This is a genomic window from Thermostichus sp. OS-CIW-20 (assembly GCF_054061455.1).
The window spans coordinates 114237-169862 of record NZ_JBSSEF010000002.1 but is presented as its reverse complement, the minus strand read 5'-3'; the positions used below and the strand labels follow the sequence as shown (position 1 = coordinate 169862).

Genomic DNA, 55626 nt, shown 5'->3' with positions numbered 1-55626 from the left:
CCTCAACTGCGCCACCGGGCCGGACAAGATGGCTGAGCACATCCGCTACCTCTCCCGCCATTCTCCCTTTCCCATCTCCTGCATCCCCAACGCCGGCCTGCCGGAAAACATCGGCGGCAAGGCCCACTACAAGCTCACGCCGGAGCAGTTGCGCTTCCACCTGGAGCACTTTGTGCGGGATCTGGGGGTGGCGGTGGTGGGGGGCTGCTGCGGCACCCGCCCGGATCACATCGCCGCTTTGGTGCAGGCTGTGCGGGGGCTGCGGCCCAAACGCCGCTCCGTCGAGCGCATCCAGGCTGCCGCTTCCATCTATGCCCCTCAGCCCTACCTGCAGGAGAACTCTTTTTTGATCATCGGCGAGCGGCTCAACGCCAGCGGCTCCAAGAAGATGCGGGAGCTGCTGAATGCCGAAGATTGGGACGGCCTGGTGGCCCTGGCGCGGGAGCAGGTGCGGGAGGGATCCCACATCTTGGATGTCAACGTGGACTATGTGGGCCGGGACGGGGTGCGGGATATGCGGGAGCTGGTCTCGCGGCTGGTGACCCAGATACCCATTCCCCTGATGCTGGATTCCACCGACTGGCAGAAGATGGAGGCCGGCCTCAAGGTGGCCGGGGGCAAGTGCCTGCTCAACTCCACCAACTACGAGGATGGGGAAGAGCGCTTCTTCAAGGTGCTGGAGCTGGCCAAGACCTACGGCGCGGGGGTGGTCATCGGCACCATCGACGAGGAAGGCATGGCCCGCACCGCCGAGAAGAAGTTCCAGATTGCCGAGCGGGCCTATCGCCAGGCCGTTGAGTACGGGATCCCGCCCTACGAGATTTTCTTTGACCCGCTGGCTTTGCCCATCTCCACCGGCATCGAGGAAGACCGGGCCAACGGGGCGGCTACCCTGGAGGCCATCCGCCGCATCCGCCAGGCTTTTCCTGAGGCCCACATTCTCTTGGGCATCTCCAACATCTCCTTTGGGCTCTCGCCGGCAGCCCGCGTGGTCTTGAACTCGGTGTTTTTGCACGAGTGCCGCCAGGCCGGCCTGGATGCCGCCATCGTCAGCGCCGCCAAGATCCTGCCCCTGAGCAAGATCCCGGAAGAACAGCAGCAGGTGTGCCGGGATCTGATCTGGGATCGGCGCCAGTTCAACGCTGAGGGCATCTGCACCTACGATCCCCTGGCGCGGCTGACGGAGCTGTTTGCGGGGGTTTCCGGGCAGGAGCTGCGGGCGACCGGATCCCTGGCCAAACTGCCCTTGGAGGAGCGGCTGCGGCGGCACATCATCGACGGCGAGCGCATCGGCCTGGAGGAGACCCTGGCAGAGGCGCTGCAGAAATACCCCCCCCTGGAGATCATCAACACCTTTTTGCTAGACGGCATGAAGGAGGTGGGGGAGCTTTTTGGCGCCGGCAAAATGCAACTGCCGTTTGTGCTGCAGTCGGCAGAAACCATGAAGGCGGCGGTGAAATACCTGGAGCCCTTCATGGAAAAAGTAGGCGGGGAGGTGTGCAAAGGCACCTTCTTGATCGCCACCGTCAAGGGGGATGTCCACGACATCGGCAAAAACCTGGTGGACATCATCCTCACCAACAACGGCTACAAGGTCATCAATTTGGGCATCAAGCAGCCGGTGGAAAACATCATCGAGGCCTACGAAAAGTACAAGCCCGACTGCATTGCCATGAGCGGCCTGTTGGTGAAATCCACCGCCTTTATGAAGGAGAATCTGGAGGTGTTTAACGAGCGGGGCATTACCGTGCCGGTGATCTTGGGAGGGGCGGCCCTCACCCGCCGCTTTGTGGAAGAAGACTGCCGCCAGACCTACAAGGGCCAAGTCATCTACGGCCGCGACGCCTTTGCCGACCTGCACTTTATGGATCGGCTGATGCAGGCCAAGGCGGCCGGGCGCTGGGATGACCGGCTGGGTTTTCTGGATAACTTCGAGCTGGGATCCCGCTCTGACAACCGCCAGAGGAGAGCTGCGGCAGCCGTGGAGGAAAGGGATCCCACCTTGCCGGCTCCAGAGGTGACCGTGGGCGCCGCTCCTGCCCCTGCTGTCTCGGCTGGCGACGGCGGGGCAGACACCCGTCGTTCCGAGGCGGTTACCCTCGATACCGAGCGGCCCATCCCCCCCTTCTGGGGATCCCAAGTTCTCGAGCCGGATCAGATCCCCTGGCCGGAGGTCTTCTTCTACATCGACAAGCAGGCCCTGGTAGCCGGCCAGTGGCAGATCCGCAAGCCCCGCGACCAGTCGGCGGAGGAGTTTGCCCAGTTTCTCGCCACCCAGGTGGAGCCGGTGATCGAGCGCTGGAAGGAGCGGATTGTTACCGAGGACTTGCTGCGCCCGCAGGTGGTTTATGGCTACTTCCCGGCGCAGGCGGAAGGGAATACGGTGATCCTCTTCGACCCGGCCAGCTTCCCCGAGCTGTTTGCTCTAGAGCCCGGCTCCACCACCTATTTGCAATTGCCCACCGTCGATCGCCCTCGGCTTTCTCCCCAGGTGCGGGAGCTGGCCCGCTTCACCTTCCCCCGCCAGAAGAGCGGCCAGCGCCTCTGCATTGCCGACTTCTTCGCCGACCGCTCCACCGGCCTGGTGGACGTCTTCCCCATGCAGGCAGTTACAGTGGGGCCAGAGGCCACGGCCTACGCCCAGCACCTCTTTGCCGAGGGCCAGTACACCGACTATCTCTATTTCCACGGCCTGGCCGTCACCCTGGCAGAGGCCTTGGCGGAGTGGTGCCATGCCCGCATCCGGCGGGAGCTGGGCTTTGGCGGCGAGGACAGCCCCGACATCCGCCAGATCCTGCACCAGGGCTACCGCGGCTCCCGCTACAGCTTCGGCTATCCCGCCTGCCCCAACATCGCCGATCAGCGAGTTTTGTTGGAGCTGCTCCAGACGGAGCGCATCGGCCTGAGGATGGACGAAAGCGACCAGTTGGATCCTGAGCAGTCCACCACCGCCATCGTCGCCTACCACCCGGCGGCCCGCTATTTCAATACTTGATCCCTCACCCCCGGCCCCTCTCCCTAGAGGAGCGGCTGAGCAGGGGAAAGCCCATCACGGCAACCAAGGTTATCGCGACGATCACGGTGGAGAGGGCGTTGATCTCCGGCGTCACCCCTCGCCGCGCCGTGCTGTAGATCAAAATGGGCAGGGTCTGGCTTTCGGGCCCGCTGGTGAAAAAGGAGATCACAAAATCGTCGATGGAGAGGGTAAAGGCCAGCAGCGCCGCGGCCAGGATCCCTGGCATGGCCAGCGGCAGTGTGACGTAGCGCAGCTTCTGCCAGGTGTTGGCGTAGAGGTCGTAGGCGGCTTCCTCCAAAGCCGGATCCAAAAGCTGCAGGCGGCTGCGCACCACGATGGCCACAAAGGCAATCTGAAAGGTGATGTGGGCAATCACCATCGTCCCCAGGCCCAGCTCAAACCAGCCGGTGTAGGCGCGCACCAACTGGTAAAACAACAGCAGGGTAATGGCCATCACAATGTCGGGGACGACCACCGGCAACAGCAGCAGTCCCTGCACAGCCTTCTGGCCGGGGAAGCGGTAGCGGTACAGCCCATAGCCCAAAAGGGATCCCAGCAGCGTGCTCACCAGGGTGCTGACTCCAGCCAAGACAAGGGTATTTTGCGTGGCCTGCCAGATCGCAGCATTGCGAAAGAGAGCCCAGTACCAATCGAAGGTAAAGCCTGTCCACACCAACCCGAAGCGGGCGCGGTTAAAGGAATAGACAGCAATGAGCAAAATCGGCAGGTAGAGAAAGCCATAGATGGCATAGCTCACTCCCCGCAGCCAGATGGGTATCTTCGCCACTCCCCTTCCTGCCCTCCCAGGGATCTGCCGGAAAAAGCGGCCGCGCTGCCAGCCTACCTCCCTCCAAGTCTATAGCTCGCTGCCTATGGCAAGATGTAGCAAAACTGTATGCTGCCTGCCGCTCCCCTCTCCCTTTGGCGGGGGGGCCGAGGCAGCCGAAATGCCGAGGGGGTTCTCTGTCTGCCGGCCTAAGAAGCTCGGCATGAGGGCGGTTTCTTAGTCTAAATCCGGGAAAGCCACCTTGCCTAAAGGGAGGAGTCGGCGTCCCTTAGTCCAGCTTTGGGCTCAAGCTCTCCAGAAACTCTCGAATCAAGGGCAGCACCTGCTCCGCATGCAGGGCAGGGATGGCGTGTCCAGCACCGGGCAGGATCTTGAGCTGGGCTCCAGGGATCCCCTCCGCATAGGCTTGGCAATGCCAGAGGGGAATGGTGTCGTCCCGCTCAGCGGCAACTACTAGGGTGGGAACCTGAATGGCATGAAGCTGACGTTCGACCGTATCGACGGCAGCTTGGGGGCGCAGGCGCTGGCGGAGAAATTGGCGGGCCACCGGCTGTTGGCGCAGGGATCCCCGCAGCCACAGCAGCCAAGCCAGTCGCTCCTCCCAACGTCCCCAACGGGCCAGGGGGATGGCGGCTCGCAGCAGCCTATCAACCCACGCGCCTTCCCGGAGCAAAAGCCGCATGTGCCGGTAGCGTTTGACAAAGCTGTCGTCGCGGATCCCGGCAGGCGCCAGTAAGACCAACCCCCGCAGGGGGTAACGAATGGCGTAGGCCGCCGCCACCCAGCCGCCAAAAGAGTGGCCCACCAACACCGGCTCAGGCAGGCGCAGCGCCTCGACAAACCCGCGCACAAACTCTACCTCCACGGCGATGTCGTAGCGCAGAGCCGGTTGGCTGGACTGACCAAACCCCAGCAAATCCAGGGCGATGCAGCGGTATCGGTCGCCCAACCCTTGCATCAGCGGCCACCAATTGGCGTGAGTGGCCATGAAGCCGTGCAAAAACAGCAGCGGCATCTCGCCTTGCCCCAGCTCCCGATAGGCGACCCAGCAGGACTCTGCTCCCGCCAGATTTAATCCCTCCAACTGCACCGTGTGCAGCGGGATCTCTTGAATGCGGGCCCTCAACTCCGCCAGACGCTGCGCCAAGGGCAGTCGTTCCAGTAGCTCTTGCTCCCTCATCAGCTCCCTAGTCGACGAATACAGCTTTTTCCACTTCTAAGGGATCCCCTCCGCTCTCTCCGAGCTGGTCGGAAAAAGCTGCCATTCAAGCGAGCAACTGTAAGTGGGGAGGGGGAGTTTTCAGCCAGTCTTGGCAGCTCAGCAGCCCCTCGCGAAAGCGGGTGGCCGCCTGCGATTGATAGCGCTCCGGGTTAAACGCCAGCCAAAGGGTGCGCCGTATCTGCAGCCCTTCCACCGCCAGCTTTTTCAGCCGCCCTTGCTCCAAGTCGGAGCCCACCGCCACCATCGACAAAAAAGCCACCCCCAAGCCAGCCTGGACGGCATTCTTGATTGCCTCAATCGAGCTGAGTTCCAGCCGTACATTTAGCTGGCCCGGGTTGATGCCGTGGCGATTCAGCACCCGGTCGATGGTCTGCCGCGTGGAAGACTGGGGATCCAGGGTAATGAAGGGCAAAGTCAACAGATCCACAAGGGCGGGAGCATCGAGGGCACAGCTGGGGGCGCCGACCAACACGTATTCGTCTTCCGCCAGAGCAATCACCTTCAAATGCCGCTGTAAGTCAAAGGGGATCTCCCCGCCGACAATGGCCAGATCCAGCCGACCCTCCACCAGCTTCTGGGCAATTCGCCGTGTGGATTGCACCAAGAGCTGCACCGAAATCTGGGGATAGCTGCGGTGATACTGCGCGATCAAAGAGGGCATGACGTAGGTGCCCACCGTTTGGCTGGCCCCCAAAACCAAGTGCCCCCCTCCCATCTCTTGCAAATTGGCCAGAGCTTGAACCGCTTCCCGGCAGAGCTTGAGGATGCGCTCGCTGTAGTGCAGCAACACCTGCCCCGCATCCGTCAGCTCCACCTTGCGCCCGCCGCGGTCAAACAACACCACTCCCAACTGTCGCTCCAGGTTCTGCACCTGCAAGCTGACCGCTGGCTGGGAGACAAACAGGCTCTCCGCAGCCCGCCGAAAACTCCCCTGCTGCGCAATCGCCTGAACGATGAGGAGCTGATCCAGGGTAAACGGCAGTTCATCCGCCATAGGGAACTCCAAATCACCCAGCGGGATCCCTTCCAACCCAGCGAACTCGGCAGCCCAGGATCGAAAGCCCGCCTGAGATCATCATATATAAGCAGGCTAAATACTAAGAAAATACAAAAGGTGAGCAATCTCGAGAGAACGGCTCGCTCCCGCCTTTTGGACGGGATCTGGGGTGGAGCGCCTCTCCCGAAGAGCCGTTGAAACTGTTTGTTGAAGTTGAGAGCCATCCCCAAGGGCCAGGCGGCTCTGGACCTGTCTTTGGCTTCCCTCTAGCGAGGGCCATAGGGCGTCCAATAGCCGCGCCCCTGTTGCCTTGCCGCATTGGCTGCCTCTTTGAGAATGACGCCGTACTTGAGGCCATTGGTTTGCGGCGACAGTAGGCCATGCCCCAAAAACAGCATTTCCTGGTTGATGAGGGTATTGGCCCGCCAAACGTAGGCAGGCAGGGTGGGGGTGGGGGCCAGAGCGGGATCCAACTCCAAGAAAACCTCGCGCCCCAGCAAAGCCGTCTGCAGGTATTGACCAGCATTGGAGATGGGCAGAGGGGTTTGCCCGCGCAGCTTCGTCCACGTAGGATTGAGCTCTGCCGGCAGAGGAGCAATCCCGATCAGTTGCACCAGCCGCAAATTCAAGTCCCCTTCGAGCTGGACAACCAGGGTGTTGTAATCGACCACCCGAATGACTTGTGCCCGTTTGAGGCTGCGTAGATCCGGACGGGCCACCAAGGTCAAGGCCCAAGCGGGCCATGCCGAGACCAGCAAGGGCAAGGCCAGCAGGCTGCTCAGCTTAATTAAACTCCGTCCCTGGGATATCAACAGAGACTTGGGACGGTGAGAGATGGGAACAGACCGCAGCGATTTCTGCATCATGGACTTCACCCGTTGCATGGCGGACTTGACGACAGGGATGGTTTGCATGCTTAACCTTTGAATTTGACGCTGCCTTTACACCGCCACCCGGCGGGCCCAATGCCGGAGCCGGCTCACTGCCGTCACTCTACAAAAAACTTGGGCAGATGGGTCAGTTCTGCAAGCTGTCTCTCGATTTCAACTTGCGGATGCGCCACCCCCTGACAACCTATAGAGTCATTTCAAAAATGAAACGGCTCGTTACGTTATTTCCTAGCTCCCCTCTCCCTCTGGGAGAGGGGACGGGGGTGAGGTTGTCCAAAGAATCTCTCAAACGCGGGGATCCAGGATGGCCGCAGGGCTCTTCTCCAGAGTCTTGGGCAGGAGGGAGTTGACCAATACGGTAACCAAGCCCAGCCGATTGCCCGCCAGGATATCCGTCCACAGGCGATCGCCCACGATGGCCACCGCCTCCACCGGCAGGTTCATTTGCGCCACAGCCCGCCGCAGAGCGCGCCGCGAGGGTTTGCCGGCGCCGTGAATGGAAGGCAGGTTCAAGCTCTCGCCGATTTGGCGAATGCGGTTGCGGTTGAGGTTGTTGCTCACCAGCCAAATCTGAAAGTGGGGGCGCAATTGCTCCAGCCAGGCGGCCACAGCCGGATCCACCTCAGCCTGGCGGATCGGCACCAGCGTGTCGTCCACGTCGAAGATGACGCCCCTCACCTGCCAGGCCAACAGATCTTCTGCCCGCAGCCGCAAGACAGTGCCGGCCACCACCACATCCGGTTGCAGGAGCTTGAACCAAGGTTTGCGTACCATCGAGAACCTTTTCAGCCACCAACTGCCAATGCTCCTGACCTTCTCATTGCGAAGTGGGCGGGGATCCCTGCCGCTCGCGGAGGATTTGCCGTTGAGCTGCCTCGTGCTCGGCTAGGGTCTTGCTGAAAACATGGGTGCCGTCGTAGCGGGCCACAAAGTAGAGGTAATCGGTCTCCTCAGGCTCCAAAACGGCTTTGAGGCTGGCCAAGCCCGGACTGGCGATGGGGCCAGGGGGCAAGCCGGGGGTGAGGTAGGTGTTGTAGGGGGAGGGGGTACGCACCTCGGCAAGGGTGAGGCGGCGATCTGGCGTCTGCTGGATGTTCAGGGCATATTCCACCGTCGGATCGGCTCCCAAGGGCATTCCCTTTTTGAGCCGGTTCAAAAAGACGCCCGCGATTAAGGCACGCTCCTCCGGCACGGCGGCCTCCCGCTCCACAATGCTGGCCAAGGTAACCCACTCATGCAAGGAGAGGGAAGTAGTGTGCTGGCGAAACAGGGGTAGGGCCACGGCGGCAAACCGCTGCAGCATGGCGTTGATGACAATCTCGGCTTTTTGCTGATCCGGCAGGGATCCCTCCACCTGTTCGACAGGAAAAAGATAGGTGTCGGGGAAGAGGTAGCCTTCCAGGGAGTTCAAGCTGGGGGGCAGCCAATCGAGGGGAGGGATCACGCGGGCCGTGGCGATGAAAACATCGGCTGCCAACCAGTTGCGCTCCGCCAAGGCCGCCGCCATCTGCTCGATCCGCCAGCCCTCCGGGATGGTCAGCCGCCGCTGCAGAATCCGGCCCTGCCGCAGTTGTCGGGCTACGGATAGCATGTCTTGGTTGGGATCCAAAGCGTAGGTACCTGCCTGAAACAGCCAGTCGCGTCCAAAGGTGCGGCTCCACAGCTCCCAGGCCAAGGCAGAGCGGATCACCCCCGCTTGGTGCAGTTGTTTCCCGATTAAACGGCTGCTGCTGCCCGGCTGGATCACCACCTGGATTGGCTCTGGGCCACCCAGCGGCTGAAGCCAGGTCTGCCAGCGCCAGTAGCCAAATCCAACGGCCAAGGCCACCAGGAAAGCTAAGCCTTGCACTAGACGGCGACCCCAGCGTTGGCGGCAGCGGGGCGGAGCACTTTGGGCGATCAGGCCTTCGGGCGAGGCGGGATCGCGGTGATCGGTCATCGCCTTCCCCTCCACATCGCGACAGCACATCCTCTGGCCAGGTTAGCGTGGCCAGAAGAGATCTTCAGGCCGTCACCGGTCAGTTAGGGCCACCCCCAGTGTAGCCTCGGCCTATCCCACTTAGGATCCGCTCTCCTGGGCCAGGCGGGCAGGGATCCCATTGCTCTTGGGAGTTGTTTGTCCAATCCAAGTGCCGATGGGCTCCCCTTGCACCACCCGGTAGATGTTGCCGGGAGTGGTCAAGTCGAAAACCACGATGGGTAGTTGATTTTCTTTGCAGAGGGCGATGGCAGTGCTGTCCATCACCCGCAGATCGCGGGTAAGCACATCCTGGTAGCTGAGGACATCGTAGCGGCGGGCCTGAGGATGGGTCTTGGGATCCGCGTCATAAACCCCGTCCACCTTGGTGGCTTTGAAGATCACCTCGGCATCGATCTCCGCCGCCCGCAAGGCCGCAGTCGTGTCGGTGGTGAAGAAGGGATTTCCAGAGCCTGCCCCAAAGATCACCACCCGCCCTTTTTCCAGGTGACGAATGGCGCGGCGACGAATGTAAGGCTCTGCCACCTCCTGCATGGCAATGGCCGTCTGCACCCGCGTCGGGATCCCGGCCCGCTCGATGGCATCTTGCAAGGTTAAGGCGTTGATGACGGTGGCCAACATCCCCACGTAGTCAGCAGAAGCTTGATCCATCCCCTGGGCAGCCGCTTCCTTGCGCCCGCGCCAGATATTGCCCCCTCCCACCACGATCGCCACCTGCACGCCCGCCCGCACCACCGAGGCTACTTCACTGGCAATGGACTGCAAGACCTCGGGGTCAATCCCGTAGGGACGTTCCCCCATCAGGGCTTCACCGCTCAGCTTCAGCAGAATACGTCGGTACTTCATGGCTATCCGCTCCAGCCCACCCCTGCCTACAATAGCAGCTTTGCTGGGCTAGCTCCGGTCAGGGTGTTGGTCAACAGAGCCTCTCGACGAACTTGCCATCACGGCTGCTGTTCTTCGCCAGCGCTGGCCTCCTGATCCCGAGGAACAGAACGGAAGCGGCGGCTATTGCGAGCACGACTTTTCTGAAACTGCTTGGCATACTCGCGGTTGCGCTCGGCTTTTTCCCGCTTCAGGTTGCGTTTTTTGGCCATGCTGGTCTTCCTGACCGGTTGTCCGGCATAAAGTGAGGCACTCAGGTGGAGTGCGAGGCGTCCTTAATCGTAACATGCTTTGCCGGAGCCATCCTGAAGGCCTCTGCTCAGCCAGCTATGGGCAGGGATCCCCAGAGCAGAGATAGGCCGATCAGGAGGAACCCCACGCCTGCCGAGGTTTTGATCCAGCGGGGGGGGATGACTCGCGCTACCCAAGCCCCCGCCCATACCCCAATGAAGCTGGTGCTGATTAGGGCAGCAGCAGCTCCGCAGAAGATCACCCCAAGATTTTGCGAGTGGGCACTGAGGAGCAGGGTGGCCAACTGGGTTTTATCGCCCATTTCGGCCAGCAAAATTGAGCCGAAGCTGACCAGAGCAGCTCGCGCCGCTGTCTGTTTCAAGAAAGAGAACATCTGACTGCTGTGCTGGCTCAACACGTTTCTCTGTAGCCACGTTGCTCTTACACAAGAGGATAGCTTGGTAGCCCCGTACTTGAGTACGCGGCGGAAAAGCCCTTGAGCCACTTTAGTTGCTTCTTTGTTATTAGTACAGAGCTTCTCCAGGAAAACAACCTACTGCGGTGCAAAACCCGCGTGGCAATAACTAACCTGGCGGAACTTAAGTCCGAAGTAAGCAGAACTTTGAGGTTATGCCTCAAAGGACTGTCTAGAGGCGTCTTGACAGCGCCTTCGCGAGTCCACTTTGGGCTGCGTAAGAATCCCCTGGGTGGGAGTGTCAAAGCCACCCTTCCCCTTCACGGGAGATGTGTAAACTACCGGGCTCCGACCGCTCCCCAACCCCCCGTATACGGGGGGAGGTAGGGGGGCTGGTTTACAGCAGCCCCCAATAATGCAATCACGTTGGCACCGTTAAAATCTGCATCCCCTTTCCAGCCACAGACCGAGTTCACACAACGAAAATGCTTCCCTTCCCGTTGCCCAATCCACAGGCACGGGTGGCAGGTCTGCGAGCTGTAGGCAGGCGGCACCACCCCAACCTGGATCCCGGCCCGCAGCGCCTTGTACTGCACAAACTGCTTCAGTTGATAGAACGCCCAACTATTCGACCGCCGCCGCTCTATCTTAACTGCGCGGCTGTCGGTTGGTGCGCTCCCTAATGCCACTCAGGTCTTCCAGGGCAATAAAACTGTGGGTGGCCTGCGCCCTCGACACAATCGCTTTGGAGATGCAGGGATTGACCCAGGTTTGCAAGCGTCTCTCCTGACCAGACAGCCGTTGCAAGAGTTGGCGGCATCTGCGCCGACTAGATCTTGTGCCCTGACTGGCTTTGCGTTGAAGTGACGCCCGCAGCCGGGAGGAGTGGTCTCTGACCTGGTTCAACGGCTGTCCATTCCAGTTGTCCTCCTCTGAGGTATGGGCAATATCTCTCCTCCCCAAGTCCACCCCCATCGCCTTGGGGGTGTCTGGCTCGACGCCAATCTGGATGTAGTGAGAACCCTCTTTGCGTTTGACCAACGTGGCCAATTTGGGATTGGTGCCGGCCAGCATCCCTCGTTGATAGTTGCCAATGGCCAACTCAAAGCGTTCCCGACCCTCTACGGTGGTCAGCGACACCGTCCAGTCGTTCTCGCGGAAGGAAAAGATGCGGGCATCGTAGGTCACGAAGCCTGCCTTGAAGGCCTTGACCGGACAGTTCTGTTGCCGGGCAACCTTACGCGACCCTGCCACCCGTCTGCATACCTGTTGTGCCAGGATAGCCCAAAGCAGGTACGAATCTCGCGCTAGCAGAGAGATTGGAGCTTGACGGCGTTGACTATCTTCTCTGGTGTGTTCTCATTCACCCAGTTCAAGGCCTGCACAAAGGCGTCCAGAGTCGCATCCAGCTTGGCGGCTTGCGACTCCGATACCTAAGGACTCCGTCCCGCTAGCGCGAACAGTTTGATAGTCAAGACTTGGGGCATGCTGTAACTATACATCAACAGACCGCATTCCTCCCGTCACTGACCGGCCCGGCCCCCGGCCCCCCAGTCCCCCCGTATACGGGGGGATACAGGGGGGCTGGGCGGGGGGATATAGGGGGGTACAGGGGAGCTCCCGCGGTTTCTAGCTGACCCGCATACCCCGAAACGAAACAGAGCGAGGGGTCTGTCTAGATTACTGCCCCTCGCCCTCCTCTACTTGTCTAAACTACACGGGCGCTCCAAGACCGGTATAGGAGCCATAGAAGAAAAGCCCAACCACCGTGACCACACCCAAACCGACAACCACAGCCACTATCCACAGAGGGATCCTTGCCTGACTAGTCATAGCAACTGGCCTCCAGAAGAAAAAGATAGGTCTAAAAAGTTGCACCCGTAGTCTGCAAAGAGAACCAAGGGCTGGCTAAGGTAAGCCTACATTGATCCCTGCAGCTTTTTCTCAACTTAAGACCAGAGACAAGTGAAGTCTCAGTTGAGAAAGTAGCTGGAAAACAACAGCCCCACCACAAACACCAGCAGCAAGCCCAAGTATAGGGAGGTGCGGTTTAGCTCTACCGGCTGGGTGTTGGGATTCTTCTCAGGTTGATCAGCCATGGGGTTCACCGTTGAATAAACTGCATTGCGGCAATAGCTCCCAAAAAGAAAACGGTTGGAATCGCCAAAGTATGCACCGCCAACCAACGAACAGTAAAAACGGGGTAGAAAACAGGCTCGTCAGGTTTGTTAACAGATTTGGTCGCCATAGTCCAGATCCTGCATCTTGGAACGCAAAATAGATTTACAAATCGCAACAACTAAAGAGTTGCCAGCCTGGCCCTGCTCTTTCCTAGCGAGTTAACTTTTCCAGTTGCTCAAGAGCGTTGAAGCGGTCGCTGACAATCGGTAACTCCTGCCGCTCTGCGGTGAAATACTCATTGGGGCGCGGGGTGCCAAAGATATCATAAGCCAAGCCGGTGCTGACAAAAAGCCAACCCGCCAAAAACAAAGCGGGAATGGTCAGGGCATGAATAACCCAGTAGCGGACGCTGGTAATAATATCGACAAAAGGTCGCTCTCCAGTGTTGCCAGCCATAAAACTCCTCCCTGCACTAGGGGCAAAAGGGCTCTTTGAGTCTATAACACAATGATAAGGAGTTGCATGCACAGCTACAAGTTACAAGACAATTGCTCAAGCTGTTTGCCGCCAAGCGAGGCCCCATCCTTGCATAGGTAAGATCTCCTAACAGCCTCTGAGTTCAACTCTAGGGCAGCGTGAGCCGGAACGCCTGGGGTAGGGGATCCCACTGCCAAAGGGCGCAATCGCGACTGACATCGAGGGCTTGAGGACACGGCGGAACTTTGAGATAAGCTGGCTCTGAGGGGATGTCAACGGAACAGGAGTAACAGCTATGCGGTGCTCGTGGCCCCTAGCCTTGGGCCTATGTTGGACGCTAGGCTGGTCAAGCCTCAGCTTGCCGGCCTGGTCGCAAGGGGTCGAGCAGCAAGCCTCGCTGGCCTGGGCCGATGCCTACGTGGCAGCGCTGGAGCGCCAGACGGACCTGGTGCTCACCCAGGAGCCGCTGTCGGCGACCTTGACTCGTCTGGAATTGGCCCAGTGGCTAACGGAGTTTTTCGGCTACGTCCCCAACCCCAACCAGGTACAAGAGATTCGGGATCTCGAGCCCAATACCCCCGACTATTGGACGGCCCAAGCGGTGCTGCAGGCGGGAGCGATGCGCCTGTACGAGGGCAACGAGTTTCGCCCGCAAGGAGATCTCACCCACCTGGAAGCCCTGGCTATTTTGGTGCGGGCCCTGCAATTGCCTGCTCCCAACCAGGACGATATTGAGCGCTGGATGGCTCTGTACACCGATGCTGCCGAGGTGCCGGAGGTGGGGCGGGCTTTTGTGGCGATGGCAGGGGAAGCAGGGCTATTGGTGAATGTGCCGGATCCGGCCCGGCTGCGGCCCAATCGGGTGCTCAGCCGAGCCGAGGGGGCGGTGCTGTTGCACCAGGCGCTGGTGTATCGCGGTCAGCTTCCGCCTTTGCCAGCTCCGGTGGCGCAGTTGCGTCCCTCTCCTGCTCCGGTGGCCAAGACTGTCCAACCCGAAATCTTGCAAACGCGGATTACCCCTGAGTCGGGAGTGGTGCCGCCAGGGGGAACTCTGACTGTTGAGGCCCAGGCCACTCCCAACGGCAGGGCCACCGTGGATATCGGCAGCTTGGTGCAGGGCTTGCCCATGCAGGAGGTGCAGCCCGGCTATTACCGCGCCGTTTACACCCTTGGCCCTCAGGACAGCGCCCTCAGTCCCGATATTCGTATCCAACTGAGCCTCAACGGACGGGAGACCCGCGTTCAGCGGCGGCTCCCTCAACTGGCCCTGGGCAATGTTGCTCCCCCGCCGGTGGAATCGGTGTTTCCGCCCCCATCCCCTCTGCCACAACCGGCCACCCCTGAGCCTGCTCCTCTGGCTCCAGTCGGCAACCGCTATCCGCGTATTGAGGCGATTCGCTTGGATCCCCAGCGCGACCTGGTGGAAGGGGATATTCTCACCATTGCCATCTGGGGGGACTCGGGGGGGATCGCCCAGTTTGATTTGGGGAATTTGGCCCTGAACCAGCCGATGCGGGAGGTGCGACCCCACCACTACGAGGGCACCTACGTGGTGGCCCCCACCCACCAAGCCAGCAACCCCGTTTTGCGAATTGTGCTCACTAAGGATGGCCTCAGCCAGGAACACCGGGAGATCTTTCCTTTTGCAATCGATGGATCTAAGGGAACCCGCTCCACCATCCAGCCGGTCTCCGCACCTGTCGCTGCTGGGCTGCCCCGGATTTTCAATGTCACCACCAACAGCACCAACCTGCGCATGGGCGAGATCCTCAAAGTTACGATGCGAGGGGATCCGGGGGGGCGGGCAGCTTTTCGCATCGTCGGGGTGACGCCGGAGGTGGAGATGCGGGAGGTGGCGCCCGGCCTCTACGAAACCCAGCAGCAACTGCCCTTCAACATGCAGCCGGTCAACAACGGCCTCGTTGAGGTGATCCTGGAGCGGGGCGGCCAAAGAGCCACCCAAACCAGCCCCTCGCCCATTACCATCGCTCCCTGAGCAAAACTTGCCGTGCAGCCTCGCGAGAACTTTATCCCGCTGGTGCAAACGGTAGCTAAAGGAATACGATCCGCTTGCCCAGCTATTGGCGTTCACCGGCAGCTTGGTAGTTACAGCCATCTCAAATGGCAATGAAACGTTTCTCTGCGTCGTTATTGCTACGCAACGCTGTCGCGGACGCGCCGGCCGTGCGGAGCACTATCCCCAACTCCCCTCTCCCTTTGGGAGAGGGGCCGGGGGTGAGGGTAGAGGGGGTCGGCGGCAAAGTGTCTTCGTCTTGTTTGAAACGACTATACGCCCCTTGGCTAGACGGCTGCCTCAAAGGGATCCGCGCTGCGCTGGATCTGGGTGGATAATTTGGGAATCACCTGCAGCTTGAACTGTTGCTCGAAGACCTTTTTCTTCTCGTTCAAGCTCCACAGCTCCAGGGCACAGTCGTCGTTGGGGTGCCTGGGATCCAAAATCAGCTCCATGCAGCGGGGGCCTTCTCCCAGAAGCTGAAAACGGCAGTGGAGAGCTTGGATGGCCTGCAGGCGGCGGCGATCCAGAGCACAGGCTATGCGCAGCAGGGGGCTGAGCTCGAGGACAACTTGGCGATCCCGCTCGTTGCTGAGGCGTTGAAAGTTCTCGTGCTTCTTCTTGGGGGGCGACTTGCGGTGGTAGCGGGCCAGGTTGGCGATCACCTCTATCTCTTCCTCGTTGAAGCCCAACAGCTCCCCGTGGCGGATCAGGTAGTAGGAGTGCTTGTGGTGGGCGGCATGGCTGATGAAGTGGCCGCAGTTGTGCAGCATGGCGGCCGCCCAGAGAAGAGCTCGCTCGCGGGAGCCCCAGGAGTGCAGGATGCCGCGGGTCTGATCGAAAAGACTGAGGGCAAACTCCGCTACCCGCTCGGCATAGGGGAGCTCCACCTGGTATTTTTCCGCCAGCTTGAGGATGCTGCGCCGCCGCACCGAGCTGTGGTAGCGCAGCCGATCTTCAATGAGCCCCTGGCCGATCATCCAATCCACGATCAGCCCTTCCCGCAGGGCCCGTTCGCAAAACTGGATCCGCTCCACCCCCAGCAGGGTCATCACCTCCTCCAAGATGACGGCCCCAGCCAGGATGATCTCCCCGCGTCTTTCCCCAAAGCCGGGCAGTTTTTGCCGTTCGGCCACGGTGAGGGAGCGCAGCTCTTTGACATAGGCCCGCAGGGCTTCCAGGCTGAACTCATACCCCTGCAGGCGAGTGGGGGCAGCGCCCAACCGACGGCGGGCATCCAACTGGGCCAGGCACTCGACGGTGCCAGAGGTGCCCACCAAAGGCAGGGATCCCTGTTGTTGTGAAGATGCGACGATCCGTTTCATCTGCTCAATGGGGGATTCCAGCATGCCGCGGATGTGCTGGCGCAGGGCTTGCAGTTCGGCAGAAGTGGGCGGATCGTGGTGCAAAAAAGCCTGGGTCAGACGCACTGCCCCTACCTTGATGCTGCGCAGAAACTCCGGCTCTTGGCCATTGCCCAAAATCAGCTCGGTGGAGCCGCCACCAATATCCACCACCGCGTGCAGCCGGTTGTGGAACTCCATCGCCGAGAGCACCCCCAGGTAGATGCGGCGGGCCTCTTCCTGCCCCGAGATTAACTCCACCCGCAGGCCCAGCTCCCGTTCAATCCGCTTCAAAAACTCCAGCCCATTGGGGGCCTCGCGCACAGCACTGGTAGCCACGGCAACAATATCCTGCACCTGAAAGCTCTCAGCAATGCGGCAAAATCGTTCCAGGGCCACTCGGGCCCGCTCCATGGCTGCAGGGGTCAGGGCACCCGTCTGGTTGCAGTATTCCCCCAGCCGGACGGTGGCTTTTTCGCGGGAGATGAGGGTGAAGCTAGGGATACGGGGATTGATGCGCACCACCACCATGTGGAGAGAGTTGCTGCCCACATCGATGGCGGCTATGACCGGAGCAACTCCAGACTCAGAAAGGGGGGCCGGTTTCGGTTCAGAGGCGGCGGCAGAGCGTTCGGCAAGGTTGGCGAGCGAAGAGACCATGAATGAATTCAGAGGTTGCGACACTTTGCGACACTTCTAGAATACTGTGTGCTTTCCCCCCTTTTTCTTGGCCGAGCTGTGGGTTTAAAGGCGACGGTCTTTCTTAAACAGAGAGTTGTCCCCGTTGGGGATCCCGGCTGTTCTGGCCTCAGACTAAGATAAAAGCACTGCAGAGTCATTTTTGTCGCCAAGCGGGTTCCGATGTCTCAACCAGCCGCATCCCCTCAACAGGCCAACAGCCCCCTCAAGCTGCTGCGTACCCACGAATCTCCCAAGCTGGAGCGCATCCGCCACACCACCTCTCACGTCCTGGCGATGGCGGTGCAAAGGCTGTTTCCCAAGGCCCAGGTAACCATCGGCCCGACGACCGACTATGGCTTTTACTACGACTTTGACCATCCCGAGCCCTTCACGCCGGAAGATCTGGAGCGCATCAAAAAAGAGATGCAGGCGATCATCAAGAAAGGCTTGCCGGTGATCCGCGAGGAGGTGAGCCGGGAGGAGGCCAGGCGCCGCATCGAGGCCCTCGGCGAACCTTACAAGCTGGAGATTTTAGATAGCATTCCCGAAGGCGAGCCGATCACCATCTACCATCTGGGGGATGAGTGGTGGGATCTCTGTGCCGGCCCCCACGTGGAAAACACGAAGGAGATCAACCCCAAAGCTTTTGACCTGCTCAGCGTGGCCGGCGCCTATTGGCGGGGGGACGAGACCAAGCCGCAGCTCCAGCGCATCTACGGCACCGCCTGGGAGACGCCGGAGGAGCTCAAGGAATACAAGCGGCGGCTGGAAGAGGCCAAGCGGCGGGATCACCGTAAGCTGGGCAAGGAGCTGGGCCTATTTATATTTGCCGATGAAGTGGGGCCGGGCCTGCCCCTTTGGACCCCCAAAGGAACTACTCTGCGCTGGGTGCTAGAGGATTTTCTCAAGCAGGAGCAGCTCAAGCGGGGCTATCTGCCGGTGGTGACGCCCCACATTGCCCGCGTGGATCTGTTCAAGATCTCCGGCCACTGGCAGAAGTACCGGGAAGACATGTTTCCCATGATGGCCGAGAGCGAGGAGGCGCGCGCCGCTGAACAGGGCTTTGTCATGAAGCCGATGAACTGTCCTTTTCACATCCAAATCTATAAATCAGAGCTGAGATCCTACCGCGATTTGCCGCTGCGCTATGCCGAGTTCGGCACCGTCTATCGCTACGAACAATCGGGGGAATTGGGGGGCTTGACCCGCGTTCGCGGCTTTACGGTGGACGACGCCCACTTGTTCGTTCGTCCCGATCAGTTGGAAGAAGAGTTTCTCAAGGTTGTCGATCTCATTCTGGTGGTTTTCGACAAGCTCAAACTCAAAGATTTTCGCGCCCGCCTCAGCTTCCGCGATCCCAAATCCGATAAATATCTGGGATCCCCGGAAGAGTGGGATATGGCCGAGAATGCCATTCGCCGCGCGGTGGAGAAGCTTTCAATGCCGCATTTTGAAGGGATCGGAGAGGCGGCTTTCTACGGGCCGAAGCTGGACTTTATCTTCCGCGACGCGCTGGATCGGGAGTGGCAGTTGGGCACGGTGCAGGTAGACTACCAAAACCCGCAGCGCTTTGACTTGTACTATGTGGCCGAGGACGGATCCCGGCAGCGGCCGGTAATGATCCACCGCGCTCCCTTTGGTTCGCTGGAGCGGCTCATCGGCATCCTCATCGAGGAATACGCGGGGGATTTTCCCTTCTGGCTGGCGCCGGAACAGGTGCGCATCTTGCCCGTTTCCGACCAATACCTGGGCTATGCCACCCAGGTGCGGGATCAGTTGCGAGAACAGGGGATCCGCGTCCACATCGATGCCGACAGCGACCGCCTGCCCAAAAAGATCCGCAACGCCGAGAAGGCCAAGGTTCCCTTCATGCTGATTGTGGGGGAAAAAGAGCAGGCAACTGGCACAGTGAGCGTGCGGCAGCGCCACGGCCAAGACCTGGGATCCCTGACGGTGGCGGAGTTCCTGGCCCAGGCACGAGCGCTGGACTAGAGATCCGGCTTCTTGTTTGGAATCTGGCTGGGATCCCTGGTGCCGGCAAATTGCTGCTGTTGGCGGCTTTGAGAACAGGTCTCTGCTGAGGCAAGCGAAGAACGGCGTTGAGAAAAGAGGTTCAAAATCTTTCAGGGAACCCAGCCGCCCGCTCTTGGGCCAGGGCTGCCCGCCGTTGCTCCAACTCTTGCGGAGAGATGCGCCCGTAGGTGACGCTCAGCTCCGCCAGCCGCTGGGCCAGCTCCGGCCGCAGCATCTCCTCGCGGTAGCGCCAGGCCCAGTTGTTCTCGGCCCTGCCGGGGAAGTTCATGCGCGCCTCTGCCCCCAGGCCCATCACATCTTGCAGGGGAATGATGGCCAGGTCGGCCACGGAAGCCAGGGCCAGGCGAATCAGATCCCAGTGGATGCCGTCGGATCCCTGGCAGCCCAGGTAGCGCAACAGGTTTTGCTTTTCCCACTCCGGGCGTTCTGGGTCATGAAACCAGCCCACCACGGTGTTGTTGTCGTGGGTGCCGGTGTAGACGACGAAGTTGCGCTCGTAGCTGTGAGGCAGATAGGGGTTATCGGGCCCCGAGCCAAAGGCAAAGAGCAGCACCTTCATGCCGGGCAGGCCAAATTGATCCCGCAGTTGCAACACCTCCGGCGTAATGTCTCCCAGATCTTCGGCGATCACCGGGATTTTCCCCAGCTTGTCGGCCAGCGCCTGAAAGAAGTCGGCCCCCGGCCCTTTTTGCCACTCGCCTTCTACCGCTGTTTCCGCAGCGCCGGGGATGGCCCAGTAGCTCTCGAAGCCGCGGAAGTGGTCGATGCGGACGCAATCCACCTGCTTGAGAATGGCCTGGATGCGCCGGATCCACCAGTCGTAGCCGCGGGCCTTGAGCACCTCCCAGTTGTAGAGGGGGTTGCCCCAGCGCTGCCCGGTGGGGCTGAAATAGTCGGGGGGCACGCCGGCTACCTGCAAGGGCCGTCCTTGTTCATCCAGGTGAAACAGCTCCCGGTTGGCCCACACATCGGCGCTGTTGGGGGCGACATAGATGGGTATGTCCCCGATGAGCTGCACTTGATGCCGGTGGGCGTACTCTCTTAGGGATCCCCACTGTTGGGCAAATAGATACTGCCAAAACATCTGCCGGGTGATGGCATCGGCATGGCGGTCACGGGCCTCTTGCAAAGCCAGGGGATCCCGTTGTGCCAAGGCTGGATCCCATTGGGTCCATTCCTGGTCGCCATACACCTCTTTGAGGGCCATGAACAGGGCGTAGTCCGGCAGCCAATCGGCCTCGGCAGCACAGTAAGCTTGAAAGGCTTCCCAGTCGGCGGCGGTGGCCTTGTCTTTGAAGGTGGCCCAGGCGCGGCGCAACAAGCCCAGCTTGAAGGGGATCACGGTTTCGTAGTCCACCCGCTCAGCATTCCCCGCCTGGATGGCTGGCCATTGGGGCAGATCCTGCCAGCCGTTGGGTTCCAGCCAGCCGGCTTTCACCAGCAGCTCCGGGCTAATCAGCAGTGGGTTGCCGGCAATGGCAGAAAAGCTCATGTAGGGGGAGTTGCCCCAGCCGGTGGGGCCAAGGGGCAGCACCTGCCAGAGGCGCTGGCCGCTTTCCACCAGAAAATCCACAAACCGGTAGGCAGCCGGCCCCAGATCGCCGATGCCAAATGGCCCCGGTAGCGAGGTGGGGTGCAAGAGGATGCCACTGAGTCTGCCCATGCGCATGGCTAAACCCTTTTCGCCCTATTTCACCGCCTATCCTGTCACTTCTACAGCCCAATGACAGCTACCAATCGACAAAACCAAGACCAAAGGTCAAAAGCGCCAACGGCCTTTTTGGCTTGGCCAGCTCTTGCAGCGGAGGAGAGATGGGGAGCCTCTCAAGAGCAGGCTTGGGAACCCCCCTCACCTCCCAAAACCGGCCAGCCCACCAAGCCCTGGCGGAGACTCTGATGGCAGGCACGCACCTCTTCAAGGGTAAACAGGCGGCGAAAGGGGATCCCCATTTCGCGGTAACGGGCCTCTGCCCCTTCCAGTCGATCCACCAAAGCCAGGATCCCTTCTGCCCGATAGCCCGCTGCCCGCACCCGCTCGACAGCCTTGAGAGCCGAGCCGCCGGTGGTCACCACATCCTCCAAGATCCAAACCCGGCTGCCCGCCGGCAACTCCGGCCCCTCGATCCAGGCCTGGGTGCCATGTCCCTTAGGCTCTTTGCGGACAATCAGGGCCGCCAGGTTGGCCGGCTCAGCCTGCAGAGAGGCCAAACTCACCGCTGTGACCAAGGGATCCGCCCCCAAGGTCATGCCGGCAACTGCCTCGGTCTCAGGGGGCAGTAGCCGATGCAGCAGGGATCCCACCAGGTAGGCTCCCTGGGGGTGGAGGGTAACCGGCTTGCAGTTGATGTAGTAAGTGCTTTGCTGCCCAGACGTGAGGGTAAAGGATCCCTCGCGGTAGGCCAGTTGGGCCAGCAAATACAGCAATTTCTCCCGCGCCTCAGCCGAGGAAAGACTTAAGGGAGAACAGTCTAGGAGCAACACAGCAGGGATCCCCATCAGCTCAACCGTCAACCCATAGATGCGGCAATAACTAACCTGGAGGAACTTCAGTCCGAAGTAAGCAGAACTTTGAGGTTATGCCTCAAAGGACTGTCTAGGGGCGTCTTGACAGCGCCTTTACGAGTCCATTTTGGGCTGCGTAAGAATCCCCTGGGTGGGAGTGTCAATAGGACAAGCGATGGTGCGGCTCTGCCACCACCGCGGCCTCCGACTCCTCCGACAAGTGGGCAATCAGCCGATCCACCAGCCGCGACAGGGTTGCCCGTTCTTCTAAGCTGAGACAGCCGTAGGTCTGCTCCCGCAACTCCCAAATGAGAGGGGGCAAAATTTCTTTCAACTTCTCTCCGGCAGGGGTGAGGTAAACCCGCCAGATCCGCCGATCCTTGGGATCCCGCTGCCGCCGGATCAGCTCCCGTTTCTCCATGCCGTCCAAGACACCGGTCATGGTACCCCCCAACTGCTGCAGGCGCTCGCAGATAGTGGAGGTGGGGATCCCGTCTTCTTCCCAGAGGCAGCAAAGCACCACCCAGTGGGAAGCGGTCAGGCCGAAGGGCTCCAGGTAGGCCTGAAATTTCCGCCGCACCAATTGCGACAACAGCCGAAGGCGATAGCCCAGGGAATAAGGGGCCAGAATCTCGCGCCATCGCTCCAGGAAGGCTTGTTTCTCCAACTGAGCCATCGCTGAGGGTTCCCCATGGGTGGCTGAGAATGCTTAGAGCTTAAATTCTTCCATTCTAACCTTCTATAAAGAGCGGCCAAAAGCAGCTCATCATCCGTTACAAAAGCGTTACAGGCTTTACAACAAAAGTTACAGTGGAGGGTTGGGCGAGGGGCGAATCTCCCGCCAATTAGCATCAGCTAGGAACCAAATTAAGCTTGGCGTGACAGGGATCCCGCTCTTCTGTGTGAAGGAAGAAAATGCCGATTTGCCCATCTGGGGTCGCCTCGGCAAAAGAGGGGCAGTGGGCAAGGGGAAAATTTGCCAGAGCCATTGAGATGGCACTAGAGTAGCTTCAAGTTTTGCCAGCTCGTTCTCTTTGCCAATGTCTTTTGGGAGGTCAGCATGTTGTCTATCCTACAGGGGTTGAGCTCCCAGCGCCGTTTCCTCTGGGCAGGGATCCCGTTGGTTTGTTCTCTGGCCCTGGGGGCCTGCTGGAACAACCGCAGCAGTGCCGAAACCCCCTCTCAGGGTGTCCAGGCTGAGGTTACAGCAGCGGCGCAAAACCCCTTCCCCCCCATCCCCACCCCGCCGCCGCCGCTGCCTTCCCCCAGTGGCACGCCCGGCCTTCCCCCCTGGTGGCCCCGTGGGCAATCGTCGCAGTGGCAGGATTCCCCCTACGCCGTGGCCTTGTCCGGTTTTTTGCAGGGATTGGCGGCCCAAGGGGGAGCGCTCTCTCAACAGGGGATCCTGCTTTGGACAGCCGAAGGCGAGCTCTTGGCGGAGCACCTGCTGGATCGGCCTTTGCCGGTGGGGGCTTTGGATCAATTGGCCCTCAGCCTGATGGCGCTGGAAAAGTGGGGCTATGAGTATCGCTTCCAAACTCGCTTCTACACCACCAGCCACCGCTCCGGCCAGCGCTTGACGGGAGACTTGGTCGTGGTGGGCGGCGGGGATCCCTATTTCCGGGAGGCCAATGTGGCCGAGCTGGCCCGCCACCTGCACAACCTCGGCATTCGCCAGATCGACGGCGAGGTGAAGGTGGTGCCCCCCTTCCGCTTGCTGGGTCAGCCTGACTCTCTGGCCAGCGCCCGCCGGCTTGCCGAGCTCCTCCGAGATCCCCAGGGGCCCTATCCTGTGACCCTCGGCGGCTCCGGGTCAACGTTAAGGGAGCTGCCGGAGGAGATCCATTGCCTGGCCGGCTACACCTCGCTGCGCCTGGGATCCCTGCTACAAATCCTCAACGGCGGCAACGATCGGGCCATGGCAGAAGCCCTGTTGGCGGAGCTGGCAGGCAGAACAGCCCTGCTGGAGTACCTGCAGCAGCGGTTGGTAGCTCAGCCGGTTGCCCATCTGGATCCCAAACTGGCCCCTGCCCAGTTGGAAATTCGCCTTGGCCCAGGCGGGCAAGAGCTGTACCTCTCCCCCCGCGCCCTGGCCCATCTGTGGGAACATCTGCTTGAGGCCACAGACGGGGATCCCAGGCGTGTCCTGCCAGTGGCCGGGGTCGGCCACAGCCCTTTGCAGCTCCGCGCTCTGCCCCCGGGCACGATCGCCCAGGTGGGCTCTGCCGCCAACCGACTGATGATGGTGGGGCAGCTTCCGGATGGCACCCGTTTCGTCTTACTCAACCACGGCCCGGATCTGGGCGTCTTGCGCCAGCACCAGGATCAGTTCCTGCAGCAGGTGCTGGCCGTTGGGGAGCCTCTCCGCCGCTGAAGAATAGAGCCCTCTCCCTTCTCTTTTCTTCGAGGCCCTCTTGGTCGGGGAGCCACGGTGCAAACGGCTCCCCAACATCTAGTTGGCCGATCCCTGACTTTCCCCTCTCCCTTGTGGGAGAGGGGCTGGGGGTGAGGGCAGCTTTTACGATTGGAAGAAGGCGGGAATTAAAGAGGAGGGCAAAGCTGCCTAGGGCTGGCCAAGCCAAGGATCGGTCTCGCCTCGCAACTGGCAGGATCTCCTGCTGCATCACCATCTCAAGCAGCTCATCCACCTGATCCAGCAGGCGCTGCCCCTGAGACCTAAGGCAAACAAGAAAGCCCGCAGGGTCTCCTCTAGGGATGGGGGCGGATCAGCCCGTAGCCGCCGTGCTTGCGGACATAGATGACGTTGATCTCGCCGTTTTCGATGTTGCGGAACACGTAAAAATCATGATCCACCAGCTCCAACTGGTGCAGCGCCTCCTGAACTGTCATGGGAGGCATGGCGAAATACTTGGTGCGCACCACCTCAGGGGGCAGCTCTGCTTGCCGTTCTGTATTCAGAGGATCGGTGAGGGGCTGCTGGGCCACTGCCACCGAGGTTTTGGGAGAATGGCGGATGCGGTGAACGCCGTTGCGTTCTTTATATTTGCGCAGCTTGCGGGCCAGCTTGTCGGCAACGCGGTCAATGCTGGCGTAGAGGTTCTCGCTGCTTTCCTCCGCCCGGATGACGGTGCCGTTGGCGTAGACGGTAACTTCGGCAGATTGGTTGGCACTGATGCGGGGGTTACGGGCTACCGATAGATTGACATCCACTTCACTGGTGATCTGGGCAAAATGTTTGACAGCCCGCTCGATTTTTTCTTGAACGTAGCTGCGGATGGCGTCGGTAATCTCGACGTTTTTCCCTTGGATCACAAGCTTAGTCATGGGTACTCTCCCGGTTGTGTCAGTTTACACCTAAAGTTAGCGCCTCACCCTCGCAAAGGATCCCTAGGAAACAGCCCCCACCTCAGGCATGATCGCGGCCCGGCAACTTGCAGAAAGGGCTACGCCAGAAGATCAAGATCGGCTTTGGCATCGGCACTAACCTCTTGGGTTAAGTCTAAGTTAACATCTCCCCCAGGGATCTGGTTCAGGGGTTAAGAATAAATTTAGGCCGTCTTCATTTTTAAGGGATTGGGAGCCAGCACCACTTCTCAGGCAAGGAGAGGTTCCCTGAATTCGGAACTCCAAATTCAAGTGGAGAAGGTCTCCAGACTGCTCGAAAAGGGCAAACTTAGTGGCAGAACTTACACAGATAGGTTCTGCCGAAAATGCTTTTACTAAACTTAAATTCAACAGAGAGAATCAGCACTTGCTGAATCGACCTCTGCTCTCAGGGCGAGCATCTCCTTATTGTTTATTGCTATCTTTTCTCTTTTCTCCTTACAGAACTTGTGGCCATTATACAACCTGGTGAGCCAGGGTGCTTTTTCCAGCTCAGACAGAGACTGAAAGGGAGAATGAAGAGATGTTGACTGAAGTTAAGCTTTTTATAAGATAGGGATCCCGTAGAAATATCGTTACCAAGAGCAGGTCTGAAAAGCCGTTTTTGGCCTCTGTGGCCGACCTGCTAGCCGGAAGGCCGGTTTGCTTAGAAGAAGTGGGGTGGACCCGGTGGTCAGAGAGATCTCTTGGAAAGCGAAGGAGCTTTTGGACAAAGCAGAAGCAGCTTTGCAGGATCAGTTTCAGGCGATAGATAGGGTCCTTAGGGAGAACCTGGCGCGGGTGCTGCAGGCCTTCCGCGACCAGCAGGTGGGATCCCATCACTTTGCCGGCGTATCGGGCTATGGTCACGACGACCGGGGACGAGAGGTTTTGGATCGGGTGTTTGCCCAGATCATGGGCTGTGAGGCGGCGCTGGTGCGGCTGCAAATGGTGTCTGGCACCCATGCCATTGCCTGTGCCCTGTTTGGCGTGCTGCGGCCGGGGGATGAGCTGTTGGCCATCACCGGCCCCCCCTACGACACTCTGGAGGAGGTGATCGGCCTGCGGGGATCGGGGCGGGGATCCCTGCGGGAGTTCGGCGTTACCTATCGTCAGTTGGATCTGCGGGAAGGAGATGTCGATTGGCAGGCCCTGAAAACGGCCCTCAAACCGCAAACCCGCCTGGTTCACATCCAGCGCTCCTGTGGCTATGACTGGCGTCCCAGCTTTTCCATCGCCCAGATTGCCGAGATGATCCAGATCGTCAAGGCACAAAACCCGGAGGTGGTGGTCTTGGTCGATAACTGCTATGGCGAGTTTGTGGAAACCCAAGAGCCCACCCACGTGGGCGCAGATTTGATTGCTGGATCCCTAATCAAAAATCCAGGCGGCACCCTGGCCCCGGCGGGGGGCTATGTGGCGGGGCGGGCCGAGCTGGTGGAGCAGGCTGCCTGCCGGCTGACAGCGCCAGGGATCGGCTCGGAAGGGGGAGCAACTTTCGATCTCAATCGCCTGCTGTTCCAGGGGCTGTTTTTGGCTCCACAGATGGTGGCCGAAGCGGTCAAGATCGCCCATCTGGCCGCCCAGGTGTTCCACGATCTGGGCTATCCTGTTTCCCCGTCACCCCAGGTGTCCCGCACCGACATCATCCAGGCCATTCAACTGGGATCCCCGCAGAAGTTGCAGGCCTTTTGCCGCGCTATCCAAAGCAGCTCGCCAGTGGATTCCTACCTCACCCCGATCCCAGAAGTGATGCCCGGCTATGCCGACCCGGTGGTGATGGCGGCGGGCACTTTTGTTGCCGGCAGCAGCGCCGAGCTCTCCGCCGATGGGCCAATGCGCGAGCCCTACATCGTCTACTTACAGGGGGGGACCCATCTCAGCCACGGGCGGTTGGCCCTAGAGGCCGTCTTGCAAGCTTGGGATGCTCTGTAAATTGCCGTCCCTGGCCGGGCTCCGCCCAAGGAGTAGAATTGAGTCTGTGGTCTCCATTCCCTCTAGACGGATCCTCGTCGATTGGATGTCGAGCTTATGTTCTAGTTCTGGGTTTTTCCTCGGTTGGGGATCCCGTTTGGCCCTTGCTTGGGTGGCTTTGGGGTTGGCCAGCGGCTGTCGGCTGTTGAACCCCGTGGGAGAGGGGAGCACACAAGTGGGAGCCGCCTTGACTCCCTCTCCCCTGTGGAGAGGCAGCCAAACCCTGACAGGAACTCTTGAAGGGGGGGACGAGGTCAGCCCCCAGTACGGCAGCTACTGGGATGGGATCCCTGTGGCCGCCGAGGCGGGCCAGATCCTGATCGCCGCCCTGGAGAGCGAAGACTTTGACCCTTACCTGGAGCTGGTGGACGGCCAAGGGCGGGTAATCGGCTTTGACGACGACTCCGGCCCAGATGTTAATGCCCTCTTGGCGGTGCGGCTGCTGCAGGAAGGCACCTACACCTTGCGGGCCACAAGCTTCAAGCCGGCATCCACTGGCACCTACCGGCTGACCTACCGGCTGGCCCAGGTCGATTGGCAGCAAACGGTGTCGGGCCGTCTGCAGAAGGGATCCGCCCAACACCCTGAAGACGGCAGTTGGATGGAAGAACACCCCATCGCTGCCCGGGCCGGCCAGATCCTACTCGCTTCGATGGCCAGCTCTGATTTCGATGCCTTTTTGCAACTGTTGGACCCGGAGGGAGAGGTGATGGCTTGGGATGACGACCAAGGCGGCGGCAGCGATGCCCTGATAATTGCCTTTTTGCCTCGCAGCGGCACCTACACCCTCCGGGCCAACACCCACAAACCAGGAGAAGAAGGAGCCTATGGGTTGCAGTACGCCCTGCACTAGCGTCCAGGCCTGCCAAGCTTCTGCGCCTTCCCTGAGAAGTTTTGGCCGGTCTGCCTGTAAGCCTTTTGATGCCGATGTCGAGATTGGGCAAGAGTCATTATTGCTTTATTTTATTAGCGCTGGAAGCTTCTGGTTCAGAGCCTTCTGAAGCAGGGTTGGTTGGGGTTTGCTGAGGTTTATGGGAAAGCATGACATCTTATCCTAAGTTGTGACGGAGCTGAAATGTTGCCTTCATGGACAGGGCGTTTTCCCTAGAATGGGATCGATGGCCTAGACCCCTCTTTCTCTTGCACTTTCGCAGTTCAGCCCTTACCCTACACAATGGATGCCATGACCCCTGAAATGGTACGCCAGTTCTGGTCTTTGGTCAGCGAGATCGGCAGGCCAGATTGGCTCAATCAGCGCGACGATGACTTGGTGAATCTGCTTCTGAGTGCTTGCCAAAAAAAACATGCCCTCAGCAACGTCGATGCCTCAATTCTCAACCGCTACATCAGCATCCGCCTGCCCTTGATTCGTGAAATTGTTGTCGACTAGACCGAGCTAGGGGGGTTTTTCCCAGCCATGATGGCCGCACAGATGACTTTGCTCGTCTATGGAGCGCTGCTTTTGCTAGGCGGGGTCGTCGGCTATGTGAAAGGCAGAAGCTCCAAGTCGTTAATTAGCGGCCTGGTGGGGGCCGCCCTCAGCGGCGTCAGCTACGGGCTACTGGGAACAGATCCCCGCTGGGGGCTGGGTCTGGGCTTGGGGACGGCGGTGCTGGGATCCCTTCTCTTTGCCCTGCGCTACCGCAAAACCGGCCAATTTCTGCCTGCTGGTCTAATGCTGGTGGTGAGCTTGGCGGCTGTTCTTCTCCTAGGCCTCAGCTTCGGCTCGGTCTAGGCCGGCAGCGGCAAGACAAGCCTGCTTGGCTGTCGGTTCCAGACTCTGGGATTAGGGCGGGTCTGGGATCTCCATTGCCGGGGTCACCACGGTGCAACCCGATAGAAGCGAGTGGTGGTCACCCACTCGGTGGCAGGGATCTCCTCGACGACGATGGCGCGGGCGATGGCATCGCCCAGTTGGGATCCCCGTACCCGTACATTGGCAAAGGAGCCACCCTGCTCAAAAGAGGCAATCTCCTGGAAGTTGAGGGGACGGAGGGAGGCCACCGCCAATACTTGGGCTTGGCCAAAGGGCGGGGCGATGGTCAGGCGGTAGCGGGCGCCAGGGGGCGGGAAGGTGCGCGCTTCGCCGGCCCGCAAAAACTCGTTTCCACCCGAGAAGCGGTTGGGCAAAATCAAATGGGTGCGGCCATCGGCTTGGATGCTGAAGAGGTAGACGTAAGCGTCGCGATTGGTGCTCACGGTAATGGCAATCGGCTCGCCGGGCCGGTAGATGGGGTTAGAGCCGCGCCGATCCAGCTCCAGGTTGACCTGCAAGTTGGAAGGCACTGGGTTGACGATGATGGAGCGGGTGCCGGTTTCCAGCCGATTGTCGGCCAGTTGTAGCCTTTGCAGCGGGGGGTAGAGGCCCAGGGTCTGCGGGAAAACGGCGGTGGCCGGAGCCATCGACAGCCCCAAAGCCAGCGGCAGGAAGACCAGTTTGGCGTTCATAGTTCACACCTGACAATCAGTGGCTATGTTCATCCTAGGAAGGGGCAGAGTTCGACCGGAGCAGGCTTCGCGCAGTCTCAGATCTCCTGCTGATGCAGTTTCCCCTGCCGCAGATGGCAGGCCCAGGGGGGAAAAGGCGCTGAGAAAACTGGGAGATCCTGTCTGGAAAGGGCTAAGCTGCAGATTGGGGATCCCTCGACTCGAGCCCAACCTTGCCTATGGCCGGCGACAGTTACCAAGAAGGCATTGCGGCGGTTCAGGCAGGCGATTTTCCGGCTGCCATCCAGGCCTTTCGCCGGGCAGTTGCCGAGGATCCCGCGCACACCGAAGCTCGCTACAAGCTGGCCTGGGTGCTGGGCATGAGTGGCTATCTGGATCCGGCACTGGCCGAGCTGGAGGCCGTGTTGGCGGCAGATCCCACCCATGTTGCAGCCCACTACAACCGGGGAGCCTTGCTGTTGCAAAAGGCTCAACTGGAAGCAGAGGTGGATGGACAACTCGATCTCGAGGTCCTGCGGCAGGCCGAAGCGGCTTTTCAAACCGTGATGCGCTTGGATCCCAACGATCAACGGGCCTATGCCTTTCTCACTTTGGTCAGGCGAGCCATCCGCAACTATCAGTCGCCCGCGCAGCCTTCTAGCCGCAGTGACGAGTAAACCCCTGCACCAGGACTTCCAGGGGGGGAACGCCGGGATCCCCCAGCTCGGCTGCCACTTCTTGAGAAACCTGTCTCACCACTTCCGCAGGCAGTTGCAGCTTGTCCACCAACTGCCAAAAGTCCTCTAGCTCTTCCCAATTCAGCCAAGGCTCCTCTACGGGCGCTGGCGGCAATTACCAGGTAGCCCACCTGAGAAGGAGACGCCTCTCGGCTTCGTCGCCAACTTGAGCCAGCACCCCATTTATCCAGGGGTACTACCAGGTGGCACAACCACGACCAGCGGCGCTAAAAGCCCATCAGGCGGGCTACAGCAGCCAAATCGGGGGCTACTCCTGTGTGGATGGCGGCGGATCCCTGTTGGGCGGCCGTGTCGGGATCCTTAAGGCCGTTGCCGGTGAGCACGCACACCACCTGGGCGCCGGCAGGCACCTGATCCCGCCATTTCAGCAATCCAGCTACTGCAGCGGCACTGGCCGGCTCGCAGAAGATCCCTTCCTCCGCCGCCAGCAGACGATAGGCGGCCAGGATCTCCTCGTCGGTTACACTATCCACCCGGCCACCGCTGGCCTGGACGGCCGCCTTGGCCTTCACCCAACTGGCAGGGTTGCCGATGCGGATGGCCGTAGCCACCGTTTCCGGGTGTTCCACCACCCGGCCCAGAACGATGGGAGCGGCGCCGGCAGCCTCAAAGCCGTAGAGACGCGGGCGGCGGCTAGCCTTGCCCTGCTGATGGTACTGACAAAACCCCATCCAGTAGGCGGTGATGTTGCCGGCATTGCCCACGGGGATACAGAGCCAGTCGGGGGCATCCCCCAAGGCATCCACCACCTCGAAGGCGGCGGTCTTCTGCCCCTCCAGCCGAAAGCGGTTGACAGAATTGACCAGGGCCACTGGGTAAGCTTCCGCCAGTTGCCGCACCATAGCCAGCGCCTGGTCGAAGTTGCCCTGGATGGCGATGATCTCGGCCCCGTACATCAGGGTCTGGGCCAGCTTGCCCTTGGCCACGTAGCCATCTGGGATCAGCACGTAGGCCCGCAGGCCCCCTTTGGCCGCATAGGCAGCGGCTGCTGCCGAGGTATTGCCGGTGCTGGCACAGATGATGGCCTCTGCCCCCGCCTCTTTGGCTTTGGACACTGCCATGGTCATGCCCCGATCCTTGAAGCTGCCGGTGGGGTTGAGGCCCTCCAGCTTCAGGTAAACCTGGCAGTCTCGCCCCAGCCGTTGGCTCAGCGCGGGAGAGGGGATCAAAGGAGTATTGCCCTCATGCAGCGTCACTACGGGGGTGCTGGAGCTGACGGGGAGCCAGTCCCGGTAGTGCTGGATCAGGCCGGGCCAGAGCCCCACTTGCGCGCGGGATCCGGCCGTACGAGAGGAATGGGTGGGATTCAGGGTCACCATGCTGCCGAGCAGTCGAGGCCAACGGAAGGGCCAGCTTCTTAACTGTAACCGTTTGCGAAGCAGTTGGAGCAGCTCTCTCCCCTGCCGGATCGAGAGGATCTAGTCGGGCAAGGGCTGCAAGGCCAGCGCCTGGGCCAGAGAATGCAACTTGAGGCGGATCTCGGCCAGCTCCTGGGCGGGGTTGGAATCGGCCACGATGCCGGCGCCGGCATACAGGCGGGCCCGCTTCCCCGCGATCAAAGCCGAGCGGATCCCAACCACCAACTCGCCATTGCCCTGCAAGTCCACCCAGCCCAGCGGGGCGGCATAGCTCGAGCGGTCAAAGGGCTCCCACTGCTCCAGCCACTGCAGCGCCGCCTGCTGCGGATAGCCTCCCACCGCTGCGGTGGGGTGGAGCTGGGCCAACAGGTCGAACAGATGCACCTCCGTAGGGAGTTCGGCCTCGATCACCGTTTGCAGATGCTGGATGTTGGCCAAACGGCGCAGCCGTGGCTGAGGGGAGATCCGGGGCTCCATCCCCAGCCGGCCCAGAGCCTCTTGGATCGAGCGCACCACCCACTGGTGTTCGCGGCGGTCTTTGGGGCTGCGGAGCAGTTGCTCGGCCAACATGCGATCCTGGTGGCCGTTGGCGCCGCGGGCGACGGAGCCGGCCAGCGCATCGATCTGCACCCGGCCCTGCCACACCGACAGTAGCCGTTCTGGGCTGGCTCCCAAGAAGATCTGGGGAGGAAAATCCCTCTGGCTTTCCAGGGCAAAGGCGAAGACGCTGCAATCGGGGTGATGGGCCTCCAGATAGGCCAGCAGCGAAGGGATCGGGGGAGGGGAGGGCAACGCCAGATCCACAGCCTCTGCCAGCACCACTTTTTCCAGGGATCCCGCCTGAATCGCTTGCAGGGCTTTTTGAATGCGAGCCAAGAGAGGTGTTTCCGCTACCGCTACCGGTAGAGGGGGCTGCAGCTCCCAACCGGGCAAGGGAGCCTGGGAAAGACGCTGCATGCGGGCAAAAAAAGCGGCAATCTGGCCAGCCAAGGCCGCCGGGTCGCTTTCGGGGCCGACTTCTAGGTTAAGCCGCGCCACCGTCAGCTCCCCCCCCACCTGCAACAGTTGCCAGCGCGGCAGGACCAGTGCTGCCCCCCCGCCGCTCCTGGGGGCAAAGCCAAAACGGCAGAAGCACAAAGGGCGCTCCTGACGGCTGCTTGGGGACTCTAGGTTGCCAGGAGCGGTGTGGACATGGGGCTGTAGGGCTTGCACAAAGGCCCGTGCCGCCTGAAATCTCCCCTCTCCTGAAAGGTCGAGCTGCCGCAGGGATCCCCACCCCAGCACCCGCACCCTTTCCCCTTGCGCCTGGTGGGAGAGATAGCAATAGCTAGAGGAGCGGTTGGGGGGGAGCGAGCCCAACTGCCGGGTCAGCACTGCCAGCGGATCTAGCCCTGAGATGGGCTGCGATAGGCTGAGAATCTGGGGGATCCCCCGCGCTCGCGCCATCTCTTGGCAGGTCGCTAGCAGGGGATCCCAGGCGTGTTCCACCTCTGCTGGCCCAGCAGAGGCGTGAATGGGCGGCCAGGCTCTGGGCCATTTCGTGCGTCCGGACCCACCCTTCCAGGGGAAAAGAGAAGAAGTCATGCGCAAGCAAAAGAGAACGATCCTACCTTGGCCGAAAACAGGACAACCGTCATCTCAACCGGCAAGGGAAGCTGCAGAAAGGCGTTTCAGGATATGAGATTAGGGGGGCAGCCGGCAGCTCAGGCTCGCCAGCGCCGGATCCCAGGCGTTTCTTTACGGATTGCAAGGTTTCTTAGCATCCTTGGGGATGGGAACAGAAGCCCCCTAACCTAACAAATACAGAGCAAACACAGAACCCAGAGAGAGCTAGATCCAACATGCTCGCACAGCCGGAACCGTCAAAGAGAACGCGCAGGAGTCCAAAGGCCAGCCCAGTACAGCTTGCGGAAAAGGGCACTTGGGAGGGCCGCTCTCGGCGACAGTTGTGGATGGCCGCCCTTAAGCCCCCCATGTACAGCGTGGCGATCATGCCCATCTGGGTGGGATCCGCCATCGCCTACGCCCAGTCAGGGGCGATGGATGTGGGGGTTTTGGCGGTGTTTCTGGGGGCCGCCATCTGTCTTTTGGCTTGGGTCAACATCAGCAACGACGTGTTTGATGCCCAGACGGGGGTGGACAAAAACAAGCTCCACTCGCTGGTCAGCTTGACGGGCAGGCCGGTTCAGGTGTTTTGGGTGGGCAACGCCTTTTTGGCTTTGGGGCTGGCGGGGATCCTGTGGCTGAGCTGGCGGCAATCGGATCCGACGGTGCTGCTATTGGTGCTGCTGGCCTGCGGGCTGGGCTACGCCTACCAGGGGCCGCCCCTGCGCCTGGGCTACTACGGCCTGGGGGAGCTCCTCTGTTTTTTGAGCTTCGGGCCGCTGGCGGTTTTGGCCGCCCACTACAGCCAAAGCCAAAGCTGGTCGCTGCCAGCCCTGGCGGCCTCACTGGTGGTGGGGATGGTCACCAGCTTAATTTTGTTTTGCTCCCATTTCCATCAGGTGGAGGACGATCTGGCTGCCGGCAAGCGCTCGCCGGTGGCCCGCCTGGGCACTCGGCGCTCCGCCCGTCTCATCCCCTGGATCTGCGGCAGCATTTTTGGCCTGCTGCTGCTGTTTGTCGGGCTGGGGGCTTTTCCGGCTTGGACGTTGCTGGGTTTTGCCGGGATCCCCTTTGCGGTGCGGCTATCCCGCCTGCTGGGGGCCTATCACGACCAGCCGCAGCGGATCAGCCATTCTAAGTTCATCGCCGTCGGCCTCCACTTTTGGCTGGGGCTGTTTCTGGGGCTGGGCTTTATCCTCAGCCGTCTGGGATAAGCCAGAACCCTAGAGGTGATCGGGATCCCGCCGAGGCGGCCCGCAAATTGCGATAAGCTACAGCCTAGTGTGCCGGCTTGGGTGTTGGCCCCGCTGGGGCTCATGGGTTAGGGATCAACGTAAGGCAGCGGCGAGAACAGGATGCGGCGATTTTTCAATTCCAACCTGGGGGTGGCGCTCTTGGGAACCGGCCTCTTGGCTGCTCTGGTTGCCTGGGCCTTGTCCATCGACATCGAAGAGGTAAAGGTGGAGCCCCTTCCCCCGGATCAGCCCCTTTCCGTCAGCCGCAGGGTAGATATCTTGGGTCGTCGAGGGGGCCAGCGGCGTTGGCGTCTCATCGCCGACCAGGTGGAGCTAAGAGCTGGGCAACAGGTGTTTGAGCAGGGGGCGCACGGCTACTTCTACGGAGATGGCGCCGACCGCCAAGAAGAGGTGCCGGATCCCTTTTTTGCCAGCAGCGAGCGGATGATTTGGCAGGCCAAGCGTGCCCGCTACGACGCCACCGCCGACGCGTTGTATCTGGATGAGGGGGTGGAGGTGAGAAGCGAGGATGGCAGCCTGCTTCTGACCCGTGCTCTGCGAATCACCCCCGAAGAGCGCATCGAGGTGCCGGAGGCCTTCACCCTCAAAGGGCAAGAAATGATCCTAGAGGGCCGCTCCGGCTCGTTTAACTTCCAATTTGCCCTCCTCAGCGCCCAGCAGGGCAAGCTAACGGTGTTGCCCTTGGATTCGGAGTCCTCACGCCCAGCAGCCGCGCCCATGAGCGACCCGACCAGCGCTGGGGCGGATCCCACTTCTACCATCATCACCGCTGACCAGCTCACCTACGACCGGGCCAACCAGGTGGCCGAAGGGAAAGGGAACCTGCGCATTCGCGAAGGCGGCCTCGAGATTCGCGCCCCTCAGGGCACCTACCTGCGCCGACAGGCCCAGAGCATTCTCTCCGGCGGCGTGGTGTTGCAGGAGGTGGCCGATGTCGGCAGCCGGGATCCCCTCTTGGCGGATCTGCGCTTGGCCCAGGCTGATCCCCAGGCGACCCCAGCCCAGCAGGATCAGGAGGTCACCATCGTCGCCGACCGCCTCACCTACGACCGCAACACGCAAATTGCTCGCGGGGAAGGCAACCTGGAAATCCGCCAGGGGGAAACCATCATCCAGTCGGCCCAGGGCACCTACCGCCGCCGCGAATCCCAAAGCCTGCTGACGGGGGGGGTTACCCTGCGCGAGCCTGGGCGGGTGCTCACCTCCGCCCGCTTGGAGGGCAACCACCGCGACAAGATCTTCTTTTTTGAAGAAAACGTCCTCTACCGGCAGATGGCCACCTCTACCCCAGCTCCTGGCGGCGGATCCCTGACGGAGGAGCTGCGCCAAGCCGAAACGGAAGTGCGGGCCGCCCGCCTGGTTTACAACTCTCGTACCGGCACCTCGGAGTTTAGCGAGGCCGTCGAGTTCATCCAGCGGGGGCGCAAGGCCAAGGCCAACCAGGCCACCATTACCCCTGAGAAGGTGGAGCTGCGGGGAGAGGTGGTGATCGAGCAGATCGAGGGGGACTGGCTGGCGCGGCGTCTGCAAAACCCCCAGACCCAGGCCGATGTGGACCAGCCGACGGTGATCTACGCCGACCGGGTGGAGATCGATCAGGCCAGCGGCGATGCCCGCTTCTTCGGCAATGTGGTTATCGTGCAGGCCAACCGCGCCATCGAAGGGGATCGCGCCGAGTACTCCGACCAAGGGCAGATTTTCAGGATCACCGCCGACCAGGCTCCCGTCCTCCTCTGCGATCGCGGCGAGCTCAATCCGATTCCCCGCGAGAGCACTGCACCGCTGCCCGGTCGCGATGCTCTGGATCAGATGTGCCGGGGCGCCAACCGCCTCAGCGGCAGGCTGGTCACCCTGAACTTGGAGCGGGATGAGTACACCGTGGAAGGGGACGAGCAGCAGCAGGGGATGTTTCAATTCCGCATCACCGACGCCCTCTGACGGGATCCCAGCGGAGCTGGGGGTCGTCTGGATCTCTAGAGCTGGCTGAGCTTGTGCACCTGAGGTAACAGAGCCACATGACCATCCCACTGGCCAAGGGTCAACGGCGCCGAACTTCTGCCCAGACGGGGAGCTTTTGGGGATCCCTGAAGTTGGGGGGCTTTTTTTTGGAGTTTTATCTCTGCAAAGAGATGATCCGCCCCTTCTTTTTGGGGGTGGCGGGGGGCACGGTGATGATGCTGGGCAACCAGCTTTTTATCTACGCCGATTTGCTGGTGAAAAAAGGCGCCCCTCCCCTGACAATTTTGCACATTCTCCTCCTCAACTTGCCCGCCATTTTGGTGGTCACCTTCCCCATTGCCGGCCTCTTTGCCACCCTACTTACTCTGGGCAGGATGGGAGCTGACAGCGAGATCACCGCCCTGCGGGCCGCCGGGATCCCCTACCGCAAGGTGTTGATTCCGGTGCTCTGCATCGGCCTGCTGGTCAGCGGCCTGGCGCTGTTGACCAACGAGGTGATCGTGCCAGAGACCAACCAAAAGGTGAAAACCCTGAACACCAACCTCATCCTGGCCCAGGATGCCCTTCCGTTTGACTCGGAGGAAATTGTGCGGGTGGACGACGACCTCTGGTTTCATGTGGGATCCATCGACCCGAAGACCGGCTGGATGCACGATCTGCTGATTTTGGATCGCAAGGCCGAGACCGGCCACCTGCGCTACCCACAGGTGATCTCGGCCCAAACGGCGCACCAGGTGGGCCAAGCCTGGCACCTGCAAGACGTGGTGATCCGTCGCTACGACGAGCGGGGGCGCACCTACTACGAGGGCCAGGTGGCGGAGATGGAGCTGAACATCGTCAACAAGTTGGTGGGCCTGGTGTACGCCGAGAAGGTGCCCCAGGAGCAACGGGCGGCAGAGCTGTGGGAGCAGTGCCAGCGATATCGAGCGGAGCAACGTCCTTCTGCTGATGTGGCCCGCTGCCTGACGGAGTACCACCTCAAGTTCGCCATTCCCTTGGCCAGCTTTTTTGCCATTTTGGTGGCTGCGCCCTTGGGCCTGCAGACGGTGCGCCAGACCGGCCGCTACGGCAGTGTGGCGCTGGCGATTGTCCTGGTGTTTATTTACTATGTACTGATGAGCCTGGGACGCGCCATGGGCCGAGTTGAGCATATCGATCCCTGGCTGGCCGCCTGGTTGCCGAATATGATTTTCGGTGGGGTGGGCTTCTCTCTACTGTGGCGGTTTTTACGGTGAGATCCGGCAACTTCCCGCAGGGCTTCAGCCCTTGGGCAAAATGGTTGGCCCTGTGCTGGGGCAGCTCCTTGTGGTTGGGGATGGGGGAGGCCGTCTTTGCCCAGTTGGATCCCCTGCCCACCAATCTGGAGGGCTATCAGCGCTTTTGGGCGGCCCAGCGGAGCCGCGATCCTGGCTCAGAGCCGGTTGCTCCCACCGGCGCCAGCCTGTTGGGGGATCCCATCACCTTGGCCGAGGCCCAATCCTCCTCGCGCCTGGCAGCAACAGCGGCTCCCTCCGTTCCCCCTCTTCCCGCCTCGGCCCCTGTTGAAGGATCCCCTCCCGAAAAAGCGCTCACACCGGAAGAGCTAAACCGGCAGCGGCTGCAGCCGCTCTTGGCCGAAGGGGCGGCGGCCCATGCACGGCGGCAGGCGCAGCAGGCCCAAGCTCAGGCAACACCGTCCTCCCGGTCTGCTTCATCGACAACGCCCACGGCAGCTGTTCCTACTCTGGACTCCCTTCGCTCCTCCCAGCCTGCAACTTCCCAAGCTGCTGACTTGCAGGTAGAAGAGCAACCTGGGCAGCACCCCAACGAAGCGAGGCGCTTGCCTGTTCCCCCCCCAGGGTCCACCGTCGAGAGCCTGGCCGCTGCTCAAGGGCAAGAGAGGCCTGGTTCGGAAGCGGTGGCGCAGCAAGTCCCGACCTGGATCCCGCAAGCCGGCGGGAACTGGAATTGGGGCGGCGCCCCTTCTTCCACCGGCACTCAGAGGGCAGCTCAAACCGGAACTGAGGCATTCACCCCCACTGCCGGATCCCTCCTTGCTCCTCAGTTGTTGGAGCGGTTCCCCCTGTTGCGAGATCTGGGCGATCCCGCCACCGGCCCAGAAGCCGCTCCGCCTGCCAGCCAGGGATCCCAGATTCGCCAGCAGCTGGCGGCCACCGCCACCGCCCAGATCCCCCTCGACCCGGCTCAGATCAACGTCAGTGGGGATGTGCTCAGCTACCTTGCCGAGCAAGACCTGGGCATTGCCGAGGGGAACGCCCAGATCCAGTTGGCCGACGGCACCCGCATCAGCGGCGAGCGGCTGTTGTTTTACCGACGGGAACGGCGCCTGCGCAGCGACGGCCCCTTCCGGATGGAACAGCCCCCTGGACCCCAGGGGCGCGGCATCCGGCAAATTGAGGGGCGCAACCTGGATCTGGACATCCCCGGTCGCAGCGCTCAATTTGAAAGCTCGCTGGTGATCTTGCCGGGGGAGGAGCCGGGCACCAAGGTTTTTGTGCGCAGCCAAGAGACCACCGCCCTGTTGGGGGATCAGATCTTTTTCGAGAGGGCCACCGTCACCACCTCGCCGGAGCCGCCCATTACCCACTACGTACAAGGGGATCGGGTGGAAGTGTTTCCCGATAACCGGGTCATCGTTTACGACGCCCGCGTCTTTGCCGGCGGCGAGCTCACCCCAGAGGGCGATCTGCGGGCGGGACTGCAGGTTGCCTACTTGCCCCTTTTTATCTACAGCCTGCGGGATCACCAGTGGGTGCTGCCGGGACGCAGCGAGGCGGAAGGGGTGTTTGTCAAGTCCAGTTGGGCCTACCGCTTCGACGAGTACAACTTCGGCGGCCTGCGGCTAGATGTCCTGCAGAAGAAAGGCCTGGGCATCGGCTTTCTGCACGACTACATCCTCCCCATCCCCGACAGCGTCAACTACGGGCGGGCCCAGTTTTACCTGGTAACCGAGGCCGACCAGCGGCGCTTTTCCAGCCGCCTCCGCCTCGACCACAACTTCGACTTCTACGCCGCCAACATCCTCGGCCAAGAAGGCCAACTGTGGGGCCAGCTCAACCTCAACCTGGACAACACCTACCGCCCTGCCGGCGGGCGCAACGACAACGCCGATCTCCGTCTCAACGCCACCTTTCAGGGGGATCTCTCCACCACCACCCTCAACATCAGCCGCACCGGATCCCAGGAGAACGGCACCTATAGCTTTCCCCTCACCCTCAGCCACCTCCAGCGCTATGGGGGCATGCCTTGGCTGCAATCGGATCTGCGGCTGGACTACAACCAGCGGGTGAGCGTCAAGGATGGGCCAGACTTTGCCGACGCGCGGCTGACGCTGGGTGCCCAACTCACCCCACCCGGCTGGGGCGGCACCTACCGCCTGGCCTACCGCGCCTACAGCAGCTCCAACGGCGACACCGAGCCGCGCCGCAATTTCGAGCTGGCCTTCAACCCCGATCTCCTCCGCCTCAGTCCCGATATCTTCCTCAGCAGCGCCCTCACCCTGACCCAAGAGCAACAGCCGGATCGAGAAGGGGGATCTGGCCTTAACTTTTTCAATCGTTACGAGCTGCGCTCCAGCCTTCAATTCAACGACATTCAACCGGCTCCCTGGATCACCTTCATGCCCGGCTCGATCGACTACACCCAAGTCCTGTACTCAACCCCCGACCAGGAATCCACCGTCAGCCTCAACCCCCGCCTCAGCCTCAAGCCTGCCGACTGGAACACCATCGACCTGCGCTACAGCCGCACCTTCTACGGCAACAACTCTGTGCCCTTTCAAACCCTTTCCGCCAGCCCCAAGGATGTGGATCGCCTCAACGCCAGCATCAGCTTCTTTACGCCGCGCGACTTCCTGCCCAACGTGCCTCCCGGCTACCTTGCCTTTGAAGATGACCTGCCCGGCGAGCTGCCCATAGCCCTGACTTTTCCCGACGACACGCCGGAGGACTTGGAAGCGATTGCCTCCCGTAACCTGCAGGAGCTGCAGGCAGAGGTGAAAAACCTGGTGCGCCTGGACACCAGCCTTGGCTACGACTTCATCACCCAGAAGTGGGATACCCTCAACGCCAACTTCACCTGGAGCACCACCCCTGATCTGTTCAACATTCAGTTGCAGACGGCCTACGACCTGAACCAGGGACAGCTCCAACCCGTTCGTCTGGAATATCGGGGACGCAGCAGCACCACATTTAACCGGGATCAACGCTCTGGCCTGGAGGTGTATGAACCAGGGATCAGCTACGCGCTGCAGGCGGTTTACGATCCGCGGCTAGGTCAGATCTCTACCTATGGACTGGAGTTAGATGCCACCCTCGGCACGCAGTGGCAAAACCACTGGCGGCTCCGCCTGGGCCTGACGGAGGCAGGGATCCGCCGCATTGAGGTGCGCCGCGACCTGCGGGATTTCGAGCTGCGCCTGGCCTACGATCCGCTGGCAGAGTCCCTGCGCCTGGAAGGGATCCTGGTGGCCTTTCCCAGCCGCCCGGTGGGCCTGACCCAAGAGCGGGGAGAGTTTCACCTAACCTCGCCGGTGGGCGCCTTCAGCCTGGATAGCCTGGGGCGCTAGGGCTGGCTCTGCCCTGCAGTCGGGAGGGCGGGTTGGGGCCGGCTTCGGCTACACTAAAGGGCCGACGCTCCTTTTTGCTCAGCAGCGCTGAACTCCTATGGCCAGGATCAACGACCACTTCCTCAAGCTGAAGGCTGGCTATCTCTTTCCCGAGATTGCCCGGCGGGTGCAGGCCTTTGCCGCCGCCTATCCCGAAGCTCAGATCATCAAGATGGGCATTGGCGATGTCACCGAGCCGCTGCCGGAAGCCTGCCGAACAGCCATGATCCGGGCCGTGGAGGAGATGGGGGAGCGGGCCACCTTCCGCGGCTATGGGCCGGAACAGGGCTACGAGTGGCTGCGCCAGGCCATTGCCCGCCACGATTTCCAGGCCCGCGGCTGCGACATCGACGCCTCTGAGATCTTCATCTCCGACGGCTCCAAGTGCGACTGCGGCAACATCCTGGATATTCTCGGCCACGACAACACCATTGCCATCACGGATCCCGTCTACCCGGTTTATGTAGACACCAATGTGATGGCCGGCCATACGGGGCCGGCCAACGAGCGGGGCGAATACGAGGGCCTGGTCTATCTGCCGCTGACGGCAGAAAACCACTTCACCGCCAGCTTGCCCCAGCAAAAGGTGGATGTCATCTACCTCTGCTTTCCCAACAACCCCACCGGCGCAGTGGCCACGCGGGAGCATTTGCAGGCCTGGGTGGACTATGCCCGCGCCCACAACTCGCTCATCCTCTTCGATGCCGCCTACGAGGCCTACATTACCGAGCCTGGGATCCCCCACTCCATCTACGAGATCCCAGGGGCAAGGGAATGCGCCATCGAGTTCCGCTCCTTTTCCAAAACGGCTGGCTTTACCGGCACCCGCTGCGCCTTTACCGTGGTGCCCAAGTCGCTGCGGGGCCAGGCTGCCGACGGCTCCTGGGTGGATCTGTGGAGCCTGTGGTATCGCCGCCAGTCCACCAAGTTCAATGGCGTGGCCTACATTGTGCAGCGGGGAGCAGAAGCCGTCTATTCCGAGGCGGGGCAGGTCCAGGTGCGGGCTCTGGTGCAGTTTTACCTGGAGAATGCCCGCATCATTCGTGAGCAGTTGGCCAAAGCCGGCCTCCAGGCCTACGGCGGCGTCAACGCTCCCTACGTTTGGGTAAAAGCCCCGGAGGGGCTAAGTAGTTGGGAGTTTTTCGACAAGCTGCTGCACACCTGCCATGTGGTAGGAACTCCCGGATCGGGCTTTGGCAGCGCCGGCGAGGGCTATCTGCGCCTGTCGGCTTTTAACAGCCGCGCCAACGTGGAAGAAGCCATGCGCCGCATTGTCAGCGTGTTTGGGAGCTAAGGGGCTAGAGCTTTGGCGGGGGAGCAGGGATCTTCCCGGACAAGCTGGAGAGGGCAAGATCCCTGTTGTGGGGCTCCATGGGATGCTACAGACCGAAACAGGCTACGAGAGGAGACAGACCTTGCGGGTGGGGATCATTGGCACTGGCTATGCAGCTCGCTCACGGGCAGAAGCCTTGCGCAAAGATGGGCAGGTGCAGATTGTGGCAGTTGCTGGCCGAACCCCTGAGCGAAGTGCTGCTTTTGCCGCCGAGTTTGGGGCGGCGGCCTATTCCGACTGGTCTTCCCTGTTCTGCGAGCAGCCGCTGGATTTGGTGTTTGTTAGCACCATCAATCGGGATCATGCGGCCATCGCCCGTGCCGCCCTGGAGGCCGGGATCCACACCGTTGTGGAATATCCCCTGGCCCTGAGCGTTGCCGAAGCTCGCTCCCTGGTGCAATTGGCAGCGGAACGGCAGTTGCTGTTGCACGTAGAGCACATAGAGCTCCTCAGCGGCGTTCACCAGTTGCTGAGACGGGAGCTGGCAGGGCTGGGCAAGTTGTTTGCCGTTCGCTACATTACCCTCACTGCCGCCCACCCTGCCCCCGACCGCTGGACTTATCGGCCCGACCAGTTTGGCTTCCCCCTCACAGGGGCTGTCTCCCGCATCCACCGCCTGGTGGACTTGTTGGGAAAGGTAGAGCGGGTGAGCTGTCAACTGCGCTACGACGGTCCAGACTTGCCCCACCGCTACAGCAGTTGCTACTGCACAGCCCACCTAAGTTTTGCCAGTGGGCTGCTGGCGGTGTTGACCTATGGCAAAGGGGACTCCCTGTGGTGCTCCCAGCGCCTATTGGAGTTCCATGGCCAGCGGGGGGGCCTGCTGATCAACGGCGAAGAGGCGACCCTGTTGCGCCCTGGCAGCGCCCATCCCCTGGAGACCGGATCTCGCCACGGCCTGTTTGAGCAAGATACCCGCATGGTGCTGGCTCACCTGCGCTGCGGCAGCCCTCTCTACGTGGATCCGGAGAAGATGCTCCACGCCCTAGCTGTGGCCGAGGCCGCCGAGCGGTCTGCCCAAACCCAGCAGGTTGTCTGCGTCCAGGATTAGATCCCTTAGCAGCAGGCGACGTTGCCGCTCAAGGAGAAGGAACTGGGTCTGCCAGCGGAAAGTGCCGCTGCAACAAAGCCGGGATCCCTTGCGGAGAAACGCCGCTGTAGCGAGCCTTGTCGGGCAGGAACACCACGTTGGGCCCCCGTTTGCAATCTTTCATGCAGCCCACTCCCTGCACCCGGATGGTCTCCGGGTAGGCCGCCAAGTGGGCCTGCAGAGCCTGCATCACCGCCATCGCCCCCCGCCGACAGCAATCAGACTTCTGACAGACCAAGACAACGCCTTTCCTCCCTTCCTCCGCTCCGGGAGCGGCCTTGGGGGAAGCCTGGACAGGAACCACGCGGCAGAGCACCCATTTCTCTCGCCCCTTGAATGGATCCACCTCCCGCTCCCCGGCGATCTGAAGCCTATCTCCGGGTTTGAGGCTGCGGTAGAGCTCAGAACGCAGCGGCTTGGGGATCTTGCCAGCAAACACTTCTGCCCCGGCCTGCCAGCGCAAGTACTTGAGCTTGCCATCCTTATCGGGAAGAAATCCCAGGAACTGGCCCTCTGCCTCAAACGGGATCCTTTGCTTAGCCAACTTGCTCATCTTGTCCCCCAGCGTTGAGCTGCCAACATATCTCTAGGCTGTCCAATAACTCCCGCCGCCGCGCCGTGTATTGGCGGATCACGCTGCGCACCTGCACCAGAGCCAAAGGCGTGTCCACCTGCACCTGCAAATGACCCTCTCCCGTACAAACCGCTGGGATCCCCAACTCCACCAGCCGCCGCCCAATGCGCCAGCGCTCCCCCAAGGGGATCTGCAAACAATAGCCGCTCCCAGAAGATACAAAGTTCATGGCCAGAAGCAACGCCTCATCAATAAGAGTAGACCTGGAAAGCTACTAGGGAGAGTAATTCTCAATAAATGCTTACAAGAAAAACAAAAGCCAGCGCAGATAGGGTAGCAGGCTCGCCGACCTGACGGGCCTGCCCTGGATCCCGACTAGGCTCTGCCGTCCATCAAGCCAAACACCAGGCTGTCGTTGGCCAGGAAGTGGCTGAGGTGGAAGGCCCGGTCTTCCGTCTTCAGCAAGATCTGCTCGTAGAGGTAGCGGGTGGCGCGATCCCCTAGGCTTTCCGCTTGAGCGGCCTGACGCCGCAGCAGATCAATGATGGCCTGCTCCGCGGCCAGATCGTTCTTCAGCATTTGCCGCGCCTCAAAAGCGCCATCCGGCTCAGGGGTAAAGCAGCAGAGGCGAGCCAAGGTGGCAAAGGTGGCTACCGGCACACCCCCTAGACCTTCAAGGCGTTCTCCCAGGTCGTGAACATGTTCCCTCACCTGCTCGTAGTGATCCTTGAATAACTGGTGCAGCGGGTAGAACTCGGTGCCCTCCACTACGAAGTGATGCTTCTGGTATTGCAAGTACAACCCTTGGAAGCTGGCCAGAAGGGCGTTCATCCCCTCGCAGATCGGCTGGGTCACCTCCAGGCCGAGGGAGACAGGGTTGTTGCGCACGCTGTTGAAGGCCTGGCGCAAGGTTGCGGTTTCAGACATAGGGCAAGGTTCTCCAAGGTAAAGAGGACACAGCTATCTACCCAGTCTACTTGATTGAGTCGATCCAGGAGATCTTGGGGCTGTCCCCACCCCAGCATAGTCCAACTCGGCGCTTCTTGTGAACAGCTCTCAATAAAGTGCTGGTTGTAGCAGAACCGGTGGGCCGGTCAGGGAGGAGTCGCATCCCTTCGCGATTTACACTAGACTGGGAGCGTTAGCCCAGTTGATCCCGTACTTGGGGATGGAGCATGTCTCAAACGGAGCCGGAAAGCCGCTCCTGGATAGAAAAACTGATTCGCCTAACCCATCAAACGGTTGCGCGAGCTCGGGGGCAACAGGGAGATCTAGAAGATTCGGCCGGCCACCTGTTCAAACGCCACCTGTTCAAACAGAGCCTGCTGGAAGCGGAGGCCGAAATGGGCCATTGCAACGTCCTGGTGATCGGCAAAAGCGGGGTGGGCAAGAGCACTTTGGTCAACGCGGTGTTTAAAGATGAGCTGGCCCGCACCGGCGTCGGCAGCCCCGTCACCCGCCACATTCGCCAATATTCCAAGCAAGGTTGCCCGATCACCATCTACGATACGCCTGGCATGGAGTTGGCCGGCGAGCAGAATACTCAGATCCGCCTCGAGGTGGCCCAACTAATCGACGAGCTGCGCCTCAAGGATCCTGAACATCACATTCACATTGTTTGGTATTGCATCCACCACGAGCTGAAGCGGCTGGAGGAAACCGAGCGCAGGTGGCTGAGGGAACTGGAACTCAAAGATGTGCCGGTCATCTTGGTTTTAACTCAATGCCTGGAATACCCCAATCCGGAAGAGAGCGAGTTTTTCCAGTATTTGCAGCGCCAAAATCTCCCTGTTCGCTACATTGTTCCTCTTTTGGCTAAGGACAAGGTCATTAACCGGCAACTCACCATCCCCGCCCACGGGCTGGAGCATCTGATCGGCTGCACCTTGGAGCTGCTGCCGGAAGTGGCTCGCCTTGCCTTTATCCGCCAGCAATTGCTGCGGGTAGATCTCAAAGCCGATGCTGCTTTTAAGTATGTATCGGGCTATGTGGCCAGCGCGGCCTTTATTGGGGCAACCCCCCTTCCTTTTGCCGATGCCCCTCTGTTGGTGGCTGCTCAGATTGGCATGATTGCCAATATCAGCTTTATCTTCGGCTACAAAGCTTCCCCTTCTTTTTATTACTCTTTGATGGCGGCTTTGGCAGGCGTTGGGGGCGCAGTGGTGACCGGGCGGGCCATTGTCTCGAACCTGCTGAAGCTGATCCCCGGCGTGGGATCCCTGGCAGGCGGCATCATCCAATCCACCACAGCCGCTACCCTGACCCTTTCCCTTGGCCTGGCCTATATTGAGCTGATGAAGGCCATCGCCCGCGCCGAAATCCAAGGAATCCAGCTTTCCCAGAAAGAGATGCAGGAGATCCTTGTGCGCGAGTACCAAGAATATGCCGGACGCAGAACCCAGAAAAATGAGGTGGGAATAAGAGCATAAGAGCTTTTCATCCCGGCTTTTGAGTGGGCAGCGAGCCCGAGCTGCAAACAGGATAGGATCCTGGAGAAGGCGAATGTCCTGAGGTCTCGAACCCAAAGGCGCCTTGGACTAGGTACAGTGGCCGGCCTTTCACCTCTTCAAAAACGCGGCCCAGATACTCTCCAATTACGCCCAGGCTGATCAACTGGATCCCGCCCAAAAACAAGGTCATCACCGCCAAAGAGGCGTAGCCGGGCACATCAGAGCCAAACAGCAAAGTGCGGATGATCAGAAAAAGGCCGTACAGCAAAGCCAGCACGGAAATCCCCAAGCCCAGATAGCTCCACACCCGCAACGGCCAAGAGCTAAAAGAGGTAATGCCTTCTATGGCCAGGTTCCACAACCGCCAGTAGTTCCACTGGCTTTTGCCGCGAAAACGGGGGGCGCGGTCGTAAAAAATGGCCACCTGACGATAGCCCACCCAGGCAAAGATCCCTTTCATAAAGCGGGTGCGCTCCCGCAGTTGCCTGATGGCGTCCACCACCTGCCGATCCAGTAGCCGAAAGTCCCCGGTATTGCGCGGGATCCGCACCTGGCTGAGCTGGTCGATGACCCAATAAAACCCGTTGGCCGTCAAGCGCTTGAGCCAGCTCTCTCCCCGGCGGCTGCGGCGCACCGCATACACCACCTGATACCCCTGCCGCCACTGCTGCAGCATCTCCGGGATCAACTCCGGGGGATCCTGCAGGTCGGCGTCGATGGGCACAACGGCTCTGCCCGCAGCGTAGTCCAAGCCGGCGGTGAGGGCAATTTCCTTGCCAAAACCGCGGGAGAGGTTCACCACCTTGATGCGGGGATCCTGACGATGGAAAGCGATCAGCTTTTCCAGCGTGTCGTCCTCGCTGCCGTCGTTGACACAGATGATCTCGTAGGGGATCCCCAACGGATCCAAGGTTAGGCGCAGGCGCTCGAACAAATGTTCCAGGTTGTCCGCCTCATTTTTGCAGGGGATGACAACCGAGAGCTCAGGGGCAGCAGGCTCAGAGGACATAGGAGAGCAGGGATCCCGTACCTGGCGATTATTCTGCCATCACGGGGTGCTATGGGTTTGCCGACATCTCCGCCACAATCGAGCGCAGCTCATCCTCTGAGATGCGGTAGACCTCGTTGCAGAACTGGCAAACCGCCTCTGCTCCCTTATCGGTGCGGATCATGTCGATGAGCTCGTCCCGCCCCAACATGCGCAGCGCCCCCTTCACCCGGTCGGAATTGCACTGGCAATAGAAGCGGATGGTGCGCACCTCCGGCGCGATCTTGAGATCCAAGTCGCCCAGGCAAATTTGCAACAGCTCCCGCAAACCGCCGCCGTAGGCCAGCATTGGGCTGAATTCCTCTACTTTGGCCAAACGGGCCTCCATCTCCGGGATCAGACTGGCTGGCGCTCCCGGCATGAGCTGCATCAGCACTCCACCGGCGGCGCGCACCCGCTGGGAATCGAGGTTCACCCCCAAAAGAACTGCCGAAGGGATCTGCTCCGAGGAGGAGAGGTAGTAGCTGATATCATCTCCCACCTCTCCCGAAACCAGTTCCACAGCACTGGTGTAAGGCTGGCCGTAGCCCAAGTCCCGCAGCACATGGAGGTAGCCGTAACGCCCAACGGCCTGACCCACATCCAACTTGCTCTCAGGGGTGAGAGGAAGTTCAATGGCAGGGTTGCTCACATAGCCGCGTACCGTGCCGTCCATGCCGGCATCTACGTAGATGCCGCCCAAGGGGCCATTTCCCTTCAGTTGCAGGTTGATCCGCGCCTGGCGTCGCTTCAGGTTGGCCGCCAGCAACAGGGCTGCACTCATAGCCCGCCCCAGCGCCACTGTCGCCACATAGGAGAGCTTGTGCCGCTCCCGCGCTTCCTGGACTGCCTGGGTGGACACCAAGCCCACCACCCGAATCTTGCCCTCCGCCGCCGTAGCCCGGATCAGGTGATCCGGAAGAGATGAAGGCGGTGTACTCTCAGAAATATCCTTGGTTCGCTTCAATCGTTCTGACCCAGAGGCATCCGTCATCACAACCTCAACTCCTGCCTCGAAAGCAAGCCTGCAGGGATCCCCTGGCGACTTACTTCTTTCCCCGTAGGCTCGCTGCCACTTCGCTATAAGTCGGAGCCAGCCTCTACTATACCATCATAGGCGGCTTATCCCCCTGCCCACTAGCCAGAAGCTTGCTCCGCTAGTTTTTCGGCTCAAAGCCAATCACCTTGCCCATGCTGCCGCTCTGCCCTCCGGTTGGCAAAGCGGTTCTTCATCCCAAGTAAGATAGGGAGCGTTTGCAATTCTTCTGCAATTTTTCCCTCTCCTACCAGAGTGTGCCATCCTGAGGATCTAGGCTGATCCAACGCGACCCCCAGCCTGTTGGCCTTACTCTCTGGGTGACTGCTTCATGTTGGATAACCTCACTGCCTACGTCTCGGAACATGCGGCCAAGCGTCGCTGGCGGGAACGCGCCTACAGCCGCTTTTTGCAGGATTGGCGGCGACAAGTGGTGCTGCTGCGCCGCCAACGGGCCGGTGAATTCGGCCAGCCGCTGGGGGATCCCTCCTGTATTTTCAGCGCCCAGTCGACCTGGTTGCGCTGTGCCGTCAACCCGCGAGGGCCCTGCCAGGGCTGCCCCCACTATTCCCCGCTTGCCTCTCCGCTGCCGGATCCTCACCCTGATGTGCTCGGTTAGTTCGCCGGATCCAAATCTGTTCAGACTCCCACTCATGCCAAAGGAAAACCGGCGGCGAAAGAAGGGATCCCATCCCCAGTCAACCTTCGACACTCCCCCTGCCGACCGGCTGGTTAAACGCCAAGGCAACGGCATAGCTGTTTCCCCGGAGCGCTGGGGACTCTGCGCAGTTCCCCAGCTCATCAGCCCAGAGCTCTGCCCGCACCAAAGTACGGGGCTACCAAGCTATCCCTCTGTGTCAAAATGAAAGAACGGTAACTCCATCGGCAAAGGTGAGATTCATGGCCCTTCACCTCTCGGCAGAGCACCTCCACGCCATCCGCCAGCATGGCGAGCAAGCCTTTCCCTACGAGGGCTGCGGCATTTTGATCGGCGAGCTCAAGGGAGCGGACAAAATCGTCCATGAACTCTGGGCGGTGGCCAACACCTGGGATCAAGCCGAAAACCCCTTGGCAGACGGCGAATCCAGCCGCCGCCGCTTCTTGATCGACCCGGCGGATTTCAAGCGGGCCAACGACCATGCCGTGCGCAAAGGCCTGGGGATCCTGGGCACCTACCATTCCCACCCCAACCACGCGGCTGTTCCCTCCGAGTTCGATCGCCAGCACGCTTTTCCCTGGGGCTTTTCCTGTGTGATCGTCAGCGTGCGCGAGGGCAAAGCAGAGGAGGTGGCCAGTTGGGTTTTGGATGAGCAGGAGCAGCCCCAACGGGAGCCGATGCAGATTTGGGAAGACAAATCTCTGCCCTCGCTTGTGGCTCGGGCTGGCTAGAGAAGCTGACTGCTGTTTTCCCGCCAACCTTCCTTCCAAAAATGAGGCTTATGGCTGAGAAGCTTTGGGATCCCTGGTGGGCAATGACTGGGGTGAGGGTTGTCGGAAAAAGCGGTACTCTGAACTTGATGAGGTGACACTTGGAATAGTTCAGCTCAGAACCTCAAGGTGTAGATCAACCAGATCGCTAGAACCCTTCCCCGAACTCCCATGGCAACCAAAGTCTTGATTCCCTCCCCCTTGCGTCCCTACACCGACAACCTGGAAGCTGTCGAGATCGAGGGCAGCAATGTCGGCGAAGTGATGAGCAACCTGATCGCCCGCTATGGCGAGCTAAAGCGCCACCTCTACACAGAAGACGGCAAGTTGCGCAATTTCGTCAACGTTTACCTCAATGACGAGGACGTGCGCACGTTGGCCCAAGGCGACAACACGCCGGTGGGAGAACAAGCCGTCATCAGCATCGTTCCTGCTATTGCCGGAGGGCGTTGACCATGTTGAACCTGGACACCAGCCAAGTCAGCCTCTCCCGCGAGGAGATGGAGCGCTTTTCTCGCCACCTTATCCTGCCAGAGGTGGGCCTGGAAGGGCAGAAGCGGCTGAAAGCGGGCAAGGTGCTGTGCATTGGCACCGGCGGGCTGGGCTCGCCCCTGTTGCTGTATTTGGCGGCAGCCGGTGTGGGGCGGATCGGCATCGTCGATTTCGATGTGGTGGATGTGTCGAACCTGCAGCGGCAGGTGATCCACGGCACCTCCTGGGTGGGCAAGCCCAAGGTGGAATCGGCCAAAAACCGCATCCTGGAGATCAACCCCTATTGCCAGGTGGACGTTTACAACACCGCTCTGAAGGCCCACAATGCCCTGGAGCTGTTTGCCAACTACGACGTGATCGTGGATGGCACCGACAACTTCCCCACCCGCTACCTGGTCAACGATGCCTGTGTGCTGACGGGCAAGCCCAATGTCTACGGCTCGATCTTCCGCTTCGAGGGGCAGGCGACGGTTTTCAACTACGAGGATGGGCCCAACTACCGCGATCTCTACCCCGAGCCACCGCCACCGGGGCTGGTTCCCTCCTGTGCCGAGGGGGGCGTGCTGGGGATCCTGCCCGGCATCATCGGCCTGATCCAGGCCACCGAGACGGTGAAAATCCTGCTGGGCATCGGCACGACCCTGAGCGGGCGGCTGCTGCTTTACGATGCTCTAAAAATGAGCTTCCGCGAGCTGAAGCTGCGCAAAAACCCCGCCACTCCCCCCATCACCCAGCTCATCGACTACGAGCAGTTCTGTGGGATCCCGCAAGCCACAGAACAAGCCAGCCAAGCGGAGATCCCCGAGATCAGCGTGGCTGAGCTGAAGGCGCGGATGGATGCTGGCCAAGACTTTGTGTTGGTCGATGTGCGCAACCCCAACGAGTGGGAGATCGGCCGGATCCCTGGCGCTCACCTGATCCCGTTGCCGCAAATCGAAAACGGCGATGGGGTGGAGCAGGTGCGAAAACTCCTCAACGGCTCGGAGCTAATCGTCCACTGCAAGAGCGGGGTGCGCTCGGCCAAGGCCTTGAAGATTCTGCAAGCAGCCGGGATCCAAGGGAAAAACCTGCGCGGGGGGATCCTGGCCTGGGCTGAGGCTTACGATCCCTCCATTCCCAAGTACTAGTTCAAAGCCCTGGCTGTCCCTTGCCCTGCAGTTGAAGGCACAAGCGGCCTGCCGCTGCGCGGAAGCCAGCCCAGTAGCAGTGCGGTCAAGGGCGGCTGTCTGTTTCGGCTTCTCTCCTGCCCTTTGTCCTGCTCTAGCATAGATCTTCGAGGGTTCCTCTCCCTTTTTCGCCTCCCCTTTTCCATGAGTGCCACTTTGCCGGCAGAGACAGAAACCATCTTTCACTCCATCCCCGAAGCCCTGGAGGACCTCAAGTGTGGTCGCATGGTCATCGTGGTCGATGACGAAAACCGGGAAAATGAAGGGGATCTGATCTGTGCTGCCCAGTTTGCCACGCCAGAGGTGATCAACTTCATGGCCACCTATGGGCGGGGCCTTATCTGTCTGGCCATGCAGGGATCCCGCCTCGACGAGCTGAAGATCCCGCTGATGGTGGGGCAAAACACCGACAGCAACCAGACAGCTTTTACCGTCAGCATTGATGCCGGGCCAGAGTTAGGGGTTTCTACAGGCATTTCCGCTGCCGACCGCGCTCGCACCATCCAGGCGGCCATCCATCCCCATACCCGACCGGAAGATCTGCGCCGCCCTGGGCATGTCTTTCCGCTGCGGGCGCGGGAGGGCGGGGTGCTCAAACGGGCCGGCCACACGGAAGCGGCGGTGGATCTGGCCATGTTGGCCGGGCTGTACCCGGCAGGGGTGATCTGCGAGATCCAAAACCCGGATGGCTCGATGGCCCGCCTGCCCCAGTTGATCGAATTTGCCCGTCAGCACAATTTGAAAATTATCACCATCGCCCATCTGATCGAGTACCGCCTGCGCACCGAACGGCTGGTGCACCGGGGGGCTATCGCCACTTTGCCGACGGAGTTTGGCCAGTTTCAGGTCTACGGCTACCGCGACACCCTTAACCAGGTAGAACACCTGGCGCTGGTGAAGGGGGATCCGACCCAATTTGCCGCCAAGCCCGTCCTGGTGCGGGTGCATGTGGAATGCCCCCTGGGGGATGCGCTGGGATCCCTGCGCTGCGACTGTCGCCGCCAATTGACCGCCGCCCTGAAGATGATCGACCACCAGGGCCAGGGGGTGCTGGTGTACCTGCGCCGGCAAGAGCTCAGCCTTATCGAGCAAATCAAGTCCTATGCTCGCCAAGATCTAGGGCTAGCTGAAACTGGGCCGCCAGCAGCGATGGATCTGCGGGATTACGGCATTGGCGCCCAGATCCTACGCGATGTGGGGGTGCGGAAGATGCGCCTGATCAGCAATACCTCTCGCCACATCAGCGGCCTGAAGGGATTTGGCCTGGAAGTGGCCGAGCGGGTGCCCCTACTGCTGGAAGAGGAGGACGTGAATTTGCACTTGAAGCCCTCCTGCCCCCTCAGCGGGAAATCCGAGCCGCAACTCTACTCCGGCTTAGGCCTGTAGAGCGTTGTAAGGCCGAGCGCCCCGGTAGAAGAGGGATCGCGCTGAAGGCAGCTCGGCATCGACCCTAGAGACCTCAGCAGCTCGCTCCCAGAAGCGCCAGAAGACTCGCCTGCGGGGGGAGGGAGACGGTGCCGCTGGCTGAGAAGAACCCCCCTGCAACAGTTGCTTCGGCAAAACCGGCACTTCCGATCCCACCCGCGACCACACCTCAAACCTAGGAGGGCGCACCACCACAATGCTGATCAAGGAGCCGCGATCCATCTCGCGGCGGCAACTGGCGATAGCGTCCTGCAGCCGAGCAAAGCTGCGGTTAAAAGCGTAGAAATAATCCTGAAAGCGGATGGCCTCCCAAAACCCTTCCTTTGTCACCGCCACATGGTCGTGGTCGGCGGAGGCGTAGTCGAGGATCACCATACGTGTAAAGACTGATTAGTGATGAGTCAAATCAGGATGGTTTTTTACCGTATTTCCACTTAAGCACGACATTGCACAGCCCGTCATCCGCGAAATGGCTTGCTTGCAACAAAAGGAGTTTTCTCGCCCTTGCTGCTCATGGGATCCCGCCCAATTCCTGTTGCAGCTTGGCCATGGCTGCTTCTCCGATGTGAGGGGAAGCACAGACCAGGTTGGGCGTGCGGATCAGGTCGGATCGGGCTTGGCGCACCAGAGCGCGCAGGGTAGAGTAGCTGGCCTCGTCGCAGATGAGGGTGTGGGCGCGGCGAATCAGGGATCCCACCCGTTCCGTATCGGAAATCACCGCTGTCAGCACCAGCAGGTCTGCTCGCAAGCTTTGGACGATCACCTCGGCAACTTCTAGTAGGGCAGTGCTGATGCTCACCAGCCCCAGACAAGCGTGGGAAGGCAATTGGCGGATCAGGGCAATTTCGCGGGCGTAATCCGACACCTCCACCGGGAGCACACGGGCCCCCCGCGGCTGGGCAATGGCCTCGACGGCGCTGAGAAAATAGTGCAGCGTCACCACAGTGCCGGAATGGATCTGATCCAGCACGGCGGCCAGGTCTTCCAACAGCACCAACTGGACCCGGATGCCCAAAGTCTGTTGGATTTGTTGAGCCATGAGTTGTCCTGTGCCCAAGTCTCGGCGGGGCACGCACACCAGCACCTGAGCACTGCAGCGCAGCCGCCAGTCGATCTCGGCCAGCAGCAGATCCCGCACCTGCTCCAGAGAAAAGCCTTGCTGCTGAAGCTGATCGATGCCCTGACGCACCTGCTCCAGCGCCTGTTTGGATCGATCCAGGTTCTTGCTGAGACCGCGAGAACGGTTAACCGCCTGGCGAGCAGTGCCGCTCACGTAAATGCCGGAGGCGGCGCGAGTTTCCACCAGGCCCATGGCCTCCAGTTGGCGGTAAACCTTGTGGATGGTGTTGCGATGCAGGCCCGTCTGCATGGCCAACTGACGGGTGCTGGGCAGGCGACAGCCGGGAGGAAATTGCCCGCAGGCAATGCCAAAACAGAGCAAGTTGAAGAGCTGGACTGAGCCAGGGATCCCGCTCTCCGGCTGAATAGAAATGCGCATCATGGCCTGCTTTTCTCCGTGACGTACTCCCGCACCCATGCTGACGCATAGAGTGCAGGCTTCCCAGTGACTCCTGCCCGATAGCAGGACATTTCCTGAGCTTGAAGAACGGGACGCCCCACCGCTCTGGATTTGATGACCCTCGCCGAGTTGTGATCCCTGCCAATACTCAGCCCACAGTGCGGACAATCGTGCCACCGCTCATGCAGCTTTTTGGGCACATCTCGACCACACCCCGAGCGCTCTTGACTCGTGCCATTTGGATCCCCTGCAATCGTCAACAGCCCAGCTCTTTCAGCCTTGGCTGCCAAGATTTGCAGGAACTCACCCCAACCGGCGTCATCGATAGATTTGGCCAACCTTGTCCTTGCCAGACCTTTGATGTTCAGCGCCTCATGGGCTATATGTCTTGCAAAAGCTGATGAGCAACTTTGTGGTGAAAATCCCGGCGCTGGTTGGCTACTTTCTGATGCGCCTTGCTCAACCTCTTGACCGCTTTCTGGTAGCGGTTTGACCCCTTCTGCTTGCGCGATACAGACCGTTGCAGCCGCTTGAGGGGCTTTTGCGCTTTACGGTAATACTGAGGAACCTCGATAACCTCACCCTCATCGGTGACCAAGAAAGAGCTTAGCCCCAGGTCTATCCCCATCGTGTTTTCCCACGTTGGCGGGTCAGGGCTCCATTCCGGGACAGACGGATCCTGCAGGTTCAAGGTGAAGTACCACCCATCCACCTTGCGGGTGATGGTGGCCGTTTTAATCACGAAGCCGTCCGGCAAAGGACGGTGTTGGATGAGCTTGACCGGCCCAATCTTGGGCAGATGGATAAACTTTCCCCGGATACAGTCCTGCTTCATCTGAGGGAAAGCGATTTTGCTCCCACCCGTTGAACCGTTCTGCCAAGCGATAGTTGTACTGCTTACGCAGCAGCTCCAGCCACTCACCCATCAGGGCGACTTGGCTAGCAGTGGGCCGCAAGCGGTACTGGTAAGCGGTTCTCATGATGAATGCATTGTACCTGTTGAACGCTCCCGCCTCTCATCCCGACTCTGACCGGCCCGCCCCATATATCCCCTCGCCCCCCTATATCCCCCCGTATACGGGGGGACTGGGGGACTGGGGGGCTGGGATATAGGGGGGTACAGAGCGGGGCTTCCAGGACTACGTCCCGCTAGCGCGAACGGCGGATTAGCTAAAGACAGGGATCGTCTGCCAGAAGAATTGCGCCAACACTTCACAAGGATAGGC

General features: G+C 60.7%; 50 protein-coding genes and 2 pseudogenes (1 of these 52 cut by a window edge). 21 read left to right on the top strand and 31 right to left on the bottom strand.

The genetic code is table 11. The features are described 5' to 3' along the window. Positions 1-2995, top strand: partial view of a methionine synthase gene (metH, locus tag ACVWXC_RS01690; protein WP_457390649.1) — the 3' portion only. 665 nt of this gene lie to the left of the window's left edge; the window shows 2995 of its 3660 coding nt (coding positions 666-3660); its start codon lies off the left edge, out of view; its stop codon occupies positions 2993-2995. 4 nt (positions 2996-2999) lie between these two features. Here the strand turns inward: metH and ACVWXC_RS01685 are convergent, their stop codons facing one another. The 14 genes and pseudogenes from ACVWXC_RS01685 to psbE all read right to left on the bottom strand — a co-directional run bounded on the left by ACVWXC_RS01685 (position 3000) and on the right by psbE (position 12998). Continuing rightward, a complete protein-coding gene (locus ACVWXC_RS01685) occupies positions 3000-3803 on the bottom strand; it encodes an ABC transporter permease (RefSeq protein ID WP_206336834.1) in 804 nt (267 codons plus the stop codon). Positions 3804-4071: 268 nt separating this feature from the next. After that, a complete protein-coding gene (locus ACVWXC_RS01680) occupies positions 4072-4983 on the bottom strand; it encodes an alpha/beta fold hydrolase (RefSeq protein ID WP_457390651.1) in 912 nt (303 codons plus the stop codon). An 85-nt stretch (positions 4984-5068) separates the two neighbouring features. Continuing rightward, positions 5069-6019, bottom strand: a complete 951-nt coding sequence (locus ACVWXC_RS01675) for a LysR substrate-binding domain-containing protein (RefSeq protein WP_011431213.1) — start codon at positions 6017-6019, stop codon at positions 5069-5071. 269 nt (positions 6020-6288) lie between these two features. Further along, positions 6289-6936, bottom strand: a complete 648-nt coding sequence (locus ACVWXC_RS01670) for a thermonuclease family protein (RefSeq protein WP_011431214.1) — start codon at positions 6934-6936, stop codon at positions 6289-6291. A gap of 261 nt (positions 6937-7197) precedes the next feature. Further along, positions 7198-7686 (bottom strand): YqeG family HAD IIIA-type phosphatase, encoded by a 489-nt coding sequence (locus ACVWXC_RS01665; RefSeq protein ID WP_011431215.1) that lies wholly within the window; start codon positions 7684-7686, stop codon positions 7198-7200. A 43-nt stretch (positions 7687-7729) separates the two neighbouring features. Then, positions 7730-8851 (bottom strand): endolytic transglycosylase MltG, encoded by a 1122-nt coding sequence (gene mltG, locus ACVWXC_RS01660; RefSeq protein ID WP_011431216.1) that lies wholly within the window; start codon positions 8849-8851, stop codon positions 7730-7732. 120 nt (positions 8852-8971) lie between these two features. Beyond that, on the bottom strand, positions 8972-9736 hold the full coding sequence (gene pyrH, locus ACVWXC_RS01655) for a UMP kinase (protein ID WP_011431217.1): 765 nt from the start codon (positions 9734-9736) through the stop codon (positions 8972-8974). 98 nt (positions 9737-9834) lie between these two features. Continuing rightward, positions 9835-9987, bottom strand: a complete 153-nt coding sequence (locus ACVWXC_RS01650) for a hypothetical protein (RefSeq protein ID WP_011431218.1) — start codon at positions 9985-9987, stop codon at positions 9835-9837. A 107-nt stretch (positions 9988-10094) separates the two neighbouring features. Further along, a complete protein-coding gene (locus ACVWXC_RS01645) occupies positions 10095-10400 on the bottom strand; it encodes a TMEM165/GDT1 family protein (RefSeq protein WP_099812838.1) in 306 nt (101 codons plus the stop codon). 359 nt (positions 10401-10759) lie between these two features. Further along, positions 10760-11830 (bottom strand): annotated as a pseudogene (locus ACVWXC_RS01640) (RNA-guided endonuclease InsQ/TnpB family protein). 304 nt (positions 11831-12134) lie between these two features. Then, on the bottom strand, positions 12135-12254 hold the full coding sequence (locus tag ACVWXC_RS01635) for a photosystem II reaction center protein J (protein ID WP_011431222.1): 120 nt from the start codon (positions 12252-12254) through the stop codon (positions 12135-12137). 140 nt (positions 12255-12394) lie between these two features. Continuing rightward, entirely contained in the window at positions 12395-12520 is a 126-nt protein-coding gene (locus ACVWXC_RS01630) for a photosystem II reaction center protein L (protein WP_011431223.1), read from the bottom strand. A 5-nt stretch (positions 12521-12525) separates the two neighbouring features. Beyond that, positions 12526-12669: a cytochrome b559 subunit beta gene (psbF, locus tag ACVWXC_RS01625; RefSeq protein ID WP_011431224.1), complete on the bottom strand. Its 144-nt coding sequence runs from the start codon at positions 12667-12669 to the stop codon at positions 12526-12528. A gap of 83 nt (positions 12670-12752) precedes the next feature. Next, the gene (gene psbE / locus ACVWXC_RS01620; RefSeq protein WP_011431225.1) at positions 12753-12998 is read right to left on the bottom strand and encodes a cytochrome b559 subunit alpha; all 246 of its coding nucleotides are present in this window, start codon (positions 12996-12998) and stop codon (positions 12753-12755) included. 316 nt (positions 12999-13314) lie between these two features. Between psbE and ACVWXC_RS01615 the strand changes: the two genes are divergently transcribed. Beyond that, positions 13315-15015: an S-layer homology domain-containing protein gene (locus tag ACVWXC_RS01615; protein ID WP_099812837.1), complete on the top strand. Its 1701-nt coding sequence runs from the start codon at positions 13315-13317 to the stop codon at positions 15013-15015. A gap of 305 nt (positions 15016-15320) precedes the next feature. On the opposite strand, the gene ACVWXC_RS01610 is transcribed toward ACVWXC_RS01615, so the two are convergent. Next, entirely contained in the window at positions 15321-17036 is a 1716-nt protein-coding gene (locus ACVWXC_RS01610; protein ID WP_457390657.1) for a Ppx/GppA phosphatase family protein, read from the bottom strand. Between the two features lie 201 nt (positions 17037-17237). Between ACVWXC_RS01610 and thrS the strand changes: the two genes are divergently transcribed. Beyond that, positions 17238-19049, top strand: coding sequence for a threonine--tRNA ligase (gene thrS, locus ACVWXC_RS01605; protein ID WP_099887350.1), 1812 nt, complete (start codon positions 17238-17240; stop codon positions 19047-19049). A gap of 121 nt (positions 19050-19170) precedes the next feature. Here the strand turns inward: thrS and malQ are convergent, their stop codons facing one another. The 3 genes from malQ to ACVWXC_RS01590 all read right to left on the bottom strand — a co-directional run bounded on the left by malQ (position 19171) and on the right by ACVWXC_RS01590 (position 22269). Continuing rightward, a complete protein-coding gene (malQ, locus tag ACVWXC_RS01600) occupies positions 19171-20760 on the bottom strand; it encodes a 4-alpha-glucanotransferase (protein ID WP_099887349.1) in 1590 nt (529 codons plus the stop codon). Between the two features lie 155 nt (positions 20761-20915). Beyond that, the gene (gene pyrE, locus ACVWXC_RS01595; RefSeq protein WP_099813326.1) at positions 20916-21587 is read right to left on the bottom strand and encodes an orotate phosphoribosyltransferase; all 672 of its coding nucleotides are present in this window, start codon (positions 21585-21587) and stop codon (positions 20916-20918) included. Positions 21588-21753: 166 nt separating this feature from the next. After that, positions 21754-22269 carry a MarR family winged helix-turn-helix transcriptional regulator gene (locus ACVWXC_RS01590; protein WP_099812831.1) on the bottom strand — a complete coding sequence of 172 codons (516 nt, stop codon included), beginning with the start codon at positions 22267-22269 and terminating at the stop codon, positions 21754-21756. A gap of 384 nt (positions 22270-22653) precedes the next feature. Between ACVWXC_RS01590 and ACVWXC_RS01585 the strand changes: the two genes are divergently transcribed. Next, entirely contained in the window at positions 22654-23967 is a 1314-nt protein-coding gene (locus ACVWXC_RS01585; RefSeq protein WP_011431238.1) for a D-alanyl-D-alanine carboxypeptidase, read from the top strand. A gap of 335 nt (positions 23968-24302) precedes the next feature. On the opposite strand, the gene hpf is transcribed toward ACVWXC_RS01585, so the two are convergent. Next, positions 24303-24878, bottom strand: coding sequence for a ribosome hibernation-promoting factor, HPF/YfiA family (gene hpf, locus ACVWXC_RS01580; protein WP_011431240.1), 576 nt, complete (start codon positions 24876-24878; stop codon positions 24303-24305). A 765-nt stretch (positions 24879-25643) separates the two neighbouring features. Here hpf and ACVWXC_RS01575 point away from each other — a divergent pair. The 4 genes from ACVWXC_RS01575 to ACVWXC_RS01560 all read left to right on the top strand — a co-directional run bounded on the left by ACVWXC_RS01575 (position 25644) and on the right by ACVWXC_RS01560 (position 28626). After that, a complete protein-coding gene (locus tag ACVWXC_RS01575; RefSeq protein WP_206336972.1) occupies positions 25644-26852 on the top strand; it encodes a methionine gamma-lyase family protein in 1209 nt (402 codons plus the stop codon). 136 nt (positions 26853-26988) lie between these two features. Beyond that, positions 26989-27744 carry a hypothetical protein gene (locus tag ACVWXC_RS01570; RefSeq protein ID WP_099812830.1) on the top strand — a complete coding sequence of 252 codons (756 nt, stop codon included), beginning with the start codon at positions 26989-26991 and terminating at the stop codon, positions 27742-27744. A 330-nt stretch (positions 27745-28074) separates the two neighbouring features. Next, the gene (locus ACVWXC_RS01565; RefSeq protein ID WP_071813530.1) at positions 28075-28281 is read left to right on the top strand and encodes a hypothetical protein; all 207 of its coding nucleotides are present in this window, start codon (positions 28075-28077) and stop codon (positions 28279-28281) included. 27 nt (positions 28282-28308) lie between these two features. Next, positions 28309-28626 (top strand): TMEM14 family protein, encoded by a 318-nt coding sequence (locus tag ACVWXC_RS01560; protein WP_041438567.1) that lies wholly within the window; start codon positions 28309-28311, stop codon positions 28624-28626. Between the two features lie 83 nt (positions 28627-28709). Here ACVWXC_RS01560 and ACVWXC_RS01555 read toward each other — a convergent pair whose 3' ends face one another. Continuing rightward, a complete protein-coding gene (locus tag ACVWXC_RS01555) occupies positions 28710-29339 on the bottom strand; it encodes a DUF4384 domain-containing protein (protein ID WP_240527818.1) in 630 nt (209 codons plus the stop codon). A 218-nt stretch (positions 29340-29557) separates the two neighbouring features. Between ACVWXC_RS01555 and ACVWXC_RS01550 the strand changes: the two genes are divergently transcribed. Further along, a complete protein-coding gene (locus tag ACVWXC_RS01550) occupies positions 29558-29995 on the top strand; it encodes a tetratricopeptide repeat protein (protein ID WP_011431247.1) in 438 nt (145 codons plus the stop codon). On the opposite strand, the gene ACVWXC_RS01545 is transcribed toward ACVWXC_RS01550, so the two are convergent. The 3 genes from ACVWXC_RS01545 to ACVWXC_RS01535 form a co-directional block, all read right to left on the bottom strand. Then, a complete protein-coding gene (locus ACVWXC_RS01545) occupies positions 29976-30170 on the bottom strand; it encodes a hypothetical protein (protein ID WP_011431248.1) in 195 nt (64 codons plus the stop codon). The two genes, ACVWXC_RS01550 and ACVWXC_RS01545, sit on opposite strands and share 20 nt — an antisense overlap. Positions 30171-30282: 112 nt before the next feature. After that, positions 30283-31395 carry a threonine synthase gene (thrC, locus tag ACVWXC_RS01540; RefSeq protein ID WP_457390662.1) on the bottom strand — a complete coding sequence of 371 codons (1113 nt, stop codon included), beginning with the start codon at positions 31393-31395 and terminating at the stop codon, positions 30283-30285. A gap of 99 nt (positions 31396-31494) precedes the next feature. After that, positions 31495-33018 carry an isochorismate synthase gene (locus ACVWXC_RS01535; protein WP_041438572.1) on the bottom strand — a complete coding sequence of 508 codons (1524 nt, stop codon included), beginning with the start codon at positions 33016-33018 and terminating at the stop codon, positions 31495-31497. 368 nt (positions 33019-33386) lie between these two features. On the opposite strand from ACVWXC_RS01535, the gene menA reads away from it, so the two are divergent. The 6 genes from menA to ACVWXC_RS01505 all read left to right on the top strand — a co-directional run bounded on the left by menA (position 33387) and on the right by ACVWXC_RS01505 (position 43244). After that, a complete protein-coding gene (gene menA, locus ACVWXC_RS01530; protein WP_041438574.1) occupies positions 33387-34253 on the top strand; it encodes a 2-carboxy-1,4-naphthoquinone phytyltransferase in 867 nt (288 codons plus the stop codon). A 141-nt stretch (positions 34254-34394) separates the two neighbouring features. Further along, the gene (locus tag ACVWXC_RS01525; RefSeq protein ID WP_099812827.1) at positions 34395-36233 is read left to right on the top strand and encodes an LptA/OstA family protein; all 1839 of its coding nucleotides are present in this window, start codon (positions 34395-34397) and stop codon (positions 36231-36233) included. Positions 36234-36310: 77 nt separating this feature from the next. Continuing rightward, positions 36311-37489 (top strand): LptF/LptG family permease, encoded by a 1179-nt coding sequence (locus ACVWXC_RS01520; RefSeq protein WP_457390665.1) that lies wholly within the window; start codon positions 36311-36313, stop codon positions 37487-37489. 80 nt (positions 37490-37569) lie between these two features. After that, complete coding sequence (locus tag ACVWXC_RS01515; RefSeq protein WP_457390667.1) at positions 37570-40821, top strand: hypothetical protein; 3252 nt, start codon at positions 37570-37572, stop codon at positions 40819-40821. Between the two features lie 97 nt (positions 40822-40918). Then, positions 40919-42154, top strand: coding sequence for an LL-diaminopimelate aminotransferase (locus tag ACVWXC_RS01510; RefSeq protein WP_457390669.1), 1236 nt, complete (start codon positions 40919-40921; stop codon positions 42152-42154). A gap of 82 nt (positions 42155-42236) precedes the next feature. After that, a complete protein-coding gene (locus tag ACVWXC_RS01505) occupies positions 42237-43244 on the top strand; it encodes a Gfo/Idh/MocA family protein (protein WP_457390671.1) in 1008 nt (335 codons plus the stop codon). A gap of 28 nt (positions 43245-43272) precedes the next feature. Here ACVWXC_RS01505 and ACVWXC_RS01500 read toward each other — a convergent pair whose 3' ends face one another. From ACVWXC_RS01500 to dpsA, 3 genes are all read right to left on the bottom strand, one after another. Then, complete coding sequence (locus tag ACVWXC_RS01500) at positions 43273-43836, bottom strand: (2Fe-2S) ferredoxin domain-containing protein (RefSeq protein ID WP_041438576.1); 564 nt, start codon at positions 43834-43836, stop codon at positions 43273-43275. Further along, positions 43820-44086 (bottom strand): Asr1405/Asl0597 family protein, encoded by a 267-nt coding sequence (locus tag ACVWXC_RS01495; protein ID WP_041438578.1) that lies wholly within the window; start codon positions 44084-44086, stop codon positions 43820-43822. The genes ACVWXC_RS01500 and ACVWXC_RS01495 overlap by 17 nt, the downstream gene beginning before the upstream one ends. Positions 44087-44232: 146 nt before the next feature. Further along, entirely contained in the window at positions 44233-44784 is a 552-nt protein-coding gene (dpsA, locus tag ACVWXC_RS01490) for a DNA starvation/stress protection protein DpsA (RefSeq protein WP_011431259.1), read from the bottom strand. A gap of 248 nt (positions 44785-45032) precedes the next feature. Here dpsA and ACVWXC_RS01485 point away from each other — a divergent pair, with 248 nt between their 5' ends. Continuing rightward, on the top strand, positions 45033-46286 hold the full coding sequence (locus ACVWXC_RS01485) for a YcjF family protein (RefSeq protein WP_457390674.1): 1254 nt from the start codon (positions 45033-45035) through the stop codon (positions 46284-46286). A gap of 7 nt (positions 46287-46293) precedes the next feature. On the opposite strand, the gene ACVWXC_RS01480 is transcribed toward ACVWXC_RS01485, so the two are convergent. Continuing rightward, on the bottom strand, positions 46294-47316 hold the full coding sequence (locus tag ACVWXC_RS01480; protein ID WP_011431261.1) for a glycosyltransferase family 2 protein: 1023 nt from the start codon (positions 47314-47316) through the stop codon (positions 46294-46296). A 49-nt stretch (positions 47317-47365) separates the two neighbouring features. Further along, entirely contained in the window at positions 47366-48328 is a 963-nt protein-coding gene (hslO, locus tag ACVWXC_RS01475) for an Hsp33 family molecular chaperone HslO (protein WP_011431262.1), read from the bottom strand. A gap of 373 nt (positions 48329-48701) precedes the next feature. Here hslO and ACVWXC_RS01470 point away from each other — a divergent pair, with 373 nt between their 5' ends. From ACVWXC_RS01470 to ribB, 5 genes are all read left to right on the top strand, one after another. Next, positions 48702-48989, top strand: a complete 288-nt coding sequence (locus ACVWXC_RS01470; RefSeq protein ID WP_011431263.1) for a DUF6464 family protein — start codon at positions 48702-48704, stop codon at positions 48987-48989. A 281-nt stretch (positions 48990-49270) separates the two neighbouring features. Continuing rightward, a complete protein-coding gene (locus tag ACVWXC_RS01465; RefSeq protein ID WP_457390677.1) occupies positions 49271-49759 on the top strand; it encodes a M67 family metallopeptidase in 489 nt (162 codons plus the stop codon). 210 nt (positions 49760-49969) lie between these two features. Then, positions 49970-50251: a MoaD/ThiS family protein gene (locus ACVWXC_RS01460; protein ID WP_011431265.1), complete on the top strand. Its 282-nt coding sequence runs from the start codon at positions 49970-49972 to the stop codon at positions 50249-50251. 2 nt (positions 50252-50253) lie between these two features. Then, positions 50254-51417, top strand: coding sequence for a molybdopterin-synthase adenylyltransferase MoeB (moeB, locus tag ACVWXC_RS01455; protein WP_011431266.1), 1164 nt, complete (start codon positions 50254-50256; stop codon positions 51415-51417). Positions 51418-51600: 183 nt separating this feature from the next. Continuing rightward, positions 51601-52842 (top strand): 3,4-dihydroxy-2-butanone-4-phosphate synthase, encoded by a 1242-nt coding sequence (gene ribB, locus ACVWXC_RS01450; protein WP_457390679.1) that lies wholly within the window; start codon positions 51601-51603, stop codon positions 52840-52842. On the opposite strand, the gene ACVWXC_RS01445 is transcribed toward ribB, so the two are convergent. The 3 genes and pseudogenes from ACVWXC_RS01445 to ACVWXC_RS01435 form a co-directional block, all read right to left on the bottom strand. Beyond that, a complete protein-coding gene (locus ACVWXC_RS01445) occupies positions 52831-53256 on the bottom strand; it encodes a hypothetical protein (RefSeq protein ID WP_011431268.1) in 426 nt (141 codons plus the stop codon). The two genes, ribB and ACVWXC_RS01445, sit on opposite strands and share 12 nt — an antisense overlap. Before the next feature lie 136 nt (positions 53257-53392). Next, positions 53393-54379, bottom strand: a complete 987-nt coding sequence (locus ACVWXC_RS01440; protein ID WP_457390778.1) for a GntR family transcriptional regulator — start codon at positions 54377-54379, stop codon at positions 53393-53395. Then, positions 54379-55380: pseudogene (locus tag ACVWXC_RS01435) on the bottom strand (RNA-guided endonuclease InsQ/TnpB family protein). Before ACVWXC_RS01435 ends, ACVWXC_RS01440 begins: the two are co-directional and overlap by 1 nt. Positions 55381-55626 lie beyond the last annotated feature (246 nt).

What these genes read in the sequence shown, in the direction of transcription:
- ACVWXC_RS01680 (WP_457390651.1), bottom strand. Translation starts at nt 4,983, where the DNA reads ATGAGGGAGCAAGAGCTACTGGAACGACTGCCCTTGGCGCAGCGTCTG.
- ACVWXC_RS01675 (WP_011431213.1), bottom strand. Translation starts at nt 6,019, where the DNA reads ATGGCGGATGAACTGCCGTTTACCCTGGATCAGCTCCTCATCGTTCAG.
- ACVWXC_RS01670 (WP_011431214.1), bottom strand. Translation starts at nt 6,936, where the DNA reads ATGCAAACCATCCCTGTCGTCAAGTCCGCCATGCAACGGGTGAAGTCC.
- ACVWXC_RS01665 (WP_011431215.1), bottom strand. Translation starts at nt 7,686, where the DNA reads ATGGTACGCAAACCTTGGTTCAAGCTCCTGCAACCGGATGTGGTGGTG.
- mltG (WP_011431216.1), bottom strand. Translation starts at nt 8,851, where the DNA reads ATGACCGATCACCGCGATCCCGCCTCGCCCGAAGGCCTGATCGCCCAA.
- pyrH (WP_011431217.1), bottom strand. Translation starts at nt 9,736, where the DNA reads ATGAAGTACCGACGTATTCTGCTGAAGCTGAGCGGTGAAGCCCTGATG.
- ACVWXC_RS01650 (WP_011431218.1), bottom strand. Translation starts at nt 9,987, where the DNA reads ATGGCCAAAAAACGCAACCTGAAGCGGGAAAAAGCCGAGCGCAACCGC.
- ACVWXC_RS01645 (WP_099812838.1), bottom strand. Translation starts at nt 10,400, where the DNA reads ATGTTCTCTTTCTTGAAACAGACAGCGGCGCGAGCTGCTCTGGTCAGC.
- ACVWXC_RS01635 (WP_011431222.1), bottom strand. Translation starts at nt 12,254, where the DNA reads ATGACTAGTCAGGCAAGGATCCCTCTGTGGATAGTGGCTGTGGTTGTC.
- ACVWXC_RS01630 (WP_011431223.1), bottom strand. Translation starts at nt 12,520, where the DNA reads ATGGCTGATCAACCTGAGAAGAATCCCAACACCCAGCCGGTAGAGCTA.
- psbF (WP_011431224.1), bottom strand. Translation starts at nt 12,669, where the DNA reads ATGGCGACCAAATCTGTTAACAAACCTGACGAGCCTGTTTTCTACCCC.
- psbE (WP_011431225.1), bottom strand. Translation starts at nt 12,998, where the DNA reads ATGGCTGGCAACACTGGAGAGCGACCTTTTGTCGATATTATTACCAGC.
- ACVWXC_RS01615 (WP_099812837.1), top strand. Translation starts at nt 13,315, where the DNA reads ATGCGGTGCTCGTGGCCCCTAGCCTTGGGCCTATGTTGGACGCTAGGC.
- ACVWXC_RS01610 (WP_457390657.1), bottom strand. Translation starts at nt 17,036, where the DNA reads ATGGTCTCTTCGCTCGCCAACCTTGCCGAACGCTCTGCCGCCGCCTCT.
- thrS (WP_099887350.1), top strand. Translation starts at nt 17,238, where the DNA reads ATGTCTCAACCAGCCGCATCCCCTCAACAGGCCAACAGCCCCCTCAAG.
- malQ (WP_099887349.1), bottom strand. Translation starts at nt 20,760, where the DNA reads ATGCGCATGGGCAGACTCAGTGGCATCCTCTTGCACCCCACCTCGCTA.
- pyrE (WP_099813326.1), bottom strand. Translation starts at nt 21,587, where the DNA reads ATGGGGATCCCTGCTGTGTTGCTCCTAGACTGTTCTCCCTTAAGTCTT.
- ACVWXC_RS01590 (WP_099812831.1), bottom strand. Translation starts at nt 22,269, where the DNA reads ATGGCTCAGTTGGAGAAACAAGCCTTCCTGGAGCGATGGCGCGAGATT.
- ACVWXC_RS01585 (WP_011431238.1), top strand. Translation starts at nt 22,654, where the DNA reads ATGTTGTCTATCCTACAGGGGTTGAGCTCCCAGCGCCGTTTCCTCTGG.
- hpf (WP_011431240.1), bottom strand. Translation starts at nt 24,878, where the DNA reads ATGACTAAGCTTGTGATCCAAGGGAAAAACGTCGAGATTACCGACGCC.
- ACVWXC_RS01565 (WP_071813530.1), top strand. Translation starts at nt 28,075, where the DNA reads ATGACCCCTGAAATGGTACGCCAGTTCTGGTCTTTGGTCAGCGAGATC.
- ACVWXC_RS01560 (WP_041438567.1), top strand. Translation starts at nt 28,309, where the DNA reads ATGATGGCCGCACAGATGACTTTGCTCGTCTATGGAGCGCTGCTTTTG.
- ACVWXC_RS01555 (WP_240527818.1), bottom strand. Translation starts at nt 29,339, where the DNA reads ATGAACGCCAAACTGGTCTTCCTGCCGCTGGCTTTGGGGCTGTCGATG.
- ACVWXC_RS01550 (WP_011431247.1), top strand. Translation starts at nt 29,558, where the DNA reads ATGGCCGGCGACAGTTACCAAGAAGGCATTGCGGCGGTTCAGGCAGGC.
- thrC (WP_457390662.1), bottom strand. Translation starts at nt 31,395, where the DNA reads ATGGTGACCCTGAATCCCACCCATTCCTCTCGTACGGCCGGATCCCGC.
- ACVWXC_RS01535 (WP_041438572.1), bottom strand. Translation starts at nt 33,018, where the DNA reads ATGACTTCTTCTCTTTTCCCCTGGAAGGGTGGGTCCGGACGCACGAAA.
- menA (WP_041438574.1), top strand. Translation starts at nt 33,387, where the DNA reads ATGGCCGCCCTTAAGCCCCCCATGTACAGCGTGGCGATCATGCCCATC.
- ACVWXC_RS01525 (WP_099812827.1), top strand. Translation starts at nt 34,395, where the DNA reads ATGCGGCGATTTTTCAATTCCAACCTGGGGGTGGCGCTCTTGGGAACC.
- ACVWXC_RS01520 (WP_457390665.1), top strand. Translation starts at nt 36,311, where the DNA reads ATGACCATCCCACTGGCCAAGGGTCAACGGCGCCGAACTTCTGCCCAG.
- ACVWXC_RS01515 (WP_457390667.1), top strand. Translation starts at nt 37,570, where the DNA reads ATGGGGGAGGCCGTCTTTGCCCAGTTGGATCCCCTGCCCACCAATCTG.
- ACVWXC_RS01510 (WP_457390669.1), top strand. Translation starts at nt 40,919, where the DNA reads ATGGCCAGGATCAACGACCACTTCCTCAAGCTGAAGGCTGGCTATCTC.
- ACVWXC_RS01505 (WP_457390671.1), top strand. Translation starts at nt 42,237, where the DNA reads ATGCTACAGACCGAAACAGGCTACGAGAGGAGACAGACCTTGCGGGTG.
- ACVWXC_RS01500 (WP_041438576.1), bottom strand. Translation starts at nt 43,836, where the DNA reads ATGAGCAAGTTGGCTAAGCAAAGGATCCCGTTTGAGGCAGAGGGCCAG.
- ACVWXC_RS01495 (WP_041438578.1), bottom strand. Translation starts at nt 44,086, where the DNA reads ATGAACTTTGTATCTTCTGGGAGCGGCTATTGTTTGCAGATCCCCTTG.
- dpsA (WP_011431259.1), bottom strand. Translation starts at nt 44,784, where the DNA reads ATGTCTGAAACCGCAACCTTGCGCCAGGCCTTCAACAGCGTGCGCAAC.
- ACVWXC_RS01485 (WP_457390674.1), top strand. Translation starts at nt 45,033, where the DNA reads ATGTCTCAAACGGAGCCGGAAAGCCGCTCCTGGATAGAAAAACTGATT.
- ACVWXC_RS01480 (WP_011431261.1), bottom strand. Translation starts at nt 47,316, where the DNA reads ATGTCCTCTGAGCCTGCTGCCCCTGAGCTCTCGGTTGTCATCCCCTGC.
- hslO (WP_011431262.1), bottom strand. Translation starts at nt 48,328, where the DNA reads ATGACGGATGCCTCTGGGTCAGAACGATTGAAGCGAACCAAGGATATT.
- ACVWXC_RS01470 (WP_011431263.1), top strand. Translation starts at nt 48,702, where the DNA reads ATGTTGGATAACCTCACTGCCTACGTCTCGGAACATGCGGCCAAGCGT.
- ACVWXC_RS01465 (WP_457390677.1), top strand. Translation starts at nt 49,271, where the DNA reads ATGGCCCTTCACCTCTCGGCAGAGCACCTCCACGCCATCCGCCAGCAT.
- ACVWXC_RS01460 (WP_011431265.1), top strand. Translation starts at nt 49,970, where the DNA reads ATGGCAACCAAAGTCTTGATTCCCTCCCCCTTGCGTCCCTACACCGAC.
- moeB (WP_011431266.1), top strand. Translation starts at nt 50,254, where the DNA reads ATGTTGAACCTGGACACCAGCCAAGTCAGCCTCTCCCGCGAGGAGATG.
- ribB (WP_457390679.1), top strand. Translation starts at nt 51,601, where the DNA reads ATGAGTGCCACTTTGCCGGCAGAGACAGAAACCATCTTTCACTCCATC.
- ACVWXC_RS01445 (WP_011431268.1), bottom strand. Translation starts at nt 53,256, where the DNA reads ATGGTGATCCTCGACTACGCCTCCGCCGACCACGACCATGTGGCGGTG.
- ACVWXC_RS01440 (WP_457390778.1), bottom strand. Translation starts at nt 54,379, where the DNA reads ATGCGCATTTCTATTCAGCCGGAGAGCGGGATCCCTGGCTCAGTCCAG.